This is a genomic window from Helicobacter cholecystus, from assembly GCF_003364215.1.
Taxonomy (GTDB): domain Bacteria; phylum Campylobacterota; class Campylobacteria; order Campylobacterales; family Helicobacteraceae; genus Helicobacter_G; species Helicobacter_G cholecystus.
In genome coordinates this window covers 1-57,671 of record NZ_NXLU01000007.1, presented here as the reverse complement: position 1 = coordinate 57,671, position 57,671 = coordinate 1, and the positions used below count along the sequence as shown (strand labels likewise).

The following is a 57,671-nucleotide window of genomic DNA, read 5'->3' as shown; positions in this document are numbered from 1 at the left end:
TTTAATCTTTTCACCCAATCCATCAAGAGAAATCATGGCATTCCGATAATTTTGCTCATTTTGACTTTGAGAGATTTTAATTTGCTCAATTTGCTCTTTTAATATCTCAAGTCTTGCACGAGTTTCTTGCATAAAAACATTTTGAGCCTCAAGCTCTTCTGTAAGTTTTTGCACTTTCTGACCCTGTGCATCATAAAGACTCTGAATTCCATACTGCATCTGCTCTAAGGCTTCAAGCCTACCTTGCAAATCGACTATAAGAGAAGAAAGATTTAAGCTTGTATCCTTGAGACTTTTAATATCTTTTTTTGTTACACCGCTTTGACTTTCAAATGCAGAAGGCTCACCTCCCAAAAGAGGTAAGGCTATGCAAAATGCAAAAAACTTATTTCTCAACAACAAAATTGACTCTTCGATTTTTTTGTCTGCATTCTGCATCTAAAGATGTTGTACATACTGGCTTTGTTTCCCCAAAACTAATAATTGCTATCCTATCTTTATGCACTCCTCTTACAATTAAAGCATCTTTAACAACTAATGCTCTCTTTGTCCCTAAAGCAAAATTATATTCATCACTTCCATAAGCATCAGTATTTCCTTCAAGCAAAACCTTGACTTCTGGGTAGCTTTTGAGTAAATCCACATTGAAATTCACTTCATCAAACATTTCTTTTGAAAGGGCAAAAGAATCAAAGGCAAAATAAATAATTTTCAAATCTTTTGGATTAAAAGGTTTTTTTGTAGGTGTATACTCCTCTATCACCTCTACAACTTCTGGTATTGCCTCCTCTTCCTTCTCTTGAGGCTCGGACTGGGGTTGCTGTATTGCAATAGATGAGCTACTTTGTGAAGAATCAACTTTTTTGCCCCCACAAGCAATAAACAAAAGACTTAATAAACAAAAAAACAAAATTCTCATTCTATTCCCTCCTGCTTACCAATCAAAAGACTGGATTTTTAATTTTGAAATTGGAAATAAATAGGTTTTATTATATCTCAATCTTACAATTCCCAAAGCACTTTGGTGCTGTGTGTTTTTAAGAAACATTACATTCTGTCCATCTCTTGAAAATCTAGGCATTTGGTTTGCACCATTGACAGTAATCCTTCTAATTTCAGAAGATCCTGGGGCAATCATATACAGATTAAATGTACTTGCACCAAATTCATTTTTTTCTTCACGACTTGAATAAACTACATAGTCTCCATTTGAAGTTGCAGAACTATTGTTTCGTCCATGAAAAACAACTTGCTCTACCCCGCTCCCATCTTCATTCATCATGAAAATATTAGGATAACCTAGACGATCTGAAATAAAAATAATCTTCTTATTTTTATCAATAAAATTACCTCCAACATCAATTCCGGGATAATTTGTTAAACGCTTTGTACTTTTTGCTTCCAAATCATAAAGATAAACATCGGCCTGTGAAATTGGTGACATACTGACAAGAATTTTTTTACCATCACTGCTCACATCAGAAACAATAGCAATTCCTTGGGAGCTTAAAATACGATCAAATTTTCGTGTATCAAGATTGTATTTAAGAATTGTTGGGCGATCAAGATATTTGGTGAAATAAATACTTGTTTGTTCACTATCTGCCCATTTTGGAAAAATATTTAAACCGTCATTAATAATACTTTTTTGATAACTCAATGTGTAATCAGCTACAACAATTTCGCTTTTTGAGGGAGCAAGCAGTTTTGAAAAAATGACCTTTCGATTCATCCAAGCAATGCTTGGAGCTTTAAGATAATTATTCACATCATTAGCCATTGTATGTGAGACAAAGGGATAGAGATCATTTTCTTGCAAAATATAGCTTTTTTGAAGCACTCTCTCTTTTGCATTGATATCATACAAATAGAGATTAAAACGATCTTTCTCTTGTGTCATTTCTACAAGCATATCTATTCTTTGTGTCTGATAATATGTGTAATTTGGATTGTTATCATTTTTATTCTGTGTCAAAACTTTAAAATTCCCACTCACTTCCAAATCTTTAGCAACAAGATTAAAAACTTTATATGGAAGTCCTGTTCCATAAACATTAACCATCACATTGGGTAATTTCTGTCTTGTTTTAACAATCTCAAGCTTTGCATCAGCTCCATAACCTATGCAAAATAAGACAAATAAGGATAAAAAAACTCTATTCATTATTTTGCTCCTTTGTTTTAAATACGACCTCAATATCTGCTCTTCTTCCCTTAGGATAGGGAGGAAAATTCTCTTTTGTTAAAGATTGCAATAATCCTTCCATATAAGCGTTATAAGAGGCATTTTTAGAGTATGTAATAATACGATAAGAAAATTTACCTTCATCAGTAATACTAATATTTACAACAATTGCCACAGATTCATAAAAATGATTATTCCACTTTGCATACAAGATCTTTTTGACTTCTGCAAACCATTGATCATATTTTCCCTCAATCATATCTTGTGGGCTAGGACTTGTAACTTCAAGCTCTTTTTCCCATATTTGCTCTAAAACATTTTTTAGCTTTGAGGTTTCCTCTTGAATATCTTGATTATTTTTCTCATAAGTGTATTCCTTGCTTTGAATACTATTTGCAGAGAAAGTTGGGCGAGAATCCTCAATAATTTCTTCTTCTTGTACAAGTGACAAATCACGATCAACCTTTTCAAAAAGCTTTTTTACATCAGTTCCTACAATAGGTGATGATTTTGATAAAGGCGATGAAGTTTTAGGCTTAATCTCTTCTTTCGTGGTCATGGGCTTGGGATTGGGTTTTGTTTGAGGCACAGGTTGTTTTTTGGGCTGGGATTGCTTTGACTTGGCTTGAGGGGCTTGTGCAATAAGCTCATCAATTTGAATGAATTCAATTTGAGTTTTATCTTTTGCAGTGTATTTTTCTTGAAATTTAGGCAAAAGTGCAAAAACCAACCCCAAAAGTACACATAGCTCTAAAAAGCCAGCACAAAATGCACTCCATATTAATCGTCTATTCATACACTATCCACTAGTTACAAGAGAGGCTCGACTAAATCCTGCTTCTTTAACACTTTTGAGAATATAAACCACATCATCATAAATCAAATGTTTATCTGCAGTAATATAAACAGGTGTTGTTTTTTTTATTTCTTTTGCAAAGAGTGCGAAATTATCTGGAAAAGAGGTGAAGTCATACTCTTTGCCACGGATAAGAATTTTTTTTAGTTGAGTGACTTGAATTTCAATGATCGATTCTTCTTGAGCTTTTGTTGTTTTTGACCCCTGCGGTAAGGCAATATCTTCACGGTAAGAAACAGTAGGAATTGTGACCATCAAAATTGCCAAAAGCACAAGCATAATATCCACTAAAGGTGTAATATTAAGCTCTGGTGTTTCATCAAAATCATGCATTCTTAAAACCTTAATTGCTGAGAATAATCTTTCTTGGAAAGTAAATAATCTAGTTGCATCTGTAAGACAATATTAAGCTCATAGCATTTTCTTTTAAGGATAAGGTGAAAACTATAGGCAGGAATTGCTGTTAAAATACCTGCTGCAGTTGCAATCAAAGCTTTTGAAATCACTGGAGCAACAGTATCAAATGCAACCTTACCTTCTCCTCCACCAAGATAAGAAAAAGCCTCTAAAATCTCAACTACAGTTCCAAATAGACCTACAAAAGGTGCTGTTGAGGCAACAATTGCCAAAAGTGTTAATCCCTTAGAAGAATCTTGGAGAAGTTTTTGCTTCCAAATATGCATCACTTCTTTGTTCACTTCATCTTGTAAAATTCCCTTAATTGCATTCATAGATTGAGGCAATTTAATATCACCAGCAATCAAGGAATTAAGGGATTGGTTTTCTTCTTTATTGCTTTTAAGCAATTGTGAGAAACGATAAAAAAAGGTCCAAAGTGTCAAGAAGAGATAAAATGCTAACCAACACAATACAATAACGCTAATAGTTGAACTATTGTGCAAAAAATTCAAAATTAACTCCAACATTGGATTTATGTCCTCCTTGCCATAGAATCAATTTTATACATTGCACTTGCAAGAAATGCTTCATCACTTGATGCCTTTCTTAAAAGATCTTTGGCTTTTTGCAATGTTGTTGCAATGCTTCCAGAACCAATAGCTACTGCACCATTTGCTAAAATATCCACACTCTTACCATCAACTTTTGCATATCCCCAATCAATTGCAACATATTCTTTTTCATCATTGCATTTAATAATCTCAATCACCCCACTTTTAAGCAAGGACATCAATTCACTATGAGCATATTGCACGCCAAATTCACCTGCCTCACCAGGAAGGGTAGCACTCTTGACTTGATCATCAAAAATCAACCCCTCAGGAGTTACGATACTCACTCTAATCTTGTCCATCAATCATTCCTTAAGAATTCATTTTTTGGGCTTTTTCTAGCACCTCATTGATATTCCCCACCATATAGAAAGCATTCTCAGGAATATCATCATATTTCCCTTCCAAGATTCCTTTAAATCCTTCAAGTGTTTCTTCAAGTGTGACATATTTTCCTGGACTTCCTGTAAACACTTCGGCAACAAAGAAGGGTTGAGAGAGAAATTTCTCAATTTTTCTAGCACGCTCAACAACTTTCTTATCCTCTTCACTGAGCTCATCCATTCCAAGAAGAGCAATGATATCTTGAAGATCTTTATACTTTTGGAGAACTTGTTGCACTCCTGTTGCAATAGCATAGTGCTCTTGTCCTACAATTTGTGGATCAAGCACTCTTGATGTTGAGTCAAGCGGATCTACTGCTGGATAAATCCCCTTCTCAGCAATCTTTCGATTTAATACTGTTTTTGCATCAAGATGCGAAAATACTGAAGCTGGAGCTGGGTCAGTAAGATCATCAGCAGGAACATATACAGCCTGAACGGAAGTAATCGAACCTTTTTTGGTGGATGTAATTCTCTCTTGAAGTTTTCCCATCTCACTTGCAAGTGTAGGTTGATATCCAACCGCTGAAGGAATTCTTCCAAGCAGTGCTGACATTTCTGCACCTGATTGGGCATATCTAAAGATATTATCAATAAACATCAAAACATCAAGACCTTTTTCATCTCTAAAATATTCAGCCATTGTAAGACCTGTAAATGCAATTCTATTTCTAGCACCTGGTGGCTCATTCATTTGTCCATAGCATAGCGCTACCTTATCAAGCACGCCTCCTTCTTTCATTTCATGATAAAGATCATTTCCCTCTCTTGTCCTTTCTCCAACACCAGCAAACACTGAATAACCACTGTGTTTATAGGCAACATTATGGATAAGCTCCATAATAACAACAGTTTTCCCTACACCAGCACCCCCAAAAAGACCCACTTTTCCCCCCTTAAGATAGGGAGCAAGCAAATCAACAACTTTAATTCCTGTTTCAAACATTTCAGTCTTTGTGCTTTGTTCCTCAAAACTTGGAGCACTTCTATAAATAGGCCATTTTTGCGCATCATTAATTTGCGCACCCCCATCAATGGCTTCACCAACAACATTAAAAATCCTTCCAAGGACTGCCTCACCCACAGGAACTTCAATCATACTCCCTCTAGCTACAACCTCTTGCCCTCTCATAAGCCCCTCAGTCATATCCATTGCAATTGTTCTTACAACTTGATCCCCAAGTCCTGCTGCAACTTCAAGAACGAGAGATTTTTTTACACCCTCAACCTCATAGCACACATCAAGCGCCTCATTGATTAAGGGTAAATAGTCATCAAATTTAACATCAACAACAGGTCCCATCACCTGAATAATTTTTCCAATTTTTTTACTCACATTTTCCTCCTTATTTTACTTCATTGCTTCAACACCAGCATTGATCTCAACAAGCTCTGTTGTAATCGCCTCTTGTCTTGCTTTGTTGTATGAAATTGTTAAACTTCTTACTAAATTTCCTGCATTGCTTGTTGCAGCCTCCATTGCCTGAACTCTTGCACTATGCTCAGCAACAAGAGAATCAAGGAGTGCATAATAAAGATTGTAATTAAGATATTGCTCTGAAAGATCTTGCAAAATTTGTTCTTGCTCATCTTCTACATCAGCACTCAAAACAGAATATTCCTTACCTTGGATATCCTTATGTGCAATAAAGGGCAAAATCTTCTTAATTTTGACTTCTTGAGAAATCACACTCTTAAATCCATTATGAATCATCAAAACTTCATCAGTTTCACCGCGAATAAAATCATCAACAGATTTTTTTAAAAATTCTACAGCCTTCTTGTAATCTGGGGTTGATGAAAGATCTTTAGCCTCATCAAAAATAGGAATATGATTAAATTGAAAAAAACTTATACCCTTTTTTCCAATTCCCCTTAATCTGACTTTAATATTTTTATTTTGATAATGCTTAATGAGTGTCATTACTTCTTTGATGACTGATTGATTAAAAGCACCGCATAAGCCCTTTTCAGCAGTAATAAAAATAATATCTACAACCTTAACCTCTCTTTGTTTAGACGCTTGAAAGATTGGGATATTCAGATTCTCAAAACCCACATTTGCAACTCTTTGAACAATTTCTTCAAACACTTCAGAGAGCTTTGTAGCAAATACTCTTGCTTGTTTAGCAACCTCTTCAGCTTTTTTAAGCTTAGAAGCAGAAACAAGTTTCATAGCTCTAGTGGTTTTTTGAGTATTTTGAACACTCCCAATCTTTCTGCGAATCTCCTTTAGATTCCCTCCCATCTGCTCGTTTCCTTAGTTAAAAAATGACATTTTAAAATCTTCTAGGGCTTTTTTAAGCTCGGATTGAATACTCTCATCAAGTGCTTTTTTCTCTGCAATTGCAGTAAAAATTGTAGGATATTTATCCTCAATAAATGCATAAAGCTCTGTTTCAAATTGTGTAATTTGAGAAACACTAATATCATCAAGATATCCGTTAGCACCAGCATAAATAATGACAATTTGCTTCTGTATTGGAAGTGGAGAATAAGGAGGTTGTTTAAGTACTTCAACCATTCTTTGTCCTCTCTCAAGCTGTTTCTTACTTGTCTCATCAAGATTTGATGCAAACTGTGCAAATGCTTGAAGTTCACGATATTGAGCCAAATCAAGTCTTAAAGTACCTGATACTTGTTTTGTAGCCTTAATTTGTGCAGCTCCTCCAACCCTTGAAACCGAAAGTCCCACATTGATAGCTGGACGAATTCCTGAGTAAAATAAATCTGTTTCAAGAAAAATTTGTCCATCAGTAATTGAGATCACATTTGTTGGAATATAAGCTGAAACATCTCCAGCTTGAGTTTCAATGATAGGCAATGCCGTAAGAGAACCTGCTCCAAGAGCATCACTTACCTTTGCAGCACGCTCAAGCAATCTTGAGTGCAGATAGAAAACATCTCCAGGAAATGCTTCACGACCTGGAGGTCTTCTAAGAATGAGTGACATTTCACGATATGCTATAGCATGCTTGCTTAAATCATCATAAACAATCAATGCATGCTTTGCATTATCTCTAAAATATTCACCCATTGTTACACCTGTATAAGGTGCTAAAAATTGCATAGCAGCAGAATCTGAAGCAGATGCATTGATTATGATTGTATACTCCATTGCCCCATGCTCTTCAAGTCTTCTGACAACTTGTGCAACTGTTGATTCTTTTTGACCAATTGCAACATAGATGCAAATGACATCTTGTCCTTTTTGATTGATAATTGTATCAACTGCAATTGTAGTCTTTCCAGTCTGTCTATCACCAATAATAAGCTCCCTCTGTCCTCGACCGATAGGTACAAGTGCATCAATTGCTTTAATGCCTGTTTGAAGTGGTTCATGAACAGATTTCCTATCCATAATTCCAGGTGCCTTTTCTTCAACAAAACGATACTCTCTTGTATCAATTGCACCTTTTCCATCAATGGGTTCACCCAAGGTATTAAGAACTCTTCCCACAAGACACTCACCTACAGGAACTTTCATCAAACGATGCAATCGCTTAACACTCATCCCCTCTTTAATACTCTTTCCATTCCCTAAAACCACAACCCCAACAAAATCTTCCTCTAAGCTAGAAGCTAGACCAATGTCTCCACTTTCAAACTCAACCATCTCATAGTACATAACATTTTTAAGACCATAAACCTTTGCAACACCATCAGCGTATGTTAGGACTTTGCCCACCTCATCGATTTTGAGATCCATTTGAAAATGGCTAATCTTCTCTTTGATAATTGAGCTAATTTCTTCTGCTTTGATTTTCAACTTATACTCCTTTTTTAAATGTGTCTAAAATATATTCTTTAAGATGCTGGATGAATGCATTTTGAGAGAAAGAAATCTCTAAATCCAAATCCTCAATGACGCATTTTATTCCATCTTTTTCCCATAGTTTTTGAACGATTTGAACTTTTCCACCGACCTTTGATGAAAGAGTAGTGCTAATTTTTTCCAACAAATATGCTGATGTTTTTGTTTGAGAATAAAGCACTGCTTGATAAATCTGTTGTTTTGATGCAAAGATATCTATCATTTTGTTCAAGACATTAGGCAATATCTTTAATCTCCCTGCATTACTTAAAACTTCAATTCCAGAATGCACCTCCCTAGCTTCAATATTTAAAATTTCTAAAACAACTTGAGATTTTTTTTGAGAATGAATAAAAGGATTATGCAATAAGGCTATAAAATCTTCTTGAGCATATAATGCTTTGATCTCCTCATATTTTTGCAACAACTCTTTACACTTCTCTTCACCCAATACTTCAATAAAAGCTTGTGCATATCTCAAACTCAAAGTATTTTTCATAATTCTATTCCTTTAGCAATGACTCGAGCATAATATTCATCATCATGCTTTAAGTCCTTACAAATACAATCTAGACTTCTTTTAACTTCTTCTTGAATGATTGAACGTTCAACTTGTTGAAGTTTTTCTTCATTTGCAGCAACAACCATTTTGATATCCTTATCTAATTTTTCTTCATACTTTTGAGAAATAAGATAAGAATCTTTTTTTGCTAAAGCAATGATTTCTGCTGCTTTATTTTTTGCATCCTCAAGAGATTTTTTTATTTTTTCTCTTTCTCTTTTGACATGCTGCTCTTCTTCTTGAGTACGATTAAATTCCTCAGAGATTCTCTCTCTTCGATTGATAAAAATTTGTTTAATTCTTGAAGAACCAAAATACCAAAGGATCAAAAAGAAAATAATAAAATTAATCAATCTCTCTATAAAATCACTTTGTGTAAAAGAAACTTCAGATCCAAAAAGTCCAATACTCAATATTCCCACCAGTAGTAAAACTTTACTCATTGAATCTCTCCTAGTGATGTAAATTTTACTTTAACTTCTGTATTAAGTGCATTTTGGGTTTTCTCAAGTTCCGAACGAATGACAACTTGTTTTTCCTTAAGTTCATTAAGAGAAGTCAAATAACGCAAATCAAGTTCTGCTTTTGTTTTTTCAAACTTCTCATCATAAAGGGCTTGTGCTTGACTTGTAGCAAGATCTCTGATTTGTTTAGCTTCATCTTTTGCTTCCATGAGTACTTGCTCAATTTGGGCTTTTAACCTTTGTATTTCCGCTTTTTTCTCCTCAATCCCTTGTGCGTTTTCACCCAAAAGACGCTCTCTTTGTTGCATAAATGCTAACATTGGGCGATAAAGCCAAATATTAAGAATAAAAATGAGTAGCAAAAAGGTAACAAAGACCAATAGCATCAAAAATGGATTTAAATCTAAACTCAATTCCTACTCCTATCCTTTGAAATATACATTATAAAATAATATCTAAAAAAGAGAGAGATTAGCCCTACTTTATCAATTTTAGGAGTGTTTTAATCTCTTCTTGACTCTTAAAGTGAATAGTAAGTCTTCTATCATTGAGTGAAAAATTTAATTTATTTTTTTCTAATAAATTCTTAAGCTCCAAACTTTCTTGTGAAGGATTGGTGATTTCTTTTTTGTTCTGCTTTTCTTTAGATGTTTTAATATTTTTAATCATTGCCTCAACATCGCGTACAGAAAGATTTTGCCCCACGATAGAATGAGCAATTTTTTTTTGATTCTCTTCATCAAGTGAGATCAATACCTTTGCATGTCCTTGAGCAATCTTTCCCTGAATGATCATTTCTTGCACATCTTTGCAAAGATTGAGTAATCTTAAAGTGTTGGTAATTTGTGCTCTTGATTTTTGAAGACGCTCTGCTAATTCTTCATGAGTGAGACTATAAATATTAATCAATTCTTGATAGGCATAAGCAAGATCAATAGGATTGAGATCCTCTCGCTGAATATTCTCAATCAATGCAACTTCACGCAAAAGAGAAGGGTCAATATCTGCAACAATGGCTTTAATCTTTGTAAGACCAAGACTTTTGCTTGCTCTTAATCTTCGCTCTCCTGCAATTAAAACATACTTATGAGCATCTTTATAAACTAAAATAGGTTGCAAGAGTCCATATTCTTTAATGGAATTTGCCAAATCCTCTAAACTCGCATCATCAAATTGTTTTCTAGGTTGATAAGGATTGGGGACAATAGAGTGAATATCAAGCTCAATTACACTTTCTCTTTCATCTCCTATACTTTTCTCATAGGCTTCTTTGACCTCTCCTAAAATCTCACCCAATCCTCTACCTAATGCCATTTTCTTATGCTTTGCCACTGCCCACTCCTTTGAGAATTGCTTTTGCTAAATCTTGATAAGCAATACTTCCATTTGAGCGATAATCATAAAGTAAAATAGGCTTACCAAAGCTTGGCGATTCTGCAAGCTTAACACTTCTTGGAACCAAAATGTGAGTTTTTCCTTTTTTAAACAATGATTGATCAAAATGTTGTGTTAAATCAGCCAAGACTTGCTTTGAAAGATTATTTTGCAAGGAATACATTGTGGGCAAAAAACCTCGAATCACTAAATCTGGATTACTCGAATCTTTAAGCAATTTAATTGTGCTTAAGAGTTGTGCCAATCCTTCTAAAGCAAAAAATTCACACTGAATAGGGATAATCACAGAATTTGCAGCACTTAAGGCATTAATTGTAAGAGGTCCAAGTGCTGGTGGAGAATCTATAACAATAAAATCATATTGACTCCTCACCTCTTCAATCTTTTTTTTCAATAACAATTCTCTTCCTGATCCTCGTTTATTGTAAAACTCTTTTTCAATCCCGACAAGACCAATATTTGAAGGTGCAATAAAAAGTGTAGGCATATCTGTTTTTTGAATCACTTCATGAAGTTTTTTACTTCCCACAAGAACATGATAAATATCAAATTCAATTTCATTTCTTCTTAAACCAAGGCTTGTTGTTGCATTTGCTTGCGGATCAAAATCAATAAGCAAAACTCTCTTTTTTGCATTAGCCAAGGAAGCAGAAAGATTGACTGCTGTTGTTGTTTTCCCTACTCCTCCCTTTTGATTGGCAATTGCAATAACTTCACACATAATCCTACCTTAGAGAATAAATTTTTTGATTATCAATCATAATTGCACCATCCTCACATAAAACAGCATCTCTAAAAGAAATTTTTTGATTGTGATGATGAAAATAATATGAGAAATTCTTGTGAAATTTTAACTTGTATTTACTGAAAATTTCCTTCCAAGTTGGAAAGCTGAATAAAAATTCTAAAAATTCTTGCACAAAGGGCTGTTTTTGCGTCTCTAAAATATGCAAGTCAAGTTGCGCATATGTTTGACTTTCAAGATTAATTCCAATTCCACAAATACAGTTTTCTCCCACACACTGCGTCAAGATCCCACCAATTTTTTTCTCTCTTATATACAAATCATTTGGCCATTTTAGCCATATAGATTTTGATCCCTTATCAAGTAAAAATTCCTCCATAACTTCCCCTAAGTATAAAGAAAGAGATTGGATAGGTAAATCTTTAGGCAGGTCCTTCTTTTTAAATGCAAAGGAAAAAAGCAATGCTCTCTCTACTCTATCCCAAGCATTTCCTCGACTTCCCCTACCTTGGGTTTGAGAGTTTGCCATTACACAAATTGGAAGTTTTGGGGGATGCTCACTTTTAAGCAAAGTCAGTGCATAATCTTGAGTTGAATGAATTTCTTCAAAAACAAAAAATCTTAGCAAAACACCTCTCCAACCCCCAATCTTTTACCTCTTACATAATCTAGTGCTTTCATTTTTTGCTTTGAGGGAGGTTGAACTTCAAAAAGTTTTAAAATACCATCTCCACAAGCCACTCTCACCTCCTCTTGTCCGATTTCTTCGATTCTTCCAACTTCTTGCATACAAGAAGAGTAAATAAATTCTGCCCGAATAATTTTTAATCCATTTGCAAGAAAAACGCTAGGCCATAGACTAAAAGCCAAAAGCTTATTGACAATGATCTTTCCGCTAGAAAAATCCACACGCCCCTCTTCTTTTTTGATTTTTTTACAATAACTTGCATCACAATGAATTTGTCTCATTGGCTCAATCTCTTTAAGCTTATCTAAAGTTTTAAGCAATAATTTTCCTCCCAGTTTTGCCATTTGCTCTAAAAGAACCTCTAAAGGAAGATTGCAAGAAGAAAGCAAGTAGCTCAGTGCCATAATATCACCGCTATCCATTCCTTCATCCATCTTCATCACACTCACTCCAAAATTTTTTTTATCCTCTAAAATCATTTCCTGTAAAGGAGAGGCACCTCTGAGCAGGGGGAGAAGAGAGGCATGAACATTTAAACATAATTTTGCATTTAAAAAACTTGGAGGAAAAAACTGTCCAAAAGCTACAACCACAAATACTTCTGCACCAAGGATTTCAAGCTTTTGTAAAAGTGTGTTCTCAAGTTTTTCAGGCTGAAAAAGTGGAAAATTTTTATGAAGCGCAAATTCTTTAACTTGCGAGGGTTTAAGTTCTTGCTTTCTACCAAAGGGTTTATCAGGTTGAGTAATGACTGCAACAACTTCATACACTTCAGATACTTGTTGCAAAATAACTCGTGCAAAAAATGGAGTCCCAAAAAAGGCAATTTTCATTTCTGTTCCCCAAAGATTGTCCCACTCTCTTGAATCCCCTCTAAAAGAAGTCTCTCAAGTATCTCTAGCTTTTGTCCATTGCAAAGAAACATTCTCTTTCCTCTTTGAATTAAAAAATCTGCTGCAATCAATTTAGTGACAATTCCACCCGTAGCAAAATGTCCATGGGGATCATAATTGGTTTTAAGATTTTCTTCTGGGATAAAACTCATTGTTTTAATCAATTTTGCATCAGAATATTGATGGGGATTTTTATCATAATACCCATCAATATCACTTAAAATCACTAATAAATCTGCATCAAAATAGTAAGCCACATGAGCACTTAAACGATCATTGTCCCCAAACTTAAGTTCTGCTGTTGCAAGCGAATCATTTTCATTAATAATAGGCAAAACTTTATTTGAGAGTAAAATTTCAATTGTATCCTTTGCATTTTGTGTGCAACTTCGTGAATCAAAATCATGTCCACAAAGTAAAATCTGAGCATTAAGAATAGAATATTTTTCAAAAACTTTACGATAAGTTTCAAGCAATAGAGGCTGTCCAATACTTGCTAAAGCCTGTTTAGAGGCAATCTTACTTTTATCAAGCCTAAGTTTAGTGTAACCACTCGCCACAGCACCAGAGGTTACAAGGATAATTTCAAATTTTTTAGAGAGTCTTGCAATACTTTGGGCAATGCGCTCAATAGCCTCTATCCAAATTTTCTCCCCATCACTAAGATTTGAAGTTCCAATCTTTATGACAATTCTTTTCATTGCTCACTCTCTTTTAAAGATTTAGAAAGAAAAAGTTTGAGGGTGGAAAGATTAGTGCTTAATGCTGAAGAGATGGGGAGGACAAAAAGAGCATGGTGTGGTTTTTCAAGCTCAAACTCTCCCCTTATTCTCTCAGCAGCATATACACTTCCTTTATATTCAAGTTGGGGTAATTTTAAGAATTCCAAAAATTCCTTAATTTGTAAGGACAAATCCCCAGCAATATCAATTTTACTTAATACAATCCCAAAAGGACGAATGCTAAGCTCTTGTGAAAATTTCTCTAACTCCACTCTTAAATATTCATACTGCTGAATTAAAGTGCGATAATTTACACAATCTAAAACAAATAAAAGCATCTTGGTTCTCTCAATATGGCGTAAAAAATCAATTCCTAATCCCCTTCCTTCACTTGCACCATCAATAATTCCAGGAATATCAGCCATCACAAAGCTATCAAAATCACCCACATCAACAACACCTAAATTCGGTACAAGTGTTGTAAATTCATAATTTGCAATCTGGGGTTTTGCATTTGAAAGAGCAGAAATTAAAGTCGATTTCCCCACATTTGGGAATCCTACAAGTCCAACATCAGCAATAAGTTTGAGCTCTAAGCGTAAATGGGCTTTTTGTCCAGAAATACCTTGTTGTGCATAAGTTGGACGTTGATTGACTGAGTTTTTAAATCTTGCATTGCCTAGTCCTCCTTTTCCTCCTTCAAATAATAAATGTCTCCCCTCTTTCAAATCCAAAAGCAATTCTCCATTTTCTTCATCAAAAACTTGCGTTCCAGCAGGAACTTTAATAATTAGATCCTCCCCACTTCGCCCTGTTTTGTTCTTCCCCTCACCAGGTCGGCCATTTTCTGCTTTATAGTGTTTAGCTCCTCGAAATTTTGAGAGAGTATCACTATTGTTATCAACTTCAAAAAATACACTCCCTCCTCTTCCCCCATCTCCCCCATCAGGCCCACCTTGAATGACAAATTTTTCTCTTCTAAAGCTTACAGCTCCTGCCCCTCCTTTTCCTGAAGAGACAAAAATATCTACACAATCTACAAACATTCTTTTAATCCTATATTTCTAAAATTATTTCCTAAGCTTTCTTGTAACTCTTCCAAAAGTGCAAAGCGTTTCTTATACATTGACCGTTTTTGACTTGGAATCTCATTTAAATCTTTTCTCTTTACATCAATAAGTTTGTAATACTCTCCATCAAGTTCTCCCCCCAAATCTTTCCACATTTCATCATAATCTACAAAATAATTTCTTTTACCCAAGGGTTTATAGCGAACTTGTTGGGTTTGCCTCACTGCTAGAATAGTTGAATCCCCCCAAAACTTCCCTAAAATCCTTAATGTTTCTAAAAGAAGATTCTGAGGTCGAATCCCAAAATTCTTCTTTGTACTCTCCTTGATTTTATTTCGCACTTCTTGGGTATTGCCAAGACCTTGCATACAGGGAATAAAAATTACCCTCTTACCCCTAAAAGGAGCAAAGGCAATTGAGCAGTGATAAAAGGTTAATCCATCGCTTCTTAATCTTATAGCCAAAAACCCCTCCTCAAATGCTCCGTTAAAAGTCAGAACACATTCTAACCCCCAAGACAGAGTATAAACCACTACCTGCTCCCCATTAAGAAGTCTGTAAAAAAGTTCATCACTCAACAATTCTTCGATTGCAATAAGATTATATTTGATATATTTCAATCTCTCTGAAGCACAAAATTTTGCATTTAAAAAATCTTTACTTACAATCCAGTAGTCTTGGCCCAAATGCTTAGAAAACAAAGCAATTCTTCTGGGGTGCTGATTGACAAAATCTACAAAAGGACTGATTTGTTTTCTTGCTAAAAAATTACGAAGAGTAAAACGAATATATTGTTTAAAAAAATAGGATTTGCTCTCAAAACCTATCCGATCGCTGAGTTTTCCAAAGAGTGCAGAAAACTCAGGCCATCGGTATGTCATTTGCCAACCTAAAAAGTGGATTAAGCAGGATAAACAGAAACTTTCTTTCTGTCCTTACTTTTTTGTTCAAATTTTACAACACCATCAATTAATGCATAAATTGTATGATCTTTTCCCATACCTACATTATTTCCAGCATGTACTTTTGTTCCTCTTTGTCGAATAATAATATTTCCTGCTCTAACAAACTGGGATCCAAATTTTTTAACGCCTAAGCGACGACCTGCTGAATCTCTATTATTTTGTGTACTACCCTGACCTTTCTTGTGAGCCATATCTTACTCCTTCCTTATCCTACAATTTTAATAATTCTAATGCGAGTGAAATCTCTTCTAAAACCTCTTTTGACTTTGCTGTCTTTTCTTCTTCGTTTTTTAAAGGTAATCACTTTTTTTGCTCGCCCCTCATTGATGACTTCCGCCTCAATAAGAGCACCTGAAATAAAAGGGGTTCCTAACTTACTTTTTTCACCATCTACAATTGCAAGTACTTCTTGCAATTGTATCTTTGACTTTGGCTCAAGGCTCATTTTATCAAGAAGAATGATATCTCCCTCTTGCACCTTGTATTGTTTGCCTCCATTCTTAAACACTGCATACATCGTTGCTTCCTTGGGTTTTAATTTAACTCTTTTTATAAAGCACAGAGTCAGTGCTGCTGCTCCTAGCTTTCACTAAAAACAAAGTTCAGATTATAATATTTTTTGTCTATTTTTCGAAATAAAAATGATAAATTTCTCAAACTCTTTATTTTGTTTTTTAAGGAATTCTTTTTGCTGTCGATGTAGTTTTAGTAAAATGGAAGTTGCTATATTTAATTAGCAATATAAGGGTGATTAAAGGATGGATAAGTAAAATGCGTGTAACTTTTGGGACAAAATACAACCAAATCAGCGGTTCACAAGATTCTTTACAATCAAGATTAAATGAACTGAATGCAAAAATTGCATCTGGGAAAAAGATTCAACACAGCTATGAAGACAGTCGTGTTTATAATAAAGATCTCCAACTTGGCTATCAAGAAACTACACTTCAGCAAAATATTGATGTTGCACGCAATGCTTATAACAATACAATCAACTCTGATAAGGCACTCCAAGAGCTCTCAAAAGCTATCCTTGATTTTAATACAAAACTCTTACAAGTTGCCAATCAACCCCAATCCCCAACTTCAAGAGCTGCCATTGCAAATGAGCTTGCCGTTCTTAAAGCCCATATGATGAATATTGCTAATACTTCGATTGGAGGAGAATATCTTTTTGGTGGAACAAAGATTAAAAATCCCCCCATTGGACAAGATGGACAATATAAAGGCAATAATCAAAAACTTGAAGCTGTTATTGGTCCCAATGTTATGATCCCTTATAATATCCCTGGAAGCGATCTCTTTTTAGGGAATGACAAGGACTATAGCACTTCTGTTACAGGAAATATTAAAAAATACAATCAAAGCAAACTTCACCCAAATATTATGGATAAACTCAATAAAGATGAGGTTCCTACAGAGGTATTTATCAAATCAACAGACACATTGCGTGATTTAATGGGTGACAATGATGACATTACCAGCAATGATGAACCTATGACTTTTTATTTACGTGGAATCCGTCCAGATGGGAGTCGCTTTAAATCTAAATTTACACTTGAGCAATCTTATATTTCTCCAGATAATGCAACAAAGGTGAGTGATTTGCTTGATCGCATTGGAAGAGAATTTGGAAATAATCAAGCCTCAAAGGTAGTTGATGTAACACTGAATCCTTGGGGGGAGATTGAGATCAAATCTCTTGTAGATGGAAGTTCAAATCTTAGCTTTAATCTTATTGCAAGTAATAAAGATGTTGATGATGTGAGCACTCTCCCAACTCTAGGGGCAAAGGTTATAAGCTTTCAGAAAAGCCCATATATTAGCAATAAACAAATTTCTTCTATCCAGAGTCTTCTAGATACTTATAAGCAATATCAAGTCGAAATTCCTGTAACTTTTATTTCTCAAAAAACAAAAGTTCCAGCAAATAGCAATACGGATTTAAGCGAAATCTTTGATTCAGAGATTTTCAGCATTCACTTTGATGGCCAATTTAAAGATGAAGATAAAAAACCACAAGTTCTTACTTTCAACACCAAAGATGCAAAAATCATTGATGTTCTTAAAGATATTGAAACTTTTTATCAAAATAATGGATATAACGTCCAAGCTGAAATTGCCAATGGAAAGCTCTTGATTATAGATTTGGATGCAAAGAAAAATAATGTTGCATCAAAAATCAACCTTACACTTTCTACCGCAGATAAAAATAATTTCCTCACCAATGGAATTAAAACTGATTTTCACAATACATATGATGATGTATTCTTTGAAAAACATGGCTCAAAACTGACTTCCAATATCTCTCAGGTTATCTTAGGAAAAGATGGATATGCCACAGATGAAACAAGACTTATAGATGTGGCTGGAAATCTTGAGGGAAAAACCTACACGCTTCATCTTAAAGATCATAATGGCGTAGAAGTAAAGGCAAAGATGCTTTTTGAAAAAGCAGGATGCTATCTTGTACTGCCTTCAAAAGATTCTACTCCTCAAAATCTTAAAGAATACAAAATCCCTATTGTTAATCTTAATGAAAAGGGTAAGGCAAGCATTGCACGCCCTGAAAATATTTCTTATCGACAACTTATGGACACGCTTGCTATTGCCCTAAATTATTCCAATCAAGATGAGGCAAGATATCAAAAATTGCTTAATAATCCTGAAAACTACAGCGTAGAACAGAAAGAACTCTATGAAGAGATCAGCACACAGGCTGCTAGTCGCATAGAGATTATGCTCAATGAAAATGGGCAAATTGAAATCCACGATCGCACAAGATCAATGAGTAATATGGAATTTTCAATGTCAGATACTCAAAGTGATGATTTTTCTCAAGAGAGTATCAGAGAGACAGAAAATGGCTTATTGCTTCATGCCAATAATGCCCTCACAATTGACAAGCCTCAAATTAATTTCTTTGATTCTTTAGATGTTGCAATCAAAGCAGTTAGGGATGGAATCTACCGACCTGATGAATTCCCCACCTCTTACAATAGCAATATGAGAAATATTGGGATTCAAAATAGTCTTAATGCCCTTAAGCATCTAGGTGATCATGTAGAAAAAATGATTGCTCTTAATGGTTCTTATGGAAAGAGTTTTGAATCCTCTATTACAAAAAATGAGGTTTTAATGAATCAGGTGCAAAGTTTAAGAGGAGAGAATATTGGGGCAGATATTGCAGAGGCTTATAATAAATTTTCTAATCTTAGCACCAACTATGATGCGGTCTTAAATTCATCAAGCAAAATTCACAAAATGTCAATTCTTGATTATGTTTAACAAAATATTAAAATCACAAATAGTGTGATATAATCGCTTAAATACATCTTAAAATATAAGGAAACATAATGAGAATTTTGATCATTGAAGACGAACCAACACTCCATAGAACACTCAGTGAAATACTTAATGAGTTTGGCTATCAAACTGATGTTGCAGAGAGTATTAAAGATGGGGAATACTTCTCTGGAATTAGAAACTATGATCTTGTGATTATGAATTATGTCTTACCTGATGGAACTGCAACTGACTTAATTCCTTCTATCAAAGATGCAATGCCTAAAACTCCCATCATTGTTTTATCATCTAAAAAGGTCAAAGAATATGAAATTACGGCTTTAAAAAAAGGTGCTGATGACTTTATTGTTAAACCAATTGACTTTGATATCTTGCTTGCAAGAATTGAAGCACACTTAAGATTTTGGGGTAATTCTGCAATCGAGATTGGCGATCTCTCAATCAATCCAACAGAAGAGCGTGTAACTTTTAAAAATAAAGGATTAGAAGTTAAGGGTAAGCCATTTGAAGTTCTCACTCATCTTGCACGTCATAAAGATCAAATCGTTTCAAAAGAACAGCTCTTAGATGCAATTTGGGAAGAGCCTGAGCTTGTAACTCCAAATGTTATTGAAGTAGCGATTAATCAAATTCGACAAAAGATTGACAAACCTTTGGGAATTACAACCATTGAGACTGTAAGAAGAAGGGGTTATCGCTTCTGCTATCCTAAGAAGAAATAATAGAAGATTCTCCTAGCAAGACTTTCTTGCTAGCTATCAAACTCCACAATCACCATCCCCATAAAAACTTTTCCTCTATAGATTTCAACCCTATATTGTTTTTGTGCAATATCAATGGAATATGCTTTTATCATTGATGTAAGTTTGACATTAAGATTAGCTTCAGTGGAAGGATTGTTATTGGGAGAAAATCCAATAATATTAACCCTCAAATGAGAATCTTTAGGCAAAACAACCTTAAAGTTATTTTTCACTTTAAGAATTTCACCTACTCTCACTTCTTTTCTTTCTCCATCAACTTCGAAATCTAGGGTAATTTTCTCTTTAGAAAATTCAAGATACAGCGGAGAGAATTGGGTAACAACACGATTACCATATTTAAGCAAAATAACATTATTTTTTTTAAGCATTCCCACAATATAATGATTAGATTTTATAGCGATACTGGCAATATCTTTAGAAGGGAGCGGAAAATATGAAATCTTTTTTTTTAATCCCATCATAGGAAGCGTAATTAAATCTGTAATTTGAATCCTTGCATTTTTATCATCAATAAGTTTTTGAACATTTTTAGGTGTTAATGCAAAATTACGATCAAATTTAACCCCAATCGTTTCTAGCATTCCCTCAATAGCCAAAAGATGATAATACACGCGCTCGGCAACAGAGAGGTTTTTGCTGGCTTCATTGGCTATTGCCCCCTTATTATTTTGCACAGCAAAAAATGTAAGACTCTTTTCCATCTCCTTATCTTCTTTTGCTGTATGGGTATTTCTCACACGATATAGATGCAAATCTTTAAGTGCATTTTGATTGATATGCTTAACAATATTTTGAGAATAGTGCAGTAAATCTCCATACTTTGCGCCATTTAATTTTGCTTGATCAATAATGGAACAGTTTCCCCAACGATTGGGGTTGAGTGTATTTGAAATAAATTTTTCCCTATAAAAACCACTCCCATCATGGAGATGAAAAATAAATTCAATTTCATCATCTAAAATAATCTTTTTTAAGCGCTCAATGATCGGATATTCAGGATCATTAACTTGAAGTGTTTTAAATTTACGATTCATATCTCCATAAATCCCACGATGATTTTGCAAAATGCTATGAGCATTAAGATTGGGAATTACCCATACTTCACCCTGCTTAATTGTATAGTGTTGCAAAAAAAGATTAAGAGCATTAAACCCGCCAGGCTCATCTCCTTGAATCCCCCCAATAAGAAGAATATGTGGGGAAGTTTTGGATTGTGAAGACATCTTAATTAAACTAAAATCAATCACTTCTGCGTTTAAAGATAAACAGAGCCATATCATAAATATTAAATTTCTCAAATAAAATCCTAGTCATAAAATATCAATCAAATATTATCAATAAAACCAATAAAAAAATACCCAACAAAAAGAAGGAATAAAAAATGCTTACTTTCTTTGAATATGTTACACATCAAAGCAAAGGTTGATTATGAGTAATGCACTTTCTATTTTTGAAAAACATCTAAGCGGTGCGGATATCCTTGAAGGCTATCTAGCAAAAAACATCAAAGACATTAATCAAGCTATTGGAAGCTTACAAACCATTGACAGTGCACTTAAGAAAGCCATTAATGCCATAGAACAACAAGAGGAGATCCACAGTATTTCTTGTGTTTTTATGGGGGATAATCTTATGGGGAAAGAGATTATTTTACTTCTTTTTGGAGAAAGCAAAAATTTTTATATCCAAGACTTAGCTATCCTATCTACCCAAAAAAATCCTCAAGAACTCCTTATTTTTCTCCAAAACAAAAGAAAAGAAATCTCTTCTATCTTGGATTGGGTTATGGATAAAATGGAAGAATCTCCAGCAGAAAGCTCTTTCTCACCTACTTTTGCCTCATCACAACTTTCAAAAATCCTCTAATTTCTAAGCGTAAGGTTTTCTAACTTAGAGGTTGAAGCTTTTTTGTTAGAATTTCCACGAATCCAAAATTAAGGTGTGACTTTGAAGATTGTGAAAATTATGTTTTTATGTTTATCCTTACTTTGTGCCTCAGACATTACTCTTGAATTCATCCAAACCAAACCTAGGGGTATTGCGAGAGATTTTTATATTTGGAGATTTTTACAAGATCCCAAAACTTCACTCCAAGAAGCTATTGTTGCTTATGATTTAGTTTATAAAAAAAATCCAAAAATTGAAAAACTCATTGCTCAAAAAGGTTATATCCACGAACTTCCTAAAGAAGTTGGTTGCAAACAAATGGATTTTAAGAAGCTTCAAGAAAGCGATGGAGAGTGCATTGCCTTTGGTTTAAAACTTTCAAATATCCCTTCTCTCCCAATCTCGCAAACACAGGCAATGATTCAAAAACTCCAAGAAGTTGATCCAATCATCGCCCAAGAGGTCAAAATTCTCACCCTTAAAGATCCTCTTCCCGCTATTCTTGCTACACAAAATGCAAAAATTTTCTCAGAAATTTTTTATGGGCTTAATCTTGCTCAACGCCAAGCTATTTTTAACCATAATATTCCAGCTAATGAACTTGCCATAATTGCAAATCAAAATGATCCCAATTTCAACAAAATGCTCCAATATGTCCTCCTCTCCCATCAATTTAATGAGTTTAAAAAGAGTATTTTGCAAGCTCCAATCCAAAAAGTGGAGGATAAAATTCTTCTTCTTATTGGTATTGCACAAGCCCAAGCTAACCATTTACAAAAAGCACAAGAATATTTCTCTTTAATCCTTGAGACCTCAAAAAATCAGCTTTTTAGAGACAAAGCTTTATTTTGGCAGTATCTTATTAGTCAAGATAAAAACTATCTTCAAACACTTGCACAAAGCCCTATTGTGAATCTCTACTCTATTTATGCTGCACAAACCCTAAAGGTTAAACCTGCTTATACTATTATTTCAAAGCTTGATGATTTAAAAAATGTTCCCCCCTCTTTTGATATTACCAATCCTTTTGAATGGCAAATTCTAAGAGACTCACTCATTAAAATTCCCACAGGTGATGAACTTAAACCAATTTTAGATCAAAAACTTGCTCATCCTCAAAGCTCTCCACACTATGCCTACATGCTTAATCGCATTAAAAAATATAAAGGCAATTATTTCCTGATGCCCTATGATTCCTTACTGAACTGGAAAAGTAATCATCAAAAGGCTCTCACCTATGCTATTGCTAAACAAGAAAGCAATCTCTTGCCTGCACTTATTTCAAGCTCCTATGCTTTAGGAATGATGCAAATTATGCCTTTTAACCTCGAACCTTTTGCAAAAGCTATGGGTAAAAAAGATGCAAACCTTGATGATCTCTTCCACCCTCAAAATGCATTAGAGTATGGAAGATTTTATTTAGCCGAGCTTGAAAATGAATTCAAGCATCCTCTTTTTGTAGCCTATGCCTACAATGGGGGTCCTGGATTTTGGAGAAGGACTTTAGAGAAAAAAACTCTCTTTATTAAAAATAGAAAATATGAACCTTGGCTAAGCCTAGAGCTTATCCCTTATGAAGAGAGCAAAAACTATGGGCAAATCGTTTTAGCAAACTATATAATCTATCAGCAGATTTTAGGAAAAGAGATTAATCTACAGTCCTTTCTCAATCAAACTCTAGTCAATTAAGGAGAAAAAATGATAAAAAAATGCTTATTTCCAGCAGCAGGTTATGGAACACGATTTTTGCCTGCAACAAAAGCAATGCCCAAAGAAATGCTTCCAATTGTCAATAAGCCCTTGATTCAATATGGAGTTGAAGAGGCTAAAGAGGCAGGATGCACTACCATTGCTATTGTGACTGGACGTAATAAGCGGAGTATTGAAGATCATTTTGATATCAGCTATGAACTTGAGCAAGAAATTAAAGGGACAGATAAAGAGAATTATCTTACAAGCATTAGAGAAATTATGCAAGCTTGCACATTTTCCTATACTCGCCAAAATGAAATGAAAGGCTTAGGGCATGCAATTCTCACAGGTGAAACCCTAATTGGCAAAGAGCCCTTTGGAGTTATCTTGGCTGATGACCTATGCCACAATGAGGGAGATGGGGTCTTAAAGCAAATGATTGAGCTCTATGAAAAATATCATTGCGCAATTGTTGCAATTGAAGAAGTCGAACTGGATGCTGTGAATAAATATGGAGTCATTGATGGAAAAGAGATAGAAGAGGGAATTTATAAAGTGCATTCCATGATAGAAAAACCCTCTCCCTCTGAAGCACCAAGTAATTTGGCCATTATTGGACGCTATATTCTTATTCCTGAGATTTTTGAGATTCTTAAAGTAACCCCTCCTGGAAAAAAGGGAGAGATTCAAATCACAGATGCACTCCAAACTTTAGCAAAAGAGGGAAAAGTTATTGCCTATAAATTTCAAGGCAAACGTTATGATTGTGGAAGCGTAGAGGGGTTTATAGAGGCTACAAATGTGTTTTACAAGGAAAATCATGATGCAGATTAACTACATCCTCTTCTTCTATGGCTTTGCTTTTACGCTTTTACTTCCTATTTTAATTCTAGGCTATATCATCACTCCAACTCAAAAAATTAAAGTGGTAGCTCCTCCAAAACCCAAAGACATTCTTGCTCTTTTGCAAAATAATGAAAAAAGTGCCCAAAAAGGCTCTCTTCTATTTGAACAATATTTTCTTGATGCTCAAAGTTGTGATGAGCAAACTTGGTTTAACCTTCTTGATCAAATTGCACTTTGTAAATGGCTTGAAACAACGCAAATTGTAGAAATCCAACAGCGTGTGATTAAAGCTAATCCAACACTTGAAAAAAAGATTGAAACTCAAATAAGCAATGCTTTAAGGAATAGAAAATGAAAGAAATCATTTACATTGAGGGAATGACTTGTAGCGCTTGTTCTAGTGGAATTGAACGTTCTTTGAAGAGAAAGGCTTTCATTAAGAATGTTCAAGTGGATTTACTTAATAAACTTGCAATCATTGAATTTGATGAACAAGCAAGCAGCTTAGATGAAATTTTTACCCTCATTAAAAAACTCGGATATATTCCCAAAAAACAAGGAAGAATGGAAAAACTAGATTCTGCTTTCCTCACACCAAAAAGACGAATTCTAATCGCTTTAATTTTCACATTCCTTACCCTTTATCTTTCAATGCTTCCTATGATCTCTCTTTCATTTTATCAGTGGCTTACACCTATTTCACCCTTTTATAATGCACTTCTTCAGATGTTTTTTACTTTAATTGTTATGCATATGGGAAGAAATTTTTATATTAAAGGGTTCTCTTCACTCTTAAGCCTAAACCCCACAATGGATACACTTGTGATGTTGGGAAGTGGGGGTGCATTTATTTTCTCTCTCTTTACCCTTCCCTCTCTTTATCATAGCAGTCAAGATGAATTACTCTTATTGCATTCGAGTGAGGGGATTTATTTTGAGAGTGTTTGTGTCATTTTACTGTTTGTTCTTATTGGCAAAAGTATTGAAGAACAGGCTAAAAACAACACACAACATTCCCTAAAAACTCTAGCTTCTCTCAAAGATGCTTTTGCAACTCGTATCAACAACAAGACAGAAGAGAGGGTAGAAATTTCTCAAATCAAAAGGGGGGATATTTTAAAAATCTCTCCACAAGAGAGCATCCCTGTAGATGGAATCATTACCCAAGGCTACGCTAATCTTGATTGCTCAAGTTTAAGTGGCGAGAGTATGCCTATTGGCAAAAAAGAAGGGGAGGAGATTTATTCTGGCTCATTTAATCTCAATACCACCTTTTTAATGCAAGCAAACAAAGATGCCCAAAACTCAACCTATTGGCAAATTCTTAATCTTGTGCAAAATGCCCTGATTTCTAAGGCCCCCATTGCCAAGCTTGCAGACAAAATCTCGGCTTTTTTCATACCCTTTGTCATCCTCCTAGCTTGTTTAAGTTCAGTGATATGGTTTTTGATAAGCCATGATGCTAAAGTTGCCTTGCAAACCTTTTGCACCATTCTTCTTATCTCTTGTCCCTGTGCTCTAGGACTCGCTACACCCCTTGCACTCAACATTGCTACAAAACTTGCAAGTGCCAGAGGAGTATTTTTTAAAGATGCTCAAATTTTAGAATTGATTGGAAAAACCTCTCTAATTTTTTTTGATAAAACAGGGACACTCACCCAAAAACAACTCTCTCTCAAAAAAATCATAAGTTTTGGCTCAGTTCCTGAAGATCAATTACTTCAAATCTGTGCTTCCCTAGAATCTCAGTCCCAGCACATTATTGCTCAAAGCATTCTTCAAGCCTCCCAAGAACAAAATCTTTCTCTTCTTGAAAGCAAAGAGATTCATATCCAAGAAGGATTGGGGATTAGTGGAGAAATTGGGGGAATAAGATATAAAATAGGCAGTGCAAAAAATTTTTCACCTTCTCCTAGCCATTCTGAAGATGGGATTGAAGTTTTTATTGGAAAAGAACATCAAGACAAAGATGAAATTCTAGGATGCATTCTTTTAGAAGAAAAACTTAAAAATGAGACAAAGCAAAGCATTATTGAACTTAAAAATCTAGGAGTAAGTGCAACAATTCTTAGCGGAGACCATGCTCAAAATGTGCAAAAAATTGCCAATGAACTAGGAATTGCTTATCGTGCTGATGCACTTCCTCAAGATAAACTTGAAATTTTAAAAAGTCATAAAGATGAAATTACAATGATGGTAGGAGATGGCATTAATGATATGCTCGCTCTCAGTAATGCTAACATTAGTGTGAGTATGGGTGAAGGGGCTAAAGGAGCAATGGCAAGCTCAAATCTTATTATTTTTAATAATAATTTAAGCAATATTCCTTATGTTATCAAACTCTCCAATGCAACCCTTAAAAATATCAAACAAAATCTCTTCTGGGCTTTTGGCTATAATGCCTGTATGATTCCTATTGCTTGTGGAGTCTTAAGTATTTGGGGGATTACTCTTACGCCAGTTTTGGCTTCTAGTGCAATGACGCTCAGTAGTCTGAGTGTAGTGCTTAATGCACAAAGATTGAAAAAATTTAAAGGATAAACATGAATACACTCGTTTTCAAAGTTCCTCAAATGAACTGCTCTCATTGTATAAGTAAAATAACAAAGTTTCTTCAAGAAGTGCAAGGAGTTCAAGAAGTTGAATGCCTTTTACCCAGCAAAGAAGTTAAGGTAACTTTTTGCTCCCCTGCAGACAAAGGGCAAATTATTGAGGCAATTGAAGATTGTGGATTTGAGGTTGAATGATCCCATTTTTTTCAATTATTTTTCCAGTTTACAACACAGAAAGATATGTAGAAGATTCTCTAAAAAGTATTTTTTCTCAAACTTTCAAAGACTTTGAACTTATTGCCATCAACGATGGCTCTACAGATCAAAGTCTTTGTATTCTAAAAAGATTTGCCCAAATTTATCCTAATCTTATTCTTATTTCCAAAGAAAATGGGGGGTTAAGTGATGCAAGAAATATTGGAATGCAATATGCAAAAGGGAAATATCTCTGTTTTGTAGATTCTGATGATCTTATTCACCCTCATTATCTTGCAGATTTTTACAATGTTATTCAAACCACTCAAGCAGATATTTGCAAAAATACCCATATCATTAAATTCACTTCTCAACCCAAAAATCAAAAAAATACATCCCCTACTCATTTGCAAGAATTTATCCTCAAGGATCCTAAGATTGGGTGCAATGTTTGGACCTTTGCCTTTAAAAAAACCCTTATTGATCAATATGGGCTTACCTTCCTTAAGGGAAGAATTTTTGAAGATGAACCTTTTGTTTTAATGATTCTACCCCTAGCACAAATAGTTTTTACCTTTAGAGGGTCACCCTATCTCTATCGTCAACATTCTGGCTCCATTGTTGCCAATTCTGCTGCTGCCTTTGACCGTATTGAAAATTTTAAGGACATCATTCAATGGTATCAAAGTCAAAATATCTTAAATTCATCTCACCCTATCCCTTTTTATATCCTTTATGACATCAGCATTAAAAATGCTTACTATAAAGACTACCTCCAAAAATCTCAAGCAATGCTTCACACTCTTTGCCTAGAGAAATTCTTGCACCAAGATAAACTTGCTTATAATCTTTTTTATTTAAAGATTGAGAATTTTATCAGAGAGCATCAAAAATCGCGTGGAATCTTTAAGTACTATCTTAAATCTTTATTGGGACTGCTCTAATCCATTGTCACACCAAGTCTTATTCTCAATAATACTCTGAAGATAAATTTTATGATTTTCTTCAAGCATCTGACGAGTATTCTCATGGTGGTAGAGATGGTAGGCAATGGCACAAAATTTAATCCTTTTCATTATCCCCCCTGCATTAAGAAATCTCACCACAAACTCACTATCCTCTCGTCCCCAACCAATAAAATCTTGGTTAAATCCATTAATCTTTAATGCATCTTCTTTATAAAATGCCATATTGCATCCTCGCACAGGCAGAAATTTATCTCTTGTAATTGCATTTTTTTTCAATGTAGAGAGTGAAAAAATAATTTTTGCAAGAAATGGAATTCTTGTACTTTTAAATGTTTTCTTCTGCAGTGCTCTATGATAACAATCCTCTTGAAGAATTTCTTGTGTTTGACTTTCATTAAGTAAAATTCTTCCCCCTTGATTAAAGCTTCCTTTTTTACAGAATTTTAAATGATCTGCAACAAAGCTAGGGGAGAGAATCATATCACCATCTACAATAATCACATATTCCCCTCTTGCATTGCTTATTGCTCTATTTCTTGATCGTGCCAAGCGATATCCCTCATCTTCTTGCCAAACATGTCTTAAGGGAATAATAAATTGATCCTGATAATTTCTAATCATTTCTCTTGTATCCCTATTGCTTCCATCATCAGCAATCAAAACCTCTTGGGGCATAGTCTCTTGATGCAAAATAGAATCTAAAACCAATTTTAAGCGCTCTTTTTGATTATAAGTTGTCACAATAAGACTCACACTGGGTTTTTTAATAGAATTTTCATAGAGTTTCATATATTTAAAAAATGCCCCCAAAGCATTACATACACTAATTATAAAACCTTTATATCCATATAAAAAACCTCTTTTAAAAAAATAATTTCGCACAAAAACCCATACTCCTCTTAATATTGCACCTATGGGCGAGGATGAACGATGAGGATTTTGCTGTGCCCATAAACTTGAATAACGCTGCATCTTATCAAGCAGATGTGAAATATCCTCAAAAGAGTAATGTTTAATAGCACCGCATAAACGTTTTTCTTTAATATATTTTGGGATTCTTAATCCCTCATGCACCAAGGCATTATCAAAACAAATCTCTTTTTTATTAAAAATTCTTTTTACCCAATCTGGATGCCATCCACATCCTCTAATCCACTCTCCTTGATAAAAATTCTTTCTTAAAAAGCAATAATATTCTCCTCTTTGAAATTGCATTTGTGCAATTTCTTCAATGAGTCCCTCTTCTAAAACCTCATCACTATCTAAAGAAAGTATCCAATCATTTTTTGCATAAGAGAGGGCTAAATTTTTTAATGCTCCAAAACCAATAAATTCACTCTGATAAATTTTAACATTACTGAACTCTTGAGCAATCTTTAGAGTCTCATCATCGCTTTGATTGTCAAGCAAAATGACCTCATCAAAACGTTCAACACTTTTTAAGCACTCAAATAAGGTTTTTTGTGCATTTTTTGCAAGAATAGTGACTGAAATTTGATTAAGCATTGTTGCTCTCCTGCAAAATATTTATTTCCTGCAAAATAAGTTTATAAAAACAACAAACACTAAGAATCATCAACGGAACGCTAACATTTGACTCCCATACATCACCTGTGAGTGAATTAGGAAATAAATAATAAAAACCAATCAATAATGCACAAAGCGCAAATGCAAAGACTTCAAATTGTCTCACTTTTAAAAAAGAATAAAACAGTTTGCCATAAGCAAACCAAACAAATAAAAGTGCAAGCACACCCACAATTCCCCTTTTTGCTAAGGCATTTAAAATTTGATTATGCTTATTGCCTATGGCTTCATTTCTTGCATCGCTCTCTTGATCTCTAGGAATCTGGCTTCCACTTCTTTCTCTAATCTCTTTTAAATTTTGAGAAATTTCATAAGTACTTAATCCAAAAAATGGAGCCATTTTAAACATTGCAATCGCTTCTTTCCACATCTCAAACCTTAGCCCAATACTTGTATTCACATTTCCTTGGTCATAATACTTTACATCATTGACTGCAGATTTTACTCTTAAACCATCTTCAATCCCACTTGTAAAAAACAAAATACAAACAAACCCCATAGCACAAAATAAACTTGCCCATAAGGCTTTTTTAATAAATGCCTTTTGATAGATCCATACAAGAGACAAAAACATAAGTATTGTTAAAATAATTCCCAAAAATGCACCTCTTGTACTTGTTGAAAGCAATGCAAAAGAAGAGGCAAATATACTCAGTGCAAATAAAAATCTTTCCCCCCTTTTTGCAAAAAAAGAAAAAATCATCATACAAAGGATACAAAGAATAGCACTCTCATCTGCAAACTCTGCAATTCCACTCATTCCATGCACTCTTTGCAATCCCAAAACATATCTTTGATAAGCCGCAAAAATCCCACAAATAATCCCCCCTAGTGCTATGGAATAGAAAATAATCCTTTTTTGCAATGTAAATTTCAATTTAAAAAATAATACAAATAATAGACTGCCCATTAAATATTTACTTGCCAAATCAATATCCAAAAATGAAGGCATATTTGGATGTTTAATACTTTTAAGCTCATAACCATGCCCAATTAAAAAAGAAGCCAGAGCACTTAAAAAGAAACATAAAAGAGCCCATGCAAAAAGCCTTTCATTTTTACACATTCTATATTTAGGGGTGTTGTGCGAAAACAAAAAAGTAATGAGCAAAGCAATGAGACACAAAATCATTGCAGTAAAACTACCCTGACGCCAAAAAGCACTCAAATACAAAAATCCTAACAATAAACTTAAAACTAAACCCAAAGAAACCATCATCTTATCGTTCCTCTATTTTAAAAATCCATCTTCAATACGTAGGATTTGATCTGCAAGTTCAATTGTGCTTGGACGATGTGCAATTAAAATAATAATCTTATCCTTACGTATAAGATCAATTGTATGTTTAATCGCCTCTTCTGTTTTTTCATCTAGGGCACTTGTTGCCTCATCAAGAATAAGAATCTGTGCATCTTTATATAATGCCCTAGCAATGGCTATTCTTTGACGTTGTCCACCGCTAAGATTTGCTCCAAACTCATCAAGCTTTGTTTCAATCCCTTGGGGTAAACTCTCAACAAACTCTAATGCCATTGCCTGCTTAAGCGCCCATTTCACCCTCTCCTCATCCATTTTATGTCCATAAGCAACATTTTTTGCAATGCTATCATTCAGAATAAAAATCCGCTGATTAACTACAGAAATTTTAGATCTTAGGCTTTTGATAGAAAAATCTTGAATTGGAGTGTTATTGATTGTAATTTTCCCCGAGTTTATATCATAAAGCCTTAGTAAAAGTGCGATCATTGTACTTTTTCCACTCCCACTTTTCCCTACAAGAGCAGTGATTGTATTTTTCTTAAAACTGCATGAGATTTGATGCAAAACTTCATCTTCATCGTATTTAAAACTCACATTACAAAATGCAATCTCATCAATTTCACTCTCTAATTCTTTACTCCCATCCCTAATGGCTGATTTTTGTGTGAAAATTTCTAAAATTCTTTGGTTTGCAACAATAGCACTTTGCATTCTCACCACACAATTAAGAAGACGTTTAATGGGCGTATAAGCCATAAATAATGCTGTATTAAAAGAAAAAAACTCCCCTACAGTCAAACTTCCATCAATGACACTTTTCCCCCCTACATAAAGCACTCCACCAATCGCCAAAGCCCCTAAAATCTCCATTACAGGATTATCCAATGTTCCTATAAGGGTATTCTTCATATTGATTTTGAAAAACTCTTGATTTTGACTTTTAAACTTTTGAGATTCCAATTCCTCAGCACTATTGACTTTAATCATTTCTATATTATTGAAAACTTCATTGAGATTTGAAGTGATGTCAGCATTTTTTTCTTGGGCTTTTTTAGAAACCTTTTTCAAGCGCCGCACAATCGCAGCAATAGGAATAATTGATAGAGGTAAAATCACAAGCCCTAAAAGGGCCAGTTTTGGGCTTTGATAGATCACTACTGCAATGAGTGCAATAGCTGTTACTCCTTCACGCACAAATTCCGCAAAAATTGAAGAAACTGCAGAGCGAATAAGACCAATATCATTCGTGATCCTTGCAATTAACTCTCCATTACGATTCTTATTAAAAAAATTCAAATCTAAACTCAGCATATGATAAAGCATCTTATCGCGTATTTGCCTTACAATATCTTCTCCGATATGGCTCATTAAATACCCTTGAGCATAAGAACCAAGAGCTTTTCCAATATAAGCAAACATTAATAAAAAAGGGATTAAAGCAAGTTTTGTGGTATCTTTATCTACAAATACCTCATCAAGCATAGGTTTAACAAGATAAGTGACCCCCGCTGTGCAGAGTGCAGCAAATATTCCTGCAAAAACTGCAAGGCAAAATAAAGGATAATGCCCTCTAATGTAGGGCATAAAATTTTTAAAAAACTCTTTCATTTACATTTTTTTCTTCGCTTGGATTCCTAATAAACCTAATGCACTCTCTAGTGCAATAGAAACTCCAAGCAAAATTTTAAGCCTTTGTGCCTCTCTTTTTTCTCCAAGGATTTTTTGAGCATTATAAAAGGCATGTAACTGGCTTGCAAGTGATTTAAGATAATCACATACCTTTAAAGGAGAACGCTCTAAAAATGAACTTATAAGTACTTGTGGAAGCTGACTTGAAAGAAAGATTAATCCCTCTTCATCTGCGTCAATACTTTCAAGTTTGACACTTCTGATCTCATCAAGTTTTCTCCCACTTTTCTCAATAAGAGTGCAAATTCTTGCATTGGCATAATTAATATAAAAAATTGGATTTGAACTGTCCTCTTTTTTTAAATCATCAACATCAAACTCAAGACTGATATCCGCTTTCTTACAAAGAAAGACAAACCTTAATGCATCAGCACCAATATCATTCACAACATCTTGCATCAAAATAAAATTTCCTGCCCTTTTACTCATCTTATAGGGCATACCTTTTTTAAGGAGTTTCACCATTTGAGAGAGCAATACCTCAAGTCTATTTGACTTAAATCCTAAAAATTCTATCGCGGCCTTTACTCTTGCAATATAGCCATGATGATCTGCACCCCAGATATTAATATAATGATCATAGTTGCGTTGAAACTTATCAGCATGATAGATAATATCTCCCGCTAGATAAGTAGGCTCTCCGCTCTCTCGCACAACAACACGATCTTTTTCATCTCCATGCTCACTTGACTTAAGCCATACTTTCCCCTCATTCTTATAAATCCCACCATTATCCTCAAGCTCTTTAAGTGTTTCTTCCCAACGATCATAAAGCAACTTTTCACTCACAAAATGATCAAAATTAATCCCTACACTTGCAAGATTTCGTTTAATCTCCTCAAGCATTAAATCTTTTCCAAACTCAGCAAGCTGAGCAATGCTCTGCTGACTTGCAAAAATTTCTTTTCCAAACTTTTCACTCGCTGCTTTTGCAAGATCAATAATATATTCCCCTCGATAATACTGCTGAGGATAAATGACTTCTTCTCCTAAAATCTCCTCTTTTCCTGCAAGTAAAATAGAAAGACCTAGCATAGAAATTTGTGCACCTGCATCATTGATGTAGTATTCACTCTCAATTTCATAGCCTAAAAAATTGCCAATTCGATAAAGTGCATCTCCATAAATTGCACCTCTTGCATGACCAATATGCAAGGGACCTGTTGGATTTGCACTCACATACTCAAGAAGAATTCTCTCACCCCTAGGAGCAAAAGGCTTAAATCCTTCTTTTAAAATTTCCTCTAAAGCTTCAAGGAAGAGCTCTTGTTTTAAAGTTAAATTAATATAACCATTAAGGGTATCCACTTGAGCAAACAACTCAATTTCCCTAAGCTTTTGAGCAATTTCTTCACTTAAAATCTTAGGGTTTTTTCTCTGTATTTTTGCCAATACAAACGCAACAGGTGTTGCAAAATGCCCAAAGTCTCTATTCTTAGGACGTTCTAAGACTACATCACAGCCCAAAATCTCATCAAGCTTTGCTTTGACTTTTGCATAGAGCATTAGGCTTGTTTTTCCTCTTGTTGAGTTTGCGCTGATTTTATAGTCTCATTTGTCTTATCTTCTACATTCTTTGGCGTAATCTCTTCTTCATCTTCCTTCATTGCTTTTTTAAAGTTTTTAATTCCACTTCCCATTCCCTTGGCAAGTTCTGGAATTTTCTTTCCACCAAAAAGCAAAACAATCACTAACACAATAATTGCTATTTGCCATCCACTAACACCCATATTTTTCTCCTTATATTTTGTTCAAAACAGTCTATTATACCTTTACTCAATCCACTCTTTAAGTATTTTTTGCGTTTTCAAACTTGTTTGCTTACATTTCAAACTCTGAACAATAGAGAGGATCGAGCTCTTTGCCTCCTCAATATTGTCATTAATAATCAAATAATCAAACTCGTCAATATGTTGCATCTCATTATATGCATGCATCAATCGCAATTCAATAATATTTTGCTCATCAGTTTTTCGATTTTTTAATCTCTCTGCAAGCACTTGTTTTGTTGGAGTGGTGATAAAAACTGAAGTTGCAAGAGAACCATAATGTTTTTTAATACTATGATGTCCTTGAACATCTACATCAAAAACTACAATTTTCCCCTCGCTCAGCGCTTTTTCTACTGGTCGTAATGAAGTCCCATAATAATTTGTATGCACCTGTGCCCATTCTAAAAACTTATTCTCTTCTACATCTTTTAAAAATTCTTCTTGAGAAAGAAAATGATACTCTCTTCCGTTCACTTCACCTTCTCGCGGTTTTCGCGTAGTTGAAGAAATAGAGAAATAAATATTTGTAATCTCTTTAGAAATAGCTGAACAAAGTGTGCTTTTACCACTTCCACTAGGTCCAGAAAGAATAAGAATTGCCCCCATTAATTCTCCTTTTTAGGGAAAGAAATATTAATGGTTAATTGCATTCCATCTAAAATCTCTCTAATGCCTTCAGGTGATTTTGAAGAAAGCAAACTTTGGAATAACTCAATCTCTTTATGAGATTCTCCTCCAACTTTTCCACCACTTTTTTGCACCTCATCCAAAAGATTTTGAACTTTTGCAATCTCTGCAAGATCTAAGGCTCCACCAATATGAGAATCTTTCTCCTCCTGATCTTCTTCCTCAACTTCTTGTGTTTGCGCTTCACTCTGATCAAAGATCTTGCTTAACTCATATTCTTCATCTCCATCTTTCTCACTCTCCACTTCCTTATTTTCATCTTGAGCGACCTGATCTAATGCTTCTTGTGTTTCTAGAGCTTGATCTTTTTGTAAAGCATCTTCTTGAATATCCTCTTCTTGGATTTCATCAAGTTCCCTAACTTCCCCTTCTCTCTCTTTGGCAGTTTGAATCTCTTGTTGAGTTGCTGTTTGAAAATGATCTTGCTCAAACCCCTCTTCTTCTGGTAAATCTTTGAGTAAAGCATCCAAATCATCATCAGCATTTTCTTCATTCGCTAATGAATGATCTGCTGGGATATTAAGTTCATTTAAAAGATCATCAAGATCATCATTTTTCTCTACCTCATCTTCTGCATCAATATTGACAAACATTTCCTTTTCATCAAGATTAGCAAACTCTTCTTTTTGCTTTTTTTGTAGATTTTGTTTTGCACTCACAAGTAAAGTTAAAAATTCATTGGGCAAAAAAGGTTTTTTTATCGTATAGGTAAAATGCGAAAGAAGGGCATCATCTTGTAGAACTTGAGAGTATAGGATAATGCTCTTATTCCCTTTTAAAAAAGAAAAATCACCCTTATATCCTTCTAAAACTTCTTGATCAAAAACAACTAAATCATATTTTTTGATATCACTCTGTTTTTCAAATTCTTCAAATGAAATAAGGGTTGTGAGTTCACAATCAACTTTTCTTGTCGTAACATCAATGAGTTTTTGCACGACTTGATTATTATTTACAAGTAAAATTTTCACAACAAACTCCAAAGATAAAGATTTTAATCTTTGATTATAAGCTAATATTCGTAGATGACTTATTAAAAAGGACATAAAGTTGAAAAAATTACATATTTTTTTCTTGATTTGTTTGCTAAGTACTGTTACTTTGGCAAATGAAATTGTTTATTTCATGCCATTTGAAAGTAGGCAAGCTCTTATCCATCTTATTTCTCTCATTAATAGTGCGCAACAAAATATCAGCATTTCTATTTATAGCTTTACAAATAAAGAAATTGCAAAAGCTCTCAAAAAAGCAGCACAAAGAGGCGTTTCTATCAATATTATTTATGATATGGAAAGCAATAAAAAAAATCCCCAATCTACAATTGGATATCTTTCAAAATATAAAAATATCCAAACCTGTCTCCTTTCAGGAAAATCCTCTAAAAACAATAAATATAAAGGTCTAATGCATCAAAAAATGGCCATCATTGATCTTAGCGTTTTGATTTTGGGATCTGCGAATTGGAGTAAAAATGCATTTGAAAATAATTATGAGACTTTTATACTTACTTCCAACCCTCAAAGTATACAAAAGGCGCTTCAAACCTATTCTCTCATGTTTGAGCAATGTGTGCCTTATTAGGGGAGTTGTATTTTTGGATATAATCGCTTACAAATCTTTATTTTTTATCATAGGGCAATAAGTGAAGAAATTTTTATTTTTATTTTTTATCAGTGTAACTGCCTTACTTTGCGCACCACAGATTCCTACTGTTAATCTTTCTATCGGCACTCCTAATGAACCTACAGAATTAGTCAATACACTTAATGTTGTCATTGTCATGACTTTACTTGTTCTTGCACCTTCTTTAGTGCTTGTCATGACAAGTTTTACACGGATTGTGATTGTTTTTGCATTTTTAAGAACAGCCCTTGGGACTCAGCAAAGCCCACCTACACAAATTATTGTGAGTTTTTCTTTAATTCTAACTTTTTTTATTATGGAACCTACTGTCAAAAGAGCTTATGATGAGGGGATAAAGCCTTATATTGACAAGCAAATCTCTTATGATATAGCCTTTGAACGTGGGGTTAAACCTTTTAAAGACTTTATGCTTAGCAATACTAGAGAAAAAGATTTGGCACTTTTTTATCGTATCCGCAATTTACCTAATCCACAGAATGCTGATGATGTAGCGATCACTACACTTATTCCTGCTTTTATGATCAGTGAGCTTAAAACTGCATTTCAAATAGGCTTTTTACTCTATCTCCCCTTCTTGGTCATTGATATGGTTGTAAGCTCAATCCTTATGGCAATGGGTATGATGATGCTTCCACCTGTAATGATTTCACTCCCTTTTAAAATTCTCATTTTTGTCCTTGTTGATGGATTTAACCTTCTTGTAGGAAATCTTGTCAATGGCTTTAAATAAAATATAAGGAGAGTCAATGCATAAAAAACGTTTGAGTTTTCTTGATCTTTTGGAGAAAGCTGGAAACTTTCTGCCTCATCCTGTAATTTTATTTATTCTTTTAATTTTACTTTTAATCATTTCCTCCGCAATTGCCCAATTCTTTGGTCTAAGCATTGCAGACCCTCGAAAAGAAGGAGAAAAAATTGTAATTATTAATCTTTTAAATATGCAAGAATTTGTTCGCTTTACGACCCATATGATTACAAATTTTACAAACTTTCCTCCCTTAGGCACAGCGCTTATTGCAATGCTCGGGGTGGGAATTGCCGAAGCTAGTGGATTTTTATCTACTGCCATTCGCACTCTAGTGCTTAGCTCTCCTAAAAAACTTATTACACCTATTGTTGTTTTTTCAGGAATTATGTCTAACTTGGTTTCTGACTTTGGCTATGTGGTTTTAATCCCTCTTGCTGCAATGATTTTTCACTCTCTTGGGCGCCACCCTCTAGCAGGAATTGCAGCAGCATTTGCTGGAGTGAGCGGAGGATTTTCTGCAAATTTATTGATCGGAACACTTGATCCTATTATCTCAGGAATTACTCAACAAGCTGCTCGTATCATTAACCCAAATTATATTGTAGGTGTTGAAGCTAATTGGTATTTTATGATGGCCAGTACCTTTTTAATCACATTTTTAGGCTATATTGTCACAGAAAAAATTGTTGAACCTAGACTTGGAAAATACATCAGTGAAGGACAAGAAGAAGACAAGATAGTTAAGCTTACACCCTTAGAGAAAAAAGCTCTTTTTTATGCATTTTTAGGGATTTTAGGATATATCATACTCATTGCTCTTCTCATTCTCCCTCAAGATAGTCTTTTTAGAAACCCAAAAACAGGCTCTCTTATTGGTTCTCCATTTTTTCAAGGAATCATTTTCTTTGTTTTTTTCTTTTTTGCTATTCCTGGGGCAATTTATGGAATTTATACTCAAAGCATCAAATCTGCAACTGATATTGCTGAGGTCATGGCTAGTGCAATGAGAATGATGGCAATGTATCTTGTCATTATTTTCTTTGCTTCTCAATTTATTAAACTTTTTGAATGGAGTAATTTTGGACCATTCCTAGCAATTCAGGGAGCCAATTTTCTTAAAAGCATTGATCTTAACCCAGCATTACTTCTCATTGGTTTTGTGCTTGTGAGTGCATCCATTAATCTTTTTATTTGTTCAGCCTCAGCCCAATGGGCATTAATTGCTCCAATCTTTGTACCAATGCTCATGCTTCTTGGCTATTCACCAGAAGTTATCCAAGCTGCATATCGGATAGGGGATTCTGCAACAAATCTTATCACTCCTCTACTTGCCTACCTTCCTATTATCCTAGCAGTAGCAATGCGCTATAAAAAAGATACAAAAATAGGAACGATGATTTCAATGATGTTCCCCTATACAATTGTCTTTTTAATTGGATGGTGTGCATTATTATATTTATGGGTGTTTGTCTTAGAGCTTCCTGTTGGACCAGGATCTGCACTGATATATGGGGTAAATTCTTGAAATGTCAATACTTTAATCAATGCAGAGGGTGTTCTCTTCCCCTAGATTATGAAGTACAACTTCAAAAAAAGATTCAAACACTCAAAACTTTGGGCTTACATACGCAAGAAATTTATACCAGCCCAAAAGAGGGGTTTAGATCTAGAGCTGAGTTTAGAATTTATAGAGATCATCTAGGTTTACATTATGCAATGAGTATAGGCAATCAACCTCTCCCCATCAATTCTTGCCCTATTCTTTTACCCCATCTTCAAGAGCTTTTAAAACAACTTCTTCCTCTTTTAAATGCCTCAGAAATCCTAAAGCATAAGCTTTTTTCTCTTGAAGTTTTAGGCACACTCCAAGGTGAGAGTTTGCTGACCTTGCTTTATCATCGTCCGCTTGATCACATATGGGAAAGTGAGGCAAAAAAGCTAGAAGAACAGCTTAAAATCCAAATTATTGGTCGCTCAAAAGGAAAGAAAAACATACTCTCTGGTGAATATCTGCAAGATAAACTACTGCTTGAAGAAAAAGAATATTCTTTCATTCGCTATGATAATGCATTCTCTCAACCTAACCCCTATACTAATATTAAGATGCTAGAGTTTGTTCTTAAGTGTGTGAGAGAAGCAAAAAATAAAGAAGATTTGCTTGAACTGTATTGTGGTGGGGGGAATTTCACCATTCCTCTTGCTCAAGAATTTCATAAAGTTTTTGCCACAGAAATTGCCAAGAATTCTATAAAGGCACTGCATCAAAATATACAAAACAATCATCTCTCCAATATCTTTTGTGCAAGATTAAGTGGGGAAGAGAGTATTGAGGCTCTAAGATTTCAAAGAGATTTTTTTAGATTAAGGGAAGTGGATTTGGGCTCTTACAACTTTTCTCATATTTTAATTGATCCTCCACGTAGCGGAGTAGGAAATTCAGCTATGCTGAATTTTATTTCAAGTTTTAAAAATATTATTTATATTTCTTGCAATCCCTGTACGCTTAAAGAAGATTTGGATGTTCTGCTTCAAACTCATGAGATTAAGCGTTTTGCACTATTTGATCAATTTCCTTATACCCATCATATTGAGAGTGGAGTATGGCTTCAGAAAAAAACTACACCATCATTTATTGCAATCCAAGAATCTTAAGTTATCTTAACAAACTCCCAAAAGACCTAAGAGAGAAAACTTTTTCCCTCTTGGATGAACTCTCACAAAAAGGAAATTTTCTTGATCATATTCACACCAAAACCCGCTGTGAGGGAATTTTTAAGATTCGTGTGAAATCTTCTCATCACTGCTTAAGAGTGTTTTACACTTTTTCAAAAAACCTCTATATTCTACATGCCTATATCAAAAAAGATCAATGTACACGCAATAAGGAATTAGACTTAGCCCTTAAGCGTTTGAAAGAAATCCCAAAAATTAATTCTTAGGATAAATGATATCCTTAATCATATCTTGAACCTTTTGATCTTGATTTTCTTTGACAAAGAAATAAATTTCTACACGATTATCATGAGCCAATTTCTTTTCTTCACTTCCTTGGAATGGTTTGCCATATTGCCCTTGTGAAGAGAAGAAAATATTATTGGGTGAAACACCCTCTTTAATCAAATGATTCATTACATCCAAAGCCCTGGCAGAAGCTAATTCATAATTATTCTTAAAGTGTGTAGTAGCAATATCTGGATTATTTGCAAATCCTCTCACATCAATTCTAACATCTGAAGGAAGTTTTTTGATGATTTGAACAATACGTTTAATAAACAAGAGAGAATCTTGATCTTGGATTGTAGACTGATTGGGCTTAAACATAATACTTGTTGGCAATTTAAGAACAATTCCATCTTCCACTTGTTCAAGTATCCCACCTTGCTGAATAGCCTCCGTGATTGTCTCTTGAGCAAGCTTGTCTGTCTCTATTTGCTTCTGACCACTTGTAACTTCTGGATTCTCTCCTGGATTTGGTGGGATTGTAATAATAGGTTGAGCCTGTTCAGGCTTTGGAGCATAATCAAAAATTTTGATAAACTCTGTTTTAAGAGCCTTGACCTTTTCTGTATTTGCAGCAGAAATTGCATAAAGAGCAATAAAAAGTGCTAAAAGCAAAGAAAGAAAGTCCGCATAAGGAACAGCCCATTTTTCTCCAGCTGGACATTCTGGACATTTTTTCTTCTTTGCCACTTTCTCTCCTTAATTAAATTGTGAAATTTTTGGCTGACTTGGATCAAGGAAACCAAAGAGTTTAGATTCTAGATTTCTTGGGTTATCCCCATTGGCAATCCCAACCACACCCTCTAAAATCATTTCCTTTTCTTTAACAATATCCTTACTTTTTGCAATCATTTTATTTCCCCAAGGACCAAAGATCGCATAAGCACCCATAATTCCTGTAACTGTTGCGGTAAATGCACCAGCAATTCCTGCAGCCATTTTTGCAGGATTATCCAACAATTGCAAAGCAAGCATAAGACCCATAACCGCTCCAACAAGTCCAAATACTGGACAAGACTCACCAGCTAAAATCCAATAATGCCCTGCCCCATGGTAATATTCTTCAATTTGCTCAATTTGAACTTCCATATCTTCTTTTACAGCATGGGCATCCATTCCATCAATAATCTTTGAAAGTGCTTCTCGCATAAAATCATCATCAAGCTGGGCGACTCTTGCTTCAAGTCCCAAAACTCCATCTTTTCTTGCAATTGTAGAAAATTCAACAAGAAGTTTAATTTTTTCTGGAAGATTTACAGGAGAGCCTACAAAAACCATTTTTACCTCTTTCCAAGCAGCTTTAATATACTTAGAATTTGTTCCTGTCATCGCTGAAAACAATGCTGTTGGAATCACGATAAGAACAGAGCTGAGGTGGATAATATGTAAAGGATTTCCTCCCTCTAAAATATCTCCAACAGAAATACTTACAACAGCTAAAACCATACCTAAAATCGTTGATAAATCCATTCTTTTACCTTATAAAAACTAAAAAGGCATTAATTATACTTAAAGTGCGTTAGAAAAACCACTTTTTCTTGATAGAGTTTTTCTTTTATTTTACGATAGGAAGCAAAAGATATTCCTTCTTTAAGTGAAATAATTAAATTACTGTAAGTGTGAAAAAACATATATGCTTGATCTTCTTGACTAGCAATAGGTTTGGAATGAGGGTGAGAATGATATATACCAATAATTTGCAAATACGAAAATTCCTTTAAAACTCTAAGTTGCTCATAAGGAGAGAAAGAGAAATATTTACAAGGTGAAGAATGAATATTTTTCATAGGAAAAATCTCTATGAGAATGTTATCCTCCCCCTTTCTCTCTCCTAGCAAATATCCACAACACTCTCTAGGTGCTTGACTTTGTGCCTGAAAGAGGAGTTTCTCCCAAAGTAAAGAAGGGATTAGGAGTTGCATGAGAGAGGAGTAAGCTCCTTGCTTGAATGTTTACCACAAACTGGGCAGTCAGGATTTTTTGTAATTTTAACTTTTCTAAAAGTCATATTTGAAATATCAAGATTAAGAAGTGAATTGGTTAAAGGTGTGCCCACTCCTGTAAAATATTTAAGTGCTTCACTTGCTTGGATTGATCCTAAAATCCCTGTAAGGGTTCCAAATAAACCCATCTTATAAAGACTTGCATCTTTTGGAGGTGTTGGAAAAAGACATCCCAAGCATACACAATCAGGATAGTAAGTCATACTCTGCCCCATATAGCGGACAATTCCTGCATGTGCATAAGGTTTTTGGGCTAAAACACAAGCTTGATTGACTAAAAATTTAGTCACAAAATTATCACTTGCATCAATAATAAAATCATACCCCATAATTAAATCAAAGGCATTATCTATATTAAAACGTGTTGAATGAATTTCTACCTCAACACTAGGATTAAGAGCAAAAATTGCATTTTTTGCACTTTGGGTCTTAGAAATGCCAATGTCACTTGTGCGGTACATCACTTGACGATGCAAATTGCTTATATCTACTGCATCATCATCAACTAAACCAATCTTTCCTATCCCCGCTCCTGCTAAATACAATGCATTAGGTGATCCCAAGGCCCCACACCCAATAATCAATACACTTCCCTTTTTGATTTTCTCTTGCCCCTCTTCTCCCACATCATCAAGCATAAGATGACGAGAATAACGCACTTTTTCTTCTTGGCTTAGCATACTTCCTCCTTGTTTTAGATTCGAGCAATCCACACATCAAGGTGTTTTTGTTCACTTGCCACAGTGGTATCCTCTCCATGCCCTGGATGAATGGGCAAATCTCTCTGAAAGCTTTTGAATTTCTGCAAACTCTCTTTCATATCACTTGGGCTACTGTATATAAAATCATATCTTCCAATGCAACGATAAAAAATAAAGTCTCCACTAAAAAGATGAGAATCTATCTCAATCATACAGCACCCTGGAGTATGTCCGGGAAAATGATGAAAAATAATTTGTATGCCCGCAATTTGAATTTCCTCACTCCCTTTTTGTGTGTTAATGAGTTGAGTAGGAATACTAGGAGTAAGACCCAATTCAAAGCAATCATTCTCCAGCATAAAAGCATCATTAAGATGGCAAATCAAAGGGATTTGAGGAAAAGCTTTTACAATAGAGGCATTACTCCAAATATGATCAAAATGCCCATGAGTATTAAGAAGTGCTAAAGGATTTTTACATTCTGCCCTCACCCAATCACTTGCTCCTATTCCTGCATCAATAATTAGCTCACCTTGAGGAAATTTTAAAATATAACAATTGGTCTGATATTCTCCAAAGGGATGCTTTAAAATTTCCATAAACTTCCTTATAAATTTATTGATAGAATAATTATATAAACTTTTTTGGAGGGAGTATATGAATTTCCAAGAGACCAAAAAGATCAGTCAAGACTTTCTGCTTAAAACCTATGCACCATCAGATATTGCATTTGTGAAAGGAGAGGGTTCAAAACTCTATGATACACAAGGAAGAGAATATATCGATTTCTCTAGTGGTATTGGGGTGTGTAGTATAGGATACAATCATCCCAAATACATCCAAGCACTATGCAATCAAGCTCATACCTTGCTTCATACTTCAAATCTTTTTTATAATCCCACTCAAGCCCTTTTGGCAAAAAAACTTGTCGAGCTTAGCGGTTATGATATGCAAGTCTTTTTTGCAAACTCGGGAGCGGAGGCCAATGAGGGTGCAATCAAATTAGCTAGAAAATATGGTCAAACTCGCTTTGAGAAAAAACGCTACAAAATCATTACTTTAGAAGCTAGTTTTCATGGGCGCACTCTTGCAACACTTGCAGCCACAGGACAAGATAAATTTCATCCTCCCTATTTCTCTCCCTACATACAAGGATTTATTAGAGCAAAAAATCTACAGGAAATCTATAAGCTTATCGATAAGGAAACTTGCGCTGTAATGATTGAACTCATTCAGGGTGAGGGTGGAATTTATGCACTGCCCAAAGATGAAGTTCAAAAGCTTTGGGCTTTCTTGCATGAAAGGGAGATTTTGCTCATCGTTGATGAGGTGCAAAGTGGAATTTATCGCAGTGGAAAATTCTTTGCTAGTAATATTTATGATATTACTCCAGATATTATCACTACTGCCAAAGGTTTGGGGGGTGGAGTACCTATTGGTGCGGTACTAAGCAAGCATAAAGACATATTTCAAGCAGGAGATCATGGAAGTACTTTTGGGGGAAATTACTTAAGCAGTCAAGCAGGGTTAAGTGTGCTTGAAATCTTAAGCGAAGAATATGAAAACATTCAAAAAACAATTAAAACCTTTCATCTATTTTTAGATGAAGTATTCAATCACTATCCTCAACTTTTTTCTCAAAAAGTAGGAATGGGATTAATGCTAGGGCTTCAAGCTCAAAATGAAGAAATTCAAAAGTATATTGTTTCTGAAAGCCTAAATCATGGACTTGTGCTTTTGCGCTCAGGTAGGAATGTAATAAGATTTCTCCCACCCCTATTAATCAGTGATGAAGAGATTGCTGAAGGCTTTGGGAGATTAAAAAAGATCCTAGAGAAATGCACTAAAGAGGTTTCTTAAAAAATTATTTCTTAAGATTAATTGCCTCTTTAATCATCTCATCACCTGCAGTGAAGCTCTTTGCATTCATTGAATACCCCCTTTGCATTAAAATAAGCTCTGTGAGTGCACTTCCTACATCCACATTGCTTGTTTCAAGATAATGATGCTTAATCGCCCCAAATTTAAGTTTTCCATTCTCATCCCATCCTAAAATTGGCTTCCCACTTCTGAGCATTTTCTCTCCCCCTACAAGCGTACTCTCTAAACCATAAAGATTCCCTCCTACTTTACTCAATCCTTGATCATTAGTAAATGCCATAACCCCAATTCGCCCCATTGCCTCTTGTCTGCCATTACTAAATTTAAGAAAAATGACACCATCATCATCAATACTTGTATTCTCCAATACTCCAGCAGGATTTCCATCTTGCTCACTTAAAACAATTTCAGAGGGAGCATAAAGCTCATTGGAGCTTTTTCTCTCTGTGACTCCTGCAAGATTATAAATAATCTTTTCATCCTTAAAAGCTATCTCTACCTCTGGAGCAATGGGTTGATTATTTTGATCAAAAACAATTGTATGTTTACTCACCTCTCCAGCCTTATTCCCACTAGCAATATCAATCACAGAACTATAGACATCCCAGCTTTGATTGCTTTTATCAGCAGAATTAAAACCTTGTGTAAGATAATAATCACTCACAAGTCTATATTTTTTTCCATCAGCATCAAAGACGTCAACATTACTTTGATAATGTGGCACTTCTAATTCTTTAGAAATGATATTGCCAATACTGATAGGCTTCCATCCTGCTTGATCTTCTGCAGGATTAGAATTCCCTGTGCTTCCCACTCTTTGATAAAGTTTATCATTATATTTGATAACTGTATTAGCCCCATATTGCTTTTGAGGATCAAAAGTAGGAATCTCATAGGCTGTATCTTGTGCAATTTTAAGGAATTGATTATTTTCATCCATCATATAGATATTTCCATCCCTATTGACAACTTCCCCTGCTTTGTATTGCTTTTGAGGATCAAAAGTAGGAACACTGCTTGTATCTGCAACTTCCCAACCTCCATTTAAAGGATTTTCACTTCCACTTCCCCCTGTTTTTCTAAATACAATTCCAAGATAGGTAACAAGCTCATTGGGCTCATAAGTTTGCACGGGAGAATAAGCTGGTGCCACTCTATCTATCCCCTCTTTAACTGTAGACATTCCAAGTGAGTCAAAAAAACTCCCACTTGTCTTAAGTGTGCCTTGTGCAAGAGTTGTGCTTGAGAGTGAAAGAGAAATAGAAGGTTCAGAACCTGATTGCTTATCTATATAAAGATTAAGATCTAAACCTGTATTATCTTTAATCAGTTTTTTAAGCTCACCAATTGTTCTGAATTGATTTTTTCCCCCCTCATCTCCATAAGTAAAGGTGTATTTTTTACTCTCACCCTTTGGATCAGTCAATTCAATTGTTGCCTCATTGTTAATAAGAGAATCTAAAGACTTTTGGTTGGCAAAGAAAATATTAACATCACTATCAAAAATTTTTTGCTCATCAAGTTTTTCATCTTGAGAGAAAGCTTTATAAGCATTCACTGGATTTTGCGTTTTGTTTAAATTAATTGCTAAATCAACCCTATTGGTTTGCAAAGGCTTAAAATATAAATCTTGTGGGATTTGTAGAGGCTCAAGCTTTGTAGAGGAAAGCCCTTTTATATCCTCTTCTTTGCTTGTAGAATTAAAAGTATTATCCTTGATTTTTCCAAGATTTACACCATAAACATAATAGCCATTGGAATTAACCAAATAACCCGCATAATCCTTTCCAAAACTCCCATCTCGCGTAAAAAAATTATTTTGTTTGGCAGAGAGTTTACCCTCACTGACACTCATCTCTCCATCACTTTTTTCTCCTACAACAAACCAACCCTTTCCTTGGTATGCCATATGAAATTCACCATCGCTCACTCGATAGCTTCCACTTTTTGTTGAATATGCATTCGAGCTTGCACTCACTCCTAAATTAATATCATTTGATGTTGGACTACTAGAAGCAGTATTGGGTCTTACTGAAAGCAGTGTTTCAAACTCTGGGCGACTTTCACGATATCCTGTTGTATTAACATTAGCAATATTATTTGAAATGCTATCAATCCCAAACTGATGGGTTTTAATCCCACTATATGAACTTAACAGTGTATTATTCATTTTGCACTCTTTTCATAAAATTCTAGAGCTGAAGCAATAGGCACAATCATTTCTCCCATTCTTAAAAATGGCTTTCCCTCTTGGAAAATTACGCTTTGCACTTCCCCTCTTCCAATTCTTGATTCATGGTATTTGCCATTTTTTTCATCTAAATTATATTCTGCTTTAATATTGTAGCTTCCACTTGGGGCTTTCTTCCCACCTTTTTTCTCACCATTCCAAGTAAATTCAATATACCCGCTTTGACCATTTTTATCTGTAAGATCAATTGTGTTGACTAGATTATTATCTTTATCTAAAATATTAACACTTGGGTGTCCTTTAGAAATATCAATGGGCTCATCAAAATAAAGGGAAAACTTTACCTCTCCTCCTTCTTGCAAATCAATTCCAAACACATCTGTTTCTGCAATTTTTCCAATCATTGCCACAGTATTAAATGATGCCATTTGAGTCATATTATCACTTGCCTTTGCTCCATTGTCCACTCCCTTATTTAACCCTTCAAGACTTTCTTTAAAGGCCTCTTGAAATTTTTTAAGTTCTTCATTGACCTCTTTTGTAGATTTCATTGCATCTGCAACTTCCATCATTGTCTTTTTATTTTGCTCCATCATCTCTACTTGTGTGAGTTGAGCAGTTTGAGTGATGATCTTATCTGTCTCCATTGGAGCTGTTGGATCTTGATTTTTAAGTTGCTCTAAGAAAAGTTTCATAAATGCATCATTATCTAACTCATTAATATTACGCTGATTTTTTTTCTTTTGTGCCTGAGCAATATCTTGTCCTGTCATTTTTGCAAGTGTTTGCCCTGCATCTTTTTGAACTTCTTTTTTGGGTGCATTTTGTGTCTTGGATGCACTCGTACTAGGCACAACCTGTGAGGGTGTTGTATTGTTTAATACCTCTGTCATCAATATCCTTCTTTATGCGTATTGAACCATTTTGATTTCCATACTTGCAAGAGCTGAAATCTCTGTGATAGTTTCCTCTAAGCTATTTTTGTTCCTCTTTTGCTGTTCTTGTTCTTGAGACCTACTCCCGCTCCCCCTACCTTCACCCTGTGAAAAATTAAGTTCAACATTATTAAATCCAGCATTTGAGAGTGTAGCTCTAAACTCATTTTGATTTTGCAAAAAGGTTTGAAGTGCATGAGCATTATTGGCATTGACATTAATTTGAAGCTCTTTACCCTTTTTGGTAATTGTAATTTCAAGTTTTCCAAGTTCTACAGGATTAAGTTCCATTGAAAGCTTTGTAAATGGAGGTTTATAGTTTAAAACCTCCTCTTTAATGCGTTGAGAGAATTGTGTAAGCATTTCCTTGCTTGAAGCAATTTTAAATTGTGTTTCTCTTTTAAGTTCATTAAGGGAGAAATCTTGAGTTTTTTCACTTTTTTTCTCTTCTTGAATAATTTTCTCCTCACTTGTTTCTAACTTCTCCTTAGATGCAATCTTAAGAAGATCATTTAATCCAATATCTCTCAATTTTAGTTCTTTAGGTAATTCTTGAGATTGAGGGATATCTCCCCCTTTATCAATATATTTATACTCACTCTTAGAGATTTCTTGCGTTTTTTGAGTTTTAGCCTTCTCTTTTGTAAGTAAAGTTTGCAATAGAGATGTCTGATTTGTTTTGTTTGCAAGATTGGGAATTTCTTCCTTGTTTAATTGAGGAGTTTTCTCTTGTTTCTGTGGTTTTTCTTCTTTGAGTTGGAGCTTTGCAAGATTGAGACCCTCAGCAAGCTTCACTATATCACCCAAAGTTTTTTGCTCATGGTTTTGAGATTGCAGTGGGGTTTGCAGAGCTTCTTTAAGAGGAGTGAGAGATTTTTTAGAATGGGCTTTTTTAAAAGTGTGCAATGCAAGTTGCTCCTGCGTACTTTGGGGAGGAGTAATTTTTTTGCTTGATTTGAGTTTTTTTGCCTGATCCTTGTGTGGGAGAGATTCTTTAAGTGTAAATGTCTGATCTGCAGGTATTAGAGCCAATTCTTGAGATATGGTCTGTGTTTGTTCAAACTTAGATTTTTTAGCTTTTGAAGTTTTTTGGGTAAATTCAAATCTTACATCTTTTTTATCTTTTTGATTTTGAATCTTTTTGGACAAAATCTCCTTATTTTCATTTGAAATTCTTTGTTTTTTTTCTATCTTGTCATTTAAAAGTGTTGCAAAATTTATATTTTTTTTCACTTTTGCTTTTTTGGACTGGACCTTATCTTGAGGTGTGATCTGAAGCATATTTGCAACCATACTCATTCCTTTTAAAATCTATTTATTGCATCTTTCAAGCAAAATACATTCCCTACTTCTTCCCCTCAAAGCTTGAGAGATTTTTAGTTTTTCAAACATAAAAAACCTTAAAATGCTTCTATTTAAATCAAAGGAAAAGTATGCAAAAGGCGATTTTGATTATTACTGATGGAATAGGACATTCAACAAAAACACAATACAATGCTTTTTATCATGCTAAAACCCCTACTTATGATTGGCTTTTTGCAAATGTTCCCCATTCTTTACTTTGCACCTATGGAGAAGAGGTTGGCTTACCTCAAGGACAGATGGGGAATTCTGAAGTTGGACATATCACTTTAGGAAGCGGAAGAATTATCTTTCAGGATCTGCTTAAAATCTCTCAAGCCCTTAAAAAAGAGAGCTTTTTTTCTCATCCCCATTTTATAAGACTTTTTAAATGTCCACAAATCCACTTGGTAGGGCTCTTAAGTGATGGTGGGGTGCATTCTCACCTCTCGCATCTTCTGCTTCTTATTCAAGCACTTAAACCCTCAAATCGTCCCATTTGGCTTCACCTTATCTCTGACGGAAGAGATGTTGCTCCTCAAAGTGTACAAATCTATCTTCAAAAACTCTCCCCTTTTCTTGATTCTCAAGTCCAAATTGCCACACTTAGCGGTCGGTATTATGCAATGGATAGAGATCATCGATGGGAGAGAATCCAAAAGGCCTATGAAGCAATGAGCAATGCTTCTCCAAAACATTGTAATTTGGATGAATATATTGCAAAACAATATCAAGAGGGAATTTATGATGAATTTATTATTCCTAGTGCGTTTAATCAATTTGAAGGAATCAAAGAGAATGATGGGATTGTATTTTGGAATTTTAGAGCCGATAGAATGCGAGAGTTAAGCACTGTTTTTGCAAATAAAAATTTCTCTTATTTTCAAAGAAAATCTCTTGCAAATCTTTTTTTACTCTGTTTTACTCCTTATGATGAAAATCTTCCCCTCCCCACCCTCTTCCCTAAAGAAAAAATCTCAAACACTCTTCCTGAAGTTTTATCACAGCACTCTCTTACACAAGTTCATATTGCAGAAACTGAAAAATATGCCCATGTCACTTTTTTCTTTAATGGTGGAGTTGAGGAAAGCTGCAAGGGAGAAGAGCGCATTCTTATTCCTAGTCCCAAAGTTGCCACCTATGATCTCTGTCCACAAATGAGCGCACCCCAAGTGGGAGAAGCTGTGAGAGAGAGCATGAAAAAAGGTTTTGATTTTATCGTGGTGAATTTTGCTAATGGTGATATGGTAGGACATACTGGAGTATTTGAAGCAGGAATCAAGGCCGTAGAATGTGTAGACAGTGAAATTGGGAAAATTTTAAAATGTGCCAAAGAAGAAGGATATTCTATTGTGCTCACAAGTGATCATGGGAATTGCGAAGAGATGAAAGATGAAAAAGGCCACACTTTAACCAATCACACAGTAGGAGAAGTTTGGTGTTTTGTCATTGATGAAAGAGTGCAAAGAATTAAGAATGGAACACTAGCCAATATTGCTCCAACAATTCTTAAGCTTCTTAATCTCCCCATTCCTATAGAAATGCAAGAGCCACTCTTTTAAAACTTTTTTAACAAAGAGGGGGATACTTTATAGGAATTGAGTTTGCTAAAATTACAAAAACTCAAATAAGGAAATTAAATGAAAAGTGCCGTGCGTTCAAAATATTTAGAATTTTTTGCTTCAAAAGGGCATGAAGTCTACGCAAGTATGCCCTTAGTTCCTGATGATCCTAGTCTACTTTTTACCAATGCAGGAATGGTGCAGTTTAAAGATATTTTTATAGGCAAGGTTGCACGCCCATCCATCCCTAGAGCAACAAGTTCTCAACTATGCATCCGTGCAGGAGGCAAACACAATGATCTAGAAAATGTTGGTTATACTGCACGCCATCACACACTTTTTGAGATGTTGGGGAATTTTAGCTTTGGAGATTATTTCAAAAAACAGGCAATTGCATATGCATGGGAATTTGTCACTGAAGTTTTAGGCTTTAGTCAAGATGTGCTTTATGTGACAGTGCATGAGAATGATGATGAAGCATTTGAACTTTGGTGTGATCATATTGATGCAAGCAGAATCAAAAGAATGGGGGATAAAGATAATTTCTGGCAAATGGGGGATACTGGTCCTTGTGGTCCTTGCAGTGAAATTTTTGTTGATCAAGGAGCAGAGAATTTTCATGGTGAGGAAGATTATTTTGGAGGAGAGGGGGATAGATTCTTAGAAATTTGGAATCTTGTGTTTATGCAATATGAAAGAAGTGAGGATGGCACACTCACCCCCCTGCCAAAACCAAGTATTGATACAGGAATGGGACTAGAGCGTGTTGTCGCACTATTAGAGGGAAAAAGAAGTAATTTTGATAGCTCAATTTTTATGCCTTTAATCAATAAGGTAGCACAGCTTTGTGGTCAACCCTATGTTTATGAGAGTGGAGCAAGTTATCGAGTCATTGCTGATCATGCAAGATCTGTAGCTTTTTTACTTGCCCAAGGAGTGCATTTTGATAAGGAAGGGCGAGGTTATGTACTCAGAAGAATTTTACGTCGAGCACTTCGTCATGGGTATTTATTAGGACTTAAACAAGCGTTCCTTTATGAAGTGGTAGAAAAGGTGTGTGAGATGATGGGAGATGCATATCCCTATCTTTTGGAAAAACAATCTTTGATTAGTTCTCAATGCAAAAATGAAGAACAAAGATTTTTTGAAACCCTTGAAGTGGGAATGAATCTTTTTAAAAAAGAGTTAGAGCATACCTCTAAAGTTTTTAGTGGTGAGGTAGCATTCAAACTTTATGATACTTATGGATTCCCTCTTGATCTCACTTCTGACATGCTTAAAGATTATGGCATTGAAGTAGATATTGCTGAGTTTCAATCTTGTATGCAGAAACAAAAAGAAATGGCAAAGGCTTCTTGGAAGGGGAGCGGGGATGAAGTCAGTGGCGCAGATCTTGGAAAGGTTGCAACCCTATCTCAAGAGAGTTTAAGTAAAAATGGAATTCAAAGCACACAAAGCAAAATTTCAATGCTTTTTAATGAAGAGGGCTTTGAGGTTGATACTTTAGATACTAAAGGATATGCAATGCTTCAAACAAATCCATTTTATGCTCAAGGTGGTGGAGCTATTGGAGATAGTGGATGGCTTTATGAGGGAGAGAATCTAATTGCAGAAGTCTTGGATACTCGCAATTTCTTTGGAAAAGAAGTGTGCAAAATAAAAGCACTCAGCACCCTAAAAACCCATCAAGAAGTCCTTGCCAAAGTTGACAGTACACGACAAATAGAAATTCGCAAGCATCACTCAGCTACTCATCTACTTCATGCAGCCTTGCGAGAAATCTTAGGAGAAGAAGTGACACAAGCCGGAAGTTTGGTAGAGGAAAATCGTTTAAGATTTGATTTTAGTTACCCTAGAGCATTGAGTGCTCAAGAAATTATAGAGATTGAACAACGAATCAATGCGTTAATTGCTCAAACCCTCAAAGCTCAAATTCAAGAGATGAGTATAGATCAAGCCAAAGCAAAAGGAGCAATGGCTCTCTTTGGAGAGAAATATGGCAAGGAAGTGCGTGTAGTGAGTTTTGGAGAATATAGCTGTGAACTTTGCGGAGGGTTGCATATAGAGGATATAGGAATGATTGGAAGCTTTTTTATCCTTAAAGAAAGCGGGGTAAGCAGTGGAGTAAGACGGATTGAGGCAGTATGTGGAAAAGCGGGATATGAGTATGCGCTCAAAGCTTTCTCTCTTATCCAAAAAGCTCAAGATTTGCTCAAAACTCAAGATTTGCTGACCTCAATTACAAAACTTCAAGAACAAAACAAAGATCTTAAAGAAAAAATTAAAAAACTTTCAAACAACTCAAGCAATCTTAACATTGAAGAAATTGAAGGGATAAAAGTTATTATTTCTGAAGTTCAAGGAGAAAGTAAAGAATTAATTGACCTATTTAAAAATAAATATGATAGAGTTGCGGCTTTGCTTATCTGCAATCAAGAGGGTAAAATTACCCTCAGTGCAGGGGTAAAGAATGCTCCTCTTAAAGCTGATGCGTGGATTAAAGAAGTTGCACAAATTCTAGGTGGAAATGGTGGAGGACGAGATGACTTTGCCACAGCAGGAGGCAAAGATGCAAGCAAAATTGCCCAAGCCTTGCAAAGGGCTAAGCAATATGTTAGTCAAAATATTATAGGATAAGGTAATGAGTGTAGGAATTGTAGGAGTGATGCTTTATATTTCCTTACTTTTAGGTTTTATTGGATTGATAGCCTTTATTTGGGGGATAAAAAATCATCAATTTGATGACGAAAAAAAAATGATGCAAGGTGTACTTTATGACAGCATAGAAGATTTACAACTTGCAAAAGAAAAAGAAGATAAATTAAAAGGAGAAAAAAATGTTTGATTTAGCAATTATTGGTGCAGGAACAACAGGAATTGCGACAGCAATTGAAGCCAAAAAACTTGGAGTAAATAATATTGTGCTTTTTGAAAAAGGTGAAGAACACTCAATGACTATTAGAAAATTTTACAAAGATGGAAAGCGAGTAGATAGAGACTATAAGGGTCAAGAAGTTACGCTCAATGGAAGTATTAATTTTCAAGATGGCACTAAAGAGGGAACTTTAGAACTTTTTAATTCTCTTATTGCAGAAAATACACTTGAAATTAAATATAAAAAAGATATCGAATCTGTACAAAAAGATGGAGATAAATTTATTATCTTTACAAGTGGCGGAGAAAGTTATGAAGCAAAATTTGTAGTGATTGCAATTGGAAAAATGGGACAACCTAATAAACCAAGCTACTCTATCCCTCTTCCTATTCGCTCTTTTGTTAATTTTAATGCAAATAGTGTTAAAGCTGGTGAGAAATTGCTGATTGTAGGTGGGGGAAACTCAGCAGTAGAATACGCTTATGATTTATGCAATAACTTTGATACTACACTTAATTATAGAAGAAGTGAATTTGCGCGGATTAATGACACCAATGCAGAAGAGCTCAATAAAGCAATCCAAAGTGGCAAACTTAAAACAAAACTTGGTGTAGATATTTTAGGACTAAGTGATGAGGGTGGGAAAATAGGAGTTGAATTTACAGATGGAAGCAAAGAAATTTTTGATCGTGCAATCTATGCAATTGGTGGAGCAACACCGCTTGATTTCTTACAAAAATGCAAACTCGCTCTTAATGAAAGCAATACTCCAATCACTGATACAAATTGTGAAAGCAGTGTAAAAGGACTATTTATAGCAGGAGATATTGCTCTCTCAAGTGGTGGTTCAATTGCAATTGGTTTAAATCACGCACACATCATCGCACAAGAAATTTCAAAAAGATTTTAAGTTTTAAGGAAATTTCTAGCTTTAAATCTATATAATCATAGGTTTAATTCTCTATAAAAGGTTTAGATATGGCAAGAAAATGTTTTTTAACAGGCAAAGGTCCTATGGTTGGGAATAATGTAAGTCACGCAAATAATAAAAATAAAAAAAGATCACTTCCAAATCTTAGAAGTGTAAGAGTTCGTCTTGAAGATGGAAGCACAGTTAAAATTAAGGTTGCTGCTTCTACTTTAAGAACAATGAAAAAACGCTCATAATTGAGTTTATATCCCTTTGTTTAGAAAATTTAAACAAGCAATTCATTGGCGAGAAGAACAACAAAAAAAACCAGGTGTTGATTTGAGTTCTGCTCTTTATGAGCAACTCAAATATTTTCGTCTCCCTCTACTTCTCATTCAAATCTTTTTACTTATTGGAACTCTAGGATTCTTTTGGCTTGAAGACTATAGTCTTATAGATGCTTTTTTTCAAACGGCCTATACTTTTACAAACACTGGATTTGGCTCTTATAAAGAGAATGAATTTGGAACCATCACAATTATTTTTACAACAATTATTATGTTTGCAGGTGCTGGAGTCATTGCCTTTAGTGTTGCAACAGTTGTCAGTATTATTGGCAATGGAACTTTAATCCGCTTGATTAAGGAGAAAAAAATGGTGCAAAAAATTGTTCGCCTCAGAAACCATTATGTTGTGTGTTACCACAATGAATACACAGTTGAACTCTCAAAGCATTTTAGAGAATCTCAAATTCCTTTTGTTGTGGTAGATAATAGCCCTAATTTTGAAGAAGAGGCAAAAAAATACAAATATCCCTACTATATCCAAGGCGATCCTCATACTGATGTCGTAATTCTTAGAACTCATTTAGCAAGTGCAAAGGGTGTTGTAACTTTTTCAAAAACTTCAGCAGATAATATTGCCCTTATTGTATCTGTGCGACTCTTTGAAAAAGAATTGGCAAGACGCCCTTATTATATTATTGCAAGTGCAGATACCCAAGAAGATATTGAGCGACTAAAAAAACTTGGGGCAAACTCTGTAGTTTCACCTACCAAACTTATGGCTCAAAGAGTAAGTGCAATGGCTGTGCGTCCTGATATGGAAAATCTCTTAGAACAATTTGCCTATAGTAAAGATACTTCTCTTGATCTTGAAGAGGTTGTTGTCCCCAAATACAGCTGGATGGTTCTTAAAAAACTCAAAGATGCTAATTTTCGCTCTATTACACGTGTTTCAGTGGTTGGAATCACACAAAAAGATGGCACATATTTTCCTATGCCTTCAGGTGATACGATTATCTCAAGTGAATGCAAACTCTTAATGATTGGAACAGGAAAAGATATCAGAGAAACAAAACGGATGATTTTGCGTCGCAATAAACCTGAAGAGTTAAAAATGACCAAGGAATGCTGATGAAAACTTTTGATATTTTTCCTATTAAAGGAGGCGTATGTGCCCCTGAGGGATTTTTTGCCGATGGAGTGAGTGCTGGATTTAAACCAAATCATGCCTTAGATGTTGCCTTTATTTATATGCAAAAACCCTGCACTCCTACAGCAATTTTCACAAGCAATCGCTTTTGTGCTGCACCAATTAAACATTTTTATCAAGAGTTAGAAGGCAAAGAGAGTAATTTTATTCTTATCAACACCAAAAATGCCAATGCCCTCACAGGAAAAGAGGGAATTGAAGATATTAAACATTATCTTAAAGCCTTAATAGAGAAATTTCCACAAATCCAAAACCCCATTACTTCAAGCACAGGAGTAATTGGTGTAAGAATGGATACTCAAAAGCTCATCAACTCTTTTTCTTCCTTCAATCTTAATGCTAGAAGTGAAGAGAGTGCCACAAGGGCATCTGAAGCAATTAAAACTACAGATTCATTTGCCAAAAGCATTGCATTAAAAATTGAACTTGAAGATGGTGGAAGTTTTAGTATTGGAGCAATGGCTAAGGGTGCAGGAATGATAGAGCCTTCAATGGCAACAATGCTCTGCTTTATTACAACAGATGCCTCTATTCCTCAAGAAGATCAAAGAGAGTTGCTGCATAAAGTAGCTAAAAATACTTTTAATGCCATTAGCGTTGATGGGGATACAAGCACTAATGATTCTGTCTTTCTTTTTGCTAATGGACTAAGTGGAGTGTATGATAAGGATGCATTTACAAGAGCCTTAGAGATTGTGATGAAAAAACTTGCCACTGATATAGTTAGGGATGGGGAAGGCGCAAGTAAATTGGTAAGTTTTAGAGTGAAAGGAGCAAAAAACGAAGAGGAGGCACTCAAAGCCAGTAAGGCTCTAGCAAACTCATTGCTTGTAAAAACTGCTCTTTTTGGATGTGACCCCAACTGGGGAAGAATTGCTTCAACAATTGGTGCAAGCGGAGTGGATGCGGATGAGGAAAAGTTAAGTATTTTTATTGGAAATGTTTGCGTGTATTTAAAAGGAGTGATTTGCTTTGACAGTGAAACTGAAGCAAAAGCCTACAAACTAATGAAAAAAGAAAGTTTTTCCATCACTTGTGATTTAGGAATGGGTGAGGGAGAGTTTGTTACTTATGCCTGTGATTTAGGATATAAATATATAGAAATTAATTCAGATTATCGAAGCTAAGAGTTTATAAAAAAGAAACTTCTTTATCTTTCTTTCATATACAAAAGAATTCAAATACCAACAACTCATCCATAAAAACACTCTTTATCTTTAAACAAATCTCTTTGTAATTAAAAACCTCTTGTGTCATTATAAATAAAAGCTTAAAAGAAATAAAAATAAGATAAAACAATCAGGATTAACCCTCATTCATAATACCCTAATAAACAATAGAGCCCCGACTATTCTCTAGGGGGAGAGAATAGTCTATTAAGACTTAAAGGAGACGCTTAATGAAAAAAACAGTAAACTATCTTGAAGG

General features: G+C 34.8%; 59 protein-coding genes and 1 pseudogene (1 of these 60 running past the window's edge). 22 read left to right on the top strand and 38 right to left on the bottom strand.

Annotated elements, in window-relative coordinates; all coding sequences use genetic code 11:
- From CQA62_RS05790 to rplU, 22 genes are all read right to left on the bottom strand, one after another.
- Positions 1–396: the start of a tetratricopeptide repeat protein gene (locus CQA62_RS05790; RefSeq protein WP_126498367.1), read on the bottom strand. 576 nt of this gene lie to the left of the window's left edge; the window shows 396 of its 972 coding nt (coding positions 1–396); its start codon is at positions 394–396; the stop codon falls past the left edge of the window.
- Positions 386–919, bottom strand: coding sequence for an OmpA family protein (locus CQA62_RS05785; RefSeq protein WP_104724979.1), 534 nt, complete (start codon positions 917–919; stop codon positions 386–388). The genes CQA62_RS05790 and CQA62_RS05785 overlap by 11 nt, the downstream gene beginning before the upstream one ends.
- A 15-nt stretch (positions 920–934) precedes the next feature.
- Positions 935–2,164: a Tol-Pal system protein TolB gene (tolB, locus tag CQA62_RS05780; protein WP_104724978.1), complete on the bottom strand. Its 1,230-nt coding sequence runs from the start codon at positions 2,162–2,164 to the stop codon at positions 935–937.
- The gene (locus CQA62_RS05775; protein ID WP_104724977.1) at positions 2,157–2,981 is read right to left on the bottom strand and encodes a TonB C-terminal domain-containing protein; all 825 of its coding nucleotides are present in this window, start codon (positions 2,979–2,981) and stop codon (positions 2,157–2,159) included. The genes tolB and CQA62_RS05775 overlap by 8 nt, the downstream gene beginning before the upstream one ends.
- 3 nt (positions 2,982–2,984) lie before the next feature.
- The gene (locus CQA62_RS05770) at positions 2,985–3,374 is read right to left on the bottom strand and encodes a biopolymer transporter ExbD (protein ID WP_104724976.1); all 390 of its coding nucleotides are present in this window, start codon (positions 3,372–3,374) and stop codon (positions 2,985–2,987) included.
- A gap of 2 nt (positions 3,375–3,376) precedes the next feature.
- The gene (locus CQA62_RS05765) at positions 3,377–3,967 is read right to left on the bottom strand and encodes a MotA/TolQ/ExbB proton channel family protein (RefSeq protein ID WP_104724975.1); all 591 of its coding nucleotides are present in this window, start codon (positions 3,965–3,967) and stop codon (positions 3,377–3,379) included.
- Between the two features lie 5 nt (positions 3,968–3,972).
- Positions 3,973–4,353, bottom strand: a complete 381-nt coding sequence (gene atpC / locus CQA62_RS05760) for an ATP synthase F1 subunit epsilon (protein WP_104724974.1) — start codon at positions 4,351–4,353, stop codon at positions 3,973–3,975.
- Positions 4,354–4,363: 10 nt separating this feature from the next.
- Positions 4,364–5,770: a F0F1 ATP synthase subunit beta gene (gene atpD, locus CQA62_RS05755; RefSeq protein ID WP_282956590.1), complete on the bottom strand. Its 1,407-nt coding sequence runs from the start codon at positions 5,768–5,770 to the stop codon at positions 4,364–4,366.
- Positions 5,771–5,785: 15 nt separating this feature from the next.
- Positions 5,786–6,682, bottom strand: a complete 897-nt coding sequence (gene atpG / locus CQA62_RS05750; RefSeq protein WP_104724973.1) for an ATP synthase F1 subunit gamma — start codon at positions 6,680–6,682, stop codon at positions 5,786–5,788.
- Between the two features lie 12 nt (positions 6,683–6,694).
- On the bottom strand, positions 6,695–8,203 hold the full coding sequence (gene atpA / locus CQA62_RS05745) for a F0F1 ATP synthase subunit alpha (RefSeq protein WP_104724972.1): 1,509 nt from the start codon (positions 8,201–8,203) through the stop codon (positions 6,695–6,697).
- A gap of 1 nt (position 8,204) precedes the next feature.
- Positions 8,205–8,747 carry a F0F1 ATP synthase subunit delta gene (locus tag CQA62_RS05740; protein ID WP_104724971.1) on the bottom strand — a complete coding sequence of 181 codons (543 nt, stop codon included), beginning with the start codon at positions 8,745–8,747 and terminating at the stop codon, positions 8,205–8,207.
- Positions 8,744–9,253: a F0F1 ATP synthase subunit B family protein gene (locus CQA62_RS05735; protein WP_104724970.1), complete on the bottom strand. Its 510-nt coding sequence runs from the start codon at positions 9,251–9,253 to the stop codon at positions 8,744–8,746. The genes CQA62_RS05740 and CQA62_RS05735 overlap by 4 nt, the downstream gene beginning before the upstream one ends.
- Positions 9,250–9,687 carry a F0F1 ATP synthase subunit B family protein gene (locus CQA62_RS05730; protein ID WP_104724969.1) on the bottom strand — a complete coding sequence of 146 codons (438 nt, stop codon included), beginning with the start codon at positions 9,685–9,687 and terminating at the stop codon, positions 9,250–9,252. Before CQA62_RS05730 ends, CQA62_RS05735 begins: the two co-directional genes overlap by 4 nt.
- 64 nt (positions 9,688–9,751) lie before the next feature.
- Positions 9,752–10,606: a ParB/RepB/Spo0J family partition protein gene (locus CQA62_RS05725; RefSeq protein ID WP_104724968.1), complete on the bottom strand. Its 855-nt coding sequence runs from the start codon at positions 10,604–10,606 to the stop codon at positions 9,752–9,754.
- Entirely contained in the window at positions 10,593–11,390 is a 798-nt protein-coding gene (locus CQA62_RS05720; protein WP_104724967.1) for a ParA family protein, read from the bottom strand. Before CQA62_RS05720 ends, CQA62_RS05725 begins: the two co-directional genes overlap by 14 nt.
- A 4-nt stretch (positions 11,391–11,394) precedes the next feature.
- Complete coding sequence (locus tag CQA62_RS05715) at positions 11,395–12,042, bottom strand: biotin--[acetyl-CoA-carboxylase] ligase (protein ID WP_232006782.1); 648 nt, start codon at positions 12,040–12,042, stop codon at positions 11,395–11,397.
- Positions 12,036–12,935 (bottom strand): methionyl-tRNA formyltransferase, encoded by a 900-nt coding sequence (fmt, locus tag CQA62_RS05710; RefSeq protein ID WP_104724965.1) that lies wholly within the window; start codon positions 12,933–12,935, stop codon positions 12,036–12,038. Before fmt ends, CQA62_RS05715 begins: the two co-directional genes overlap by 7 nt.
- The gene (proB, locus tag CQA62_RS05705; RefSeq protein WP_104724964.1) at positions 12,932–13,696 is read right to left on the bottom strand and encodes a glutamate 5-kinase; all 765 of its coding nucleotides are present in this window, start codon (positions 13,694–13,696) and stop codon (positions 12,932–12,934) included. The genes fmt and proB overlap by 4 nt, the downstream gene beginning before the upstream one ends.
- Positions 13,693–14,763, bottom strand: a complete 1,071-nt coding sequence (obgE, locus tag CQA62_RS05700) for a GTPase ObgE (protein ID WP_104724963.1) — start codon at positions 14,761–14,763, stop codon at positions 13,693–13,695. Before obgE ends, proB begins: the two co-directional genes overlap by 4 nt.
- Positions 14,754–15,668, bottom strand: coding sequence for a VirK/YbjX family protein (locus tag CQA62_RS05695; RefSeq protein ID WP_104724962.1), 915 nt, complete (start codon positions 15,666–15,668; stop codon positions 14,754–14,756). The genes obgE and CQA62_RS05695 overlap by 10 nt, the downstream gene beginning before the upstream one ends.
- 20 nt (positions 15,669–15,688) lie before the next feature.
- Complete coding sequence (rpmA, locus tag CQA62_RS05690) at positions 15,689–15,943, bottom strand: 50S ribosomal protein L27 (RefSeq protein ID WP_104724961.1); 255 nt, start codon at positions 15,941–15,943, stop codon at positions 15,689–15,691.
- 14 nt (positions 15,944–15,957) lie between these two features.
- The gene (gene rplU / locus CQA62_RS05685) at positions 15,958–16,269 is read right to left on the bottom strand and encodes a 50S ribosomal protein L21 (RefSeq protein WP_104724960.1); all 312 of its coding nucleotides are present in this window, start codon (positions 16,267–16,269) and stop codon (positions 15,958–15,960) included.
- A 254-nt stretch (positions 16,270–16,523) separates the two neighbouring features.
- Between rplU and flgL the strand changes: the two genes are divergently transcribed.
- Both flgL and hsrA read left to right on the top strand, forming a co-directional pair.
- Positions 16,524–19,040: a flagellar hook-associated protein FlgL gene (flgL, locus tag CQA62_RS05680; protein WP_104724959.1), complete on the top strand. Its 2,517-nt coding sequence runs from the start codon at positions 16,524–16,526 to the stop codon at positions 19,038–19,040.
- Between the two features lie 68 nt (positions 19,041–19,108).
- Entirely contained in the window at positions 19,109–19,780 is a 672-nt protein-coding gene (gene hsrA / locus CQA62_RS05675; protein ID WP_104724958.1) for a homeostatic response regulator transcription factor HsrA, read from the top strand.
- Between the two features lie 29 nt (positions 19,781–19,809).
- Here hsrA and CQA62_RS05670 read toward each other — a convergent pair whose 3' ends face one another.
- Positions 19,810–21,120 carry a M99 family carboxypeptidase catalytic domain-containing protein gene (locus tag CQA62_RS05670; RefSeq protein ID WP_232006781.1) on the bottom strand — a complete coding sequence of 437 codons (1,311 nt, stop codon included), beginning with the start codon at positions 21,118–21,120 and terminating at the stop codon, positions 19,810–19,812.
- A gap of 130 nt (positions 21,121–21,250) precedes the next feature.
- Between CQA62_RS05670 and CQA62_RS05665 the strand changes: the two genes are divergently transcribed.
- From CQA62_RS05665 to CQA62_RS05635, 7 genes are all read left to right on the top strand, one after another.
- Positions 21,251–21,688, top strand: a complete 438-nt coding sequence (locus tag CQA62_RS05665; protein WP_104724957.1) for a hypothetical protein — start codon at positions 21,251–21,253, stop codon at positions 21,686–21,688.
- A gap of 90 nt (positions 21,689–21,778) precedes the next feature.
- Positions 21,779–23,398, top strand: a complete 1,620-nt coding sequence (locus CQA62_RS05660; protein ID WP_232006864.1) for a lytic transglycosylase domain-containing protein — start codon at positions 21,779–21,781, stop codon at positions 23,396–23,398.
- 9 nt (positions 23,399–23,407) lie between these two features.
- Positions 23,408–24,235: a UTP--glucose-1-phosphate uridylyltransferase GalU gene (gene galU / locus CQA62_RS05655; protein WP_104724955.1), complete on the top strand. Its 828-nt coding sequence runs from the start codon at positions 23,408–23,410 to the stop codon at positions 24,233–24,235.
- Positions 24,225–24,602, top strand: a complete 378-nt coding sequence (locus CQA62_RS05650; protein ID WP_126498366.1) for a hypothetical protein — start codon at positions 24,225–24,227, stop codon at positions 24,600–24,602. The genes galU and CQA62_RS05650 overlap by 11 nt, the downstream gene beginning before the upstream one ends.
- On the top strand, positions 24,599–26,788 hold the full coding sequence (locus tag CQA62_RS05645) for a heavy metal translocating P-type ATPase (RefSeq protein ID WP_104724953.1): 2,190 nt from the start codon (positions 24,599–24,601) through the stop codon (positions 26,786–26,788). The genes CQA62_RS05650 and CQA62_RS05645 overlap by 4 nt, the downstream gene beginning before the upstream one ends.
- Before the next feature lie 2 nt (positions 26,789–26,790).
- Positions 26,791–26,994, top strand: a complete 204-nt coding sequence (locus CQA62_RS05640) for a heavy-metal-associated domain-containing protein (RefSeq protein ID WP_104724952.1) — start codon at positions 26,791–26,793, stop codon at positions 26,992–26,994.
- Positions 26,991–27,938 (top strand): glycosyltransferase family 2 protein, encoded by a 948-nt coding sequence (locus CQA62_RS05635; RefSeq protein ID WP_104724951.1) that lies wholly within the window; start codon positions 26,991–26,993, stop codon positions 27,936–27,938. Before CQA62_RS05640 ends, CQA62_RS05635 begins: the two co-directional genes overlap by 4 nt.
- Here the strand turns inward: CQA62_RS05635 and CQA62_RS05630 are convergent.
- Genes CQA62_RS05630 through CQA62_RS05600 form a run of 7 tightly spaced genes read right to left on the bottom strand, consistent with a single transcriptional unit; the run spans position 27,921 to position 35,929 of the window.
- On the bottom strand, positions 27,921–29,468 hold the full coding sequence (locus CQA62_RS05630) for a glycosyltransferase family 2 protein (RefSeq protein ID WP_104724950.1): 1,548 nt from the start codon (positions 29,466–29,468) through the stop codon (positions 27,921–27,923). The genes CQA62_RS05635 and CQA62_RS05630 overlap by 18 nt on opposite strands.
- A complete protein-coding gene (locus CQA62_RS05625) occupies positions 29,461–30,768 on the bottom strand; it encodes an O-antigen ligase family protein (protein ID WP_104724949.1) in 1,308 nt (435 codons plus the stop codon). Before CQA62_RS05625 ends, CQA62_RS05630 begins: the two co-directional genes overlap by 8 nt.
- 12 nt (positions 30,769–30,780) lie before the next feature.
- A complete protein-coding gene (locus tag CQA62_RS05620; RefSeq protein WP_104724948.1) occupies positions 30,781–32,418 on the bottom strand; it encodes an ABC transporter ATP-binding protein in 1,638 nt (545 codons plus the stop codon).
- Positions 32,419–34,005, bottom strand: a complete 1,587-nt coding sequence (argS, locus tag CQA62_RS05615; RefSeq protein WP_104724947.1) for an arginine--tRNA ligase — start codon at positions 34,003–34,005, stop codon at positions 32,419–32,421.
- Positions 34,005–34,229: a twin-arginine translocase TatA/TatE family subunit gene (locus tag CQA62_RS05610; RefSeq protein WP_104724946.1), complete on the bottom strand. Its 225-nt coding sequence runs from the start codon at positions 34,227–34,229 to the stop codon at positions 34,005–34,007. Before CQA62_RS05610 ends, argS begins: the two co-directional genes overlap by 1 nt.
- Positions 34,230–34,271: 42 nt before the next feature.
- Positions 34,272–34,877: a guanylate kinase gene (gene gmk, locus CQA62_RS05605; protein WP_104724945.1), complete on the bottom strand. Its 606-nt coding sequence runs from the start codon at positions 34,875–34,877 to the stop codon at positions 34,272–34,274.
- Complete coding sequence (locus CQA62_RS05600; RefSeq protein WP_104724944.1) at positions 34,877–35,929, bottom strand: hypothetical protein; 1,053 nt, start codon at positions 35,927–35,929, stop codon at positions 34,877–34,879. The genes gmk and CQA62_RS05600 overlap by 1 nt, the downstream gene beginning before the upstream one ends.
- A gap of 79 nt (positions 35,930–36,008) precedes the next feature.
- Here CQA62_RS05600 and CQA62_RS05595 point away from each other — a divergent pair, with 79 nt between their 5' ends.
- The 5 genes from CQA62_RS05595 (at position 36,009) to CQA62_RS05575 (ending at position 40,289) form a co-directional block, all read left to right on the top strand.
- Positions 36,009–36,539 (top strand): phospholipase D-like domain-containing protein, encoded by a 531-nt coding sequence (locus tag CQA62_RS05595; protein WP_232006779.1) that lies wholly within the window; start codon positions 36,009–36,011, stop codon positions 36,537–36,539.
- Between the two features lie 88 nt (positions 36,540–36,627).
- Positions 36,628–37,332, top strand: a complete 705-nt coding sequence (gene fliP, locus CQA62_RS05590; protein ID WP_408609846.1) for a flagellar type III secretion system pore protein FliP — start codon at positions 36,628–36,630, stop codon at positions 37,330–37,332.
- Positions 37,333–37,348: 16 nt separating this feature from the next.
- Complete coding sequence (locus CQA62_RS05585; protein ID WP_104724942.1) at positions 37,349–38,875, top strand: AbgT family transporter; 1,527 nt, start codon at positions 37,349–37,351, stop codon at positions 38,873–38,875.
- On the top strand, positions 38,872–40,002 hold the full coding sequence (gene trmA, locus CQA62_RS05580; RefSeq protein ID WP_158653704.1) for a tRNA (uridine(54)-C5)-methyltransferase TrmA: 1,131 nt from the start codon (positions 38,872–38,874) through the stop codon (positions 40,000–40,002). The genes CQA62_RS05585 and trmA overlap by 4 nt, the downstream gene beginning before the upstream one ends.
- Entirely contained in the window at positions 39,951–40,289 is a 339-nt protein-coding gene (locus CQA62_RS05575; RefSeq protein ID WP_104724940.1) for a type II toxin-antitoxin system RelE/ParE family toxin, read from the top strand. Before trmA ends, CQA62_RS05575 begins: the two co-directional genes overlap by 52 nt.
- Here CQA62_RS05575 and motB read toward each other — a convergent pair.
- From motB to CQA62_RS05550, 5 genes are read right to left on the bottom strand one after another with little or no spacing between them, the layout of a single operon-like run.
- A complete protein-coding gene (gene motB, locus CQA62_RS05570; protein ID WP_104724939.1) occupies positions 40,279–41,040 on the bottom strand; it encodes a flagellar motor protein MotB in 762 nt (253 codons plus the stop codon). The genes CQA62_RS05575 and motB overlap by 11 nt on opposite strands.
- A 9-nt stretch (positions 41,041–41,049) precedes the next feature.
- Positions 41,050–41,820: a flagellar motor stator protein MotA gene (gene motA, locus CQA62_RS05565; RefSeq protein WP_104724938.1), complete on the bottom strand. Its 771-nt coding sequence runs from the start codon at positions 41,818–41,820 to the stop codon at positions 41,050–41,052.
- Between the two features lie 29 nt (positions 41,821–41,849).
- Positions 41,850–42,272, bottom strand: a complete 423-nt coding sequence (locus tag CQA62_RS05560) for a M67 family metallopeptidase (protein ID WP_104724937.1) — start codon at positions 42,270–42,272, stop codon at positions 41,850–41,852.
- Positions 42,260–43,033 (bottom strand): HesA/MoeB/ThiF family protein, encoded by a 774-nt coding sequence (locus tag CQA62_RS05555; RefSeq protein WP_104724936.1) that lies wholly within the window; start codon positions 43,031–43,033, stop codon positions 42,260–42,262. The genes CQA62_RS05560 and CQA62_RS05555 overlap by 13 nt, the downstream gene beginning before the upstream one ends.
- 14 nt (positions 43,034–43,047) lie before the next feature.
- On the bottom strand, positions 43,048–43,653 hold the full coding sequence (locus tag CQA62_RS05550; protein WP_104724935.1) for an MBL fold metallo-hydrolase: 606 nt from the start codon (positions 43,651–43,653) through the stop codon (positions 43,048–43,050).
- 58 nt (positions 43,654–43,711) lie between these two features.
- On the opposite strand from CQA62_RS05550, the gene CQA62_RS05545 reads away from it, so the two are divergent.
- Positions 43,712–44,914, top strand: coding sequence for an aspartate aminotransferase family protein (locus CQA62_RS05545; RefSeq protein WP_104724934.1), 1,203 nt, complete (start codon positions 43,712–43,714; stop codon positions 44,912–44,914).
- A 4-nt stretch (positions 44,915–44,918) separates the two neighbouring features.
- Here the strand turns inward: CQA62_RS05545 and CQA62_RS05540 are convergent, their stop codons facing one another.
- The 3 genes and pseudogenes from CQA62_RS05540 to fliK form a co-directional block, all read right to left on the bottom strand.
- A complete protein-coding gene (locus CQA62_RS05540; RefSeq protein WP_104724933.1) occupies positions 44,919–47,105 on the bottom strand; it encodes a flagellar hook-basal body complex protein in 2,187 nt (728 codons plus the stop codon).
- Positions 47,105–47,899 (bottom strand): annotated as a pseudogene (gene flgD, locus CQA62_RS05535) (flagellar hook assembly protein FlgD); the annotation flags it as partial. The gene CQA62_RS05540 and the pseudogene flgD, both read right to left, overlap by 1 nt.
- Before the next feature lie 132 nt (positions 47,900–48,031).
- Positions 48,032–49,354, bottom strand: a complete 1,323-nt coding sequence (gene fliK, locus CQA62_RS05530) for a flagellar hook-length control protein FliK (protein ID WP_158653703.1) — start codon at positions 49,352–49,354, stop codon at positions 48,032–48,034.
- Between the two features lie 140 nt (positions 49,355–49,494).
- On the opposite strand from fliK, the gene gpmI reads away from it, so the two are divergent.
- From gpmI to argJ, 7 genes are all read left to right on the top strand, one after another.
- Complete coding sequence (gene gpmI, locus CQA62_RS05525; protein ID WP_104724931.1) at positions 49,495–50,964, top strand: 2,3-bisphosphoglycerate-independent phosphoglycerate mutase; 1,470 nt, start codon at positions 49,495–49,497, stop codon at positions 50,962–50,964.
- A gap of 78 nt (positions 50,965–51,042) precedes the next feature.
- Complete coding sequence (gene alaS, locus CQA62_RS05520) at positions 51,043–53,601, top strand: alanine--tRNA ligase (protein WP_104724930.1); 2,559 nt, start codon at positions 51,043–51,045, stop codon at positions 53,599–53,601.
- Between the two features lie 4 nt (positions 53,602–53,605).
- A complete protein-coding gene (gene ccoS / locus CQA62_RS05515) occupies positions 53,606–53,809 on the top strand; it encodes a cbb3-type cytochrome oxidase assembly protein CcoS (protein ID WP_104724929.1) in 204 nt (67 codons plus the stop codon).
- The gene (locus tag CQA62_RS05510) at positions 53,802–54,749 is read left to right on the top strand and encodes an NAD(P)-binding domain-containing protein (RefSeq protein ID WP_104724928.1); all 948 of its coding nucleotides are present in this window, start codon (positions 53,802–53,804) and stop codon (positions 54,747–54,749) included. The genes ccoS and CQA62_RS05510 overlap by 8 nt, the downstream gene beginning before the upstream one ends.
- 68 nt (positions 54,750–54,817) lie before the next feature.
- Positions 54,818–55,006, top strand: coding sequence for a 50S ribosomal protein L28 (gene rpmB / locus CQA62_RS05505; RefSeq protein ID WP_104724927.1), 189 nt, complete (start codon positions 54,818–54,820; stop codon positions 55,004–55,006).
- A 16-nt stretch (positions 55,007–55,022) separates the two neighbouring features.
- Positions 55,023–56,165 (top strand): potassium channel family protein, encoded by a 1,143-nt coding sequence (locus tag CQA62_RS05500; protein ID WP_104724926.1) that lies wholly within the window; start codon positions 55,023–55,025, stop codon positions 56,163–56,165.
- Positions 56,165–57,370: a bifunctional glutamate N-acetyltransferase/amino-acid acetyltransferase ArgJ gene (gene argJ / locus CQA62_RS05495; RefSeq protein ID WP_104724925.1), complete on the top strand. Its 1,206-nt coding sequence runs from the start codon at positions 56,165–56,167 to the stop codon at positions 57,368–57,370. The genes CQA62_RS05500 and argJ overlap by 1 nt, the downstream gene beginning before the upstream one ends.
- Positions 57,371–57,671 lie beyond the last annotated feature (301 nt).

What these genes read in the sequence shown, in the direction of transcription:
- CQA62_RS05785 (WP_104724979.1), bottom strand. Translation starts at nt 919, where the DNA reads ATGAGAATTTTGTTTTTTTGTTTATTAAGTCTTTTGTTTATTGCTTGT.
- tolB (WP_104724978.1), bottom strand. Translation starts at nt 2,164, where the DNA reads ATGAATAGAGTTTTTTTATCCTTATTTGTCTTATTTTGCATAGGTTAT.
- CQA62_RS05775 (WP_104724977.1), bottom strand. Translation starts at nt 2,981, where the DNA reads ATGAATAGACGATTAATATGGAGTGCATTTTGTGCTGGCTTTTTAGAG.
- CQA62_RS05770 (WP_104724976.1), bottom strand. Translation starts at nt 3,374, where the DNA reads ATGCATGATTTTGATGAAACACCAGAGCTTAATATTACACCTTTAGTG.
- CQA62_RS05765 (WP_104724975.1), bottom strand. Translation starts at nt 3,967, where the DNA reads ATGTTGGAGTTAATTTTGAATTTTTTGCACAATAGTTCAACTATTAGC.
- atpC (WP_104724974.1), bottom strand. Translation starts at nt 4,353, where the DNA reads ATGGACAAGATTAGAGTGAGTATCGTAACTCCTGAGGGGTTGATTTTT.
- atpG (WP_104724973.1), bottom strand. Translation starts at nt 6,682, where the DNA reads ATGGGAGGGAATCTAAAGGAGATTCGCAGAAAGATTGGGAGTGTTCAA.
- CQA62_RS05740 (WP_104724971.1), bottom strand. Translation starts at nt 8,747, where the DNA reads ATGAAAAATACTTTGAGTTTGAGATATGCACAAGCTTTTATTGAAGTA.
- CQA62_RS05735 (WP_104724970.1), bottom strand. Translation starts at nt 9,253, where the DNA reads ATGAGTAAAGTTTTACTACTGGTGGGAATATTGAGTATTGGACTTTTT.
- CQA62_RS05720 (WP_104724967.1), bottom strand. Translation starts at nt 11,390, where the DNA reads ATGTGTGAAGTTATTGCAATTGCCAATCAAAAGGGAGGAGTAGGGAAA.
- fmt (WP_104724965.1), bottom strand. Translation starts at nt 12,935, where the DNA reads ATGAAAATTGCCTTTTTTGGGACTCCATTTTTTGCACGAGTTATTTTG.
- proB (WP_104724964.1), bottom strand. Translation starts at nt 13,696, where the DNA reads ATGAAAAGAATTGTCATAAAGATTGGAACTTCAAATCTTAGTGATGGG.
- obgE (WP_104724963.1), bottom strand. Translation starts at nt 14,763, where the DNA reads ATGTTTGTAGATTGTGTAGATATTTTTGTCTCTTCAGGAAAAGGAGGG.
- CQA62_RS05695 (WP_104724962.1), bottom strand. Translation starts at nt 15,668, where the DNA reads ATGACATACCGATGGCCTGAGTTTTCTGCACTCTTTGGAAAACTCAGC.
- rpmA (WP_104724961.1), bottom strand. Translation starts at nt 15,943, where the DNA reads ATGGCTCACAAGAAAGGTCAGGGTAGTACACAAAATAATAGAGATTCA.
- rplU (WP_104724960.1), bottom strand. Translation starts at nt 16,269, where the DNA reads ATGTATGCAGTGTTTAAGAATGGAGGCAAACAATACAAGGTGCAAGAG.
- flgL (WP_104724959.1), top strand. Translation starts at nt 16,524, where the DNA reads ATGCGTGTAACTTTTGGGACAAAATACAACCAAATCAGCGGTTCACAA.
- hsrA (WP_104724958.1), top strand. Translation starts at nt 19,109, where the DNA reads ATGAGAATTTTGATCATTGAAGACGAACCAACACTCCATAGAACACTC.
- CQA62_RS05665 (WP_104724957.1), top strand. Translation starts at nt 21,251, where the DNA reads ATGAGTAATGCACTTTCTATTTTTGAAAAACATCTAAGCGGTGCGGAT.
- galU (WP_104724955.1), top strand. Translation starts at nt 23,408, where the DNA reads ATGATAAAAAAATGCTTATTTCCAGCAGCAGGTTATGGAACACGATTT.
- CQA62_RS05650 (WP_126498366.1), top strand. Translation starts at nt 24,225, where the DNA reads ATGCAGATTAACTACATCCTCTTCTTCTATGGCTTTGCTTTTACGCTT.
- CQA62_RS05645 (WP_104724953.1), top strand. Translation starts at nt 24,599, where the DNA reads ATGAAAGAAATCATTTACATTGAGGGAATGACTTGTAGCGCTTGTTCT.
- CQA62_RS05640 (WP_104724952.1), top strand. Translation starts at nt 26,791, where the DNA reads ATGAATACACTCGTTTTCAAAGTTCCTCAAATGAACTGCTCTCATTGT.
- CQA62_RS05635 (WP_104724951.1), top strand. Translation starts at nt 26,991, where the DNA reads ATGATCCCATTTTTTTCAATTATTTTTCCAGTTTACAACACAGAAAGA.
- CQA62_RS05630 (WP_104724950.1), bottom strand. Translation starts at nt 29,468, where the DNA reads ATGCTTAATCAAATTTCAGTCACTATTCTTGCAAAAAATGCACAAAAA.
- CQA62_RS05625 (WP_104724949.1), bottom strand. Translation starts at nt 30,768, where the DNA reads ATGATGGTTTCTTTGGGTTTAGTTTTAAGTTTATTGTTAGGATTTTTG.
- CQA62_RS05620 (WP_104724948.1), bottom strand. Translation starts at nt 32,418, where the DNA reads ATGAAAGAGTTTTTTAAAAATTTTATGCCCTACATTAGAGGGCATTAT.
- argS (WP_104724947.1), bottom strand. Translation starts at nt 34,005, where the DNA reads ATGCTCTATGCAAAAGTCAAAGCAAAGCTTGATGAGATTTTGGGCTGT.
- CQA62_RS05610 (WP_104724946.1), bottom strand. Translation starts at nt 34,229, where the DNA reads ATGGGTGTTAGTGGATGGCAAATAGCAATTATTGTGTTAGTGATTGTT.
- gmk (WP_104724945.1), bottom strand. Translation starts at nt 34,877, where the DNA reads ATGGGGGCAATTCTTATTCTTTCTGGACCTAGTGGAAGTGGTAAAAGC.
- CQA62_RS05585 (WP_104724942.1), top strand. Translation starts at nt 37,349, where the DNA reads ATGCATAAAAAACGTTTGAGTTTTCTTGATCTTTTGGAGAAAGCTGGA.
- CQA62_RS05575 (WP_104724940.1), top strand. Translation starts at nt 39,951, where the DNA reads ATGGCTTCAGAAAAAAACTACACCATCATTTATTGCAATCCAAGAATC.
- motA (WP_104724938.1), bottom strand. Translation starts at nt 41,820, where the DNA reads ATGGATTTATCAACGATTTTAGGTATGGTTTTAGCTGTTGTAAGTATT.
- CQA62_RS05560 (WP_104724937.1), bottom strand. Translation starts at nt 42,272, where the DNA reads ATGCAACTCCTAATCCCTTCTTTACTTTGGGAGAAACTCCTCTTTCAG.
- CQA62_RS05555 (WP_104724936.1), bottom strand. Translation starts at nt 43,033, where the DNA reads ATGCTAAGCCAAGAAGAAAAAGTGCGTTATTCTCGTCATCTTATGCTT.
- CQA62_RS05550 (WP_104724935.1), bottom strand. Translation starts at nt 43,653, where the DNA reads ATGGAAATTTTAAAGCATCCCTTTGGAGAATATCAGACCAATTGTTAT.
- CQA62_RS05545 (WP_104724934.1), top strand. Translation starts at nt 43,712, where the DNA reads ATGAATTTCCAAGAGACCAAAAAGATCAGTCAAGACTTTCTGCTTAAA.
- CQA62_RS05540 (WP_104724933.1), bottom strand. Translation starts at nt 47,105, where the DNA reads ATGAATAATACACTGTTAAGTTCATATAGTGGGATTAAAACCCATCAG.
- fliK (WP_158653703.1), bottom strand. Translation starts at nt 49,354, where the DNA reads ATGGTTGCAAATATGCTTCAGATCACACCTCAAGATAAGGTCCAGTCC.
- gpmI (WP_104724931.1), top strand. Translation starts at nt 49,495, where the DNA reads ATGCAAAAGGCGATTTTGATTATTACTGATGGAATAGGACATTCAACA.
- alaS (WP_104724930.1), top strand. Translation starts at nt 51,043, where the DNA reads ATGAAAAGTGCCGTGCGTTCAAAATATTTAGAATTTTTTGCTTCAAAA.
- ccoS (WP_104724929.1), top strand. Translation starts at nt 53,606, where the DNA reads ATGAGTGTAGGAATTGTAGGAGTGATGCTTTATATTTCCTTACTTTTA.
- CQA62_RS05510 (WP_104724928.1), top strand. Translation starts at nt 53,802, where the DNA reads ATGTTTGATTTAGCAATTATTGGTGCAGGAACAACAGGAATTGCGACA.
- rpmB (WP_104724927.1), top strand. Translation starts at nt 54,818, where the DNA reads ATGGCAAGAAAATGTTTTTTAACAGGCAAAGGTCCTATGGTTGGGAAT.
- argJ (WP_104724925.1), top strand. Translation starts at nt 56,165, where the DNA reads ATGAAAACTTTTGATATTTTTCCTATTAAAGGAGGCGTATGTGCCCCT.